We start from the raw sequence: 57,671 nt of genomic DNA, 5'->3' as shown, positions 1-57,671 counted from the left end.
GGTCCATCAGGGCCGCGGCATCACCATGCTGCACTTCAACCTGGTGGCCGGGCATCTCGCCGACGCGTTGGGCGCGGCCGGGGTGCCGTCCGCAACGGTGGCGGAGATCCTCGGCGCCATCGCGCCGCTGGCACCGGAGATCGCCACCAGCGACGCCGCGAAGGTCTGAGCGACTTTCGCCCAGCCTTTCGTCGTTCACCAAGATCGCGGGCAGGGCTGCCATCACGTGCCCACCACGACCACGCCGGCAATTTCGCCGACAAGAAAACCGCCGGCGTAGGGCGTGTCGCGCACCGGATGCGCCGCGCAGCCGGTAGTCAGCTCGTATGAGACTGGTCGTGGCGTGCGCCGCGGCGCTGCTACTGGGCGCCTGCGGCTCGAAAACCGCTTCTCCCCCGCCCAATTCCGGCACTACATCGTCCGGCACTGCAGCGTCCGCCAATGCGCCGGCCACCAGCACGTCGGCCGCCGCCGGCACCTTCGACTGCGCCCGGCCGGCGAACCCCGCCCAGCAGTTGGTCTGCAACGATCCGCAGCTGACCGGGCTCGACCACCGGGTGCAGACCGCCTACCAGCAGGCGCTGGGGCGTCCCGGCGCCGACACGGCGGGGCTCAACAGCGCACAGGGCGCGTGGACGGCGGTTCGCGACGGCTGCGGCGGGGCCGCCGACACGCGGCCCTGCCTAGAGGAGGCGTACCAGACCCGGTTGGTGCAGCTCGCGATCGCCGACCCGGCCACGGCAGCCCCGCCCGTGGTGACCTACAACTGCCCCGCCGGTTCCGGGCCGCTGACCGCGCAGTTCTACAACCAGTTCGACCCGCAGACGGCGGTGCTGAACTGGAAGGGGACGCAGCAGATCCTGTTCATCAGGCCGGCCGCCAGCGGCGCCCACTACGGCAACCGCGGCGCCGACTTCTGGGAGCACCAGGGCGACGTGAACGTCGAGCTGGGCGGCACCAAGTTCGTCTGCCACACGCAATGAGTCGCACCTTCGACGACCTGGTGGCGGAGGCCGAGGAGGCTCCCGTCGACGGCTGGGACTTCTCCTGGCTGGACGGACGGGCAACCGAGGAGCGGCCGTCGTGGGGCTACCAGCGGCTGATGAGCGATCGGCTGGCCGCCGTCTCCGCGGCGCTCGACATCGACACCGGCGGCGGGGAGGTGCTCGCCGGCGCGACTCGATTCCCGCCCACGATGGCGGCGATCGAGTCGTGGCCGCCCAACGCCGCGTTGGCCACCAAGCTCCTGCACCCCCGCGGCGTGGTGGTGGTCGCCACCGGCGACGACCCCGGGTTGCCGTTCGCAGACGAGGCGTTCGACCTCGTGACCAGCCGCCACCCGATCGACGTGCGGTGGGCCGAAATCGCCCGGGTGCTGCGGCCGGGCGGCCGCTACCTCGCCCAGCAGATCGGGCCGGCGACGATGGCCGAGCTGGTCGAACACTTCGTCGGGCCGCAGCCGGAGAAATGGGCCGAACTACACCCCGACACCCAGCGCGCGCGGGCCGAGGCCGCCGGCCTCCGAGTGGTCGACCTCCGGATGGAGCGGATGCGGGCCGAGTTCTTCGACATCGGCGCCGTCATCTACTTCCTGCGCAAGGTGGTCTGGACCGTTCCCGACTTCACGGTGCAGCGCTACCGCGACCGGTTGGTCGAGCTCCACGAGCGCATCGCGGCGGACGGCCCCTTCGTCGCCCACTCCACCCGGGTCCTCGTCGAGGCCCGCAAGCCGGCTGAGTGATCGCAAGCGCGGCGAAGCCGGGCGCTGGGGGCACCCCCAGCGAAGCTTGGGGGACGGGTCGCGACCATCAGACTGATCAGGCCTCGTCGCGCAGGACGTCCAGCGCGTGCTGCAGATCGGCCGGGTACGGGCTGACGAACTCCACCCGCCTACCATCGGCCGGATGGGCGAACGCCAACGATCGCGCATGCAGCCATTGGCGTTCCAGCCCAAGTCTTTTCGCCAATTTGGGGTCCGCCCCGTATACCAGGTCACCGCAGCACGGATGATGCAGCGCCGAGAAGTGCACCCGGATCTGGTGCGTGCGGCCGGTCTCAAGGTGCACGTCCAGCAGGCTCGCGGCGACGAACGCCTCGAGGGTGTCGTAATGGGTGAGGCTGTGGCGGCCGTCGGTGGTGACCGCGAACTTCCACTCCCCACCGCGGTGGCGGCCGATCGGCGCGTCGATGGTCCCGCTGGACGGGTCCGGATGCCCCTGCACCAGCGCGTGGTACCGCTTTTCGACGGTGCGCTGCTTGAACGCCCGCTTGAGCACCGTGTACGCCCGCTCGGACAGCGCCACCACCATCACACCGGAGGTGCCGACGTCGAGGCGGTGCACGATGCCCTGCCGCTCGGGCACGCCGGAGGTGGTGATCCGGTACCCGGCGGCGGCCAGTCCGCCGAGCACGGTCGGTCCGCTCCAGCCGACCGAGGCGTGCGCCGCCACCGCGGCGGGCTTGTCGACGACGACGATGTCGTCGTCGGAATACAGGATCGTCATGCCCTCAATGTCGACGGGGGTGTTCTGCGGCGGGGCCGGCGCCTCCGGCAGCCGGACCTGCAGCCACGCCCCACCGGTCAGCCGGTCGGACTTGCCGGCCTGCACGCCATCCAGCTCGACGCCGCCGTCTTCGGCGATGGCTGCGGCGGCGCTGCGGGACACCCCCAGCAGGCGCGCCAGTCCCGCGTCGACGCGCATGCCCGTCAACCCTTCCGGAACGGGCATCGAACGGTCGGTCAACGCTGACCGGCTTTCCGCGGCTCGGCGGCGTCCCCGTCGGCCCTGCGCCGACCGACGGCGTCGAAGTCGTAGCCGAACACCGACAGCACCACCAGCAGGATGGCGCCGCCGACGACCGCCGGGTCGGCCACGTTGAACACCGGCCACCAACCGACCGACAGGAAGTCCACGACGTGGCCGCGGAGCGGGCCGGGAGCGCGGAAGAAGCGGTCCACCAGGTTGCCCATCGCGCCCCCGAGGATCATCCCCAGGCCCACCGCCCACCACGGCGAGACCAGCCGCCGGCCCATCCAGAAGATCCCGGCCACCACGCCGGTGGCGATCAGCGTGAGCAGCCAGGTGTAGCCCGTCGCCATCGAGAAGGCGGCGCCGGAATTGCGCACCAGGGTCCAGGTGACCGTGTCACCGATGATCGACACGGGCTGGCCCGGCGGCAGCAGCCTGACCGCCAGCACCTTGGTAACGACGTCCAGGGTCAACACGACGGCCGCCACCGACAACAGGAGCCGCAACCGCCTCGGCGGCCGCGGCGCGGGAGCCGCCGACTCCCCTCCAGCCTTCTCGGCTGAGGTCACCGGCTCGGTCGATCGTTCCTCAGGCACTCTCTCATCATCCCCTAATCCGGCCGCGGGCCGGCCGAAGTTCGCCGGCAGCGTGCGCGATGATTTCTACTATGGCCCGCCTGACCGTCATCGCCACCGGCGGCACGATATCGACCAGCACCGGTGCCGACGGGGTCCGCCGGCCGGCACGCCGCGGAGCGGACCTAACGGCGGCCCTGGGCGCGGCGCACGACGTCGACGTCGTCGACGTGTCGGCCGTCGACAGCTCGGAGCTGACGCTCGGCGACTGGGACCGGATCGGGGCCGCGGTCCGATCCGCCGTCGACGGGGGCGCCGACGGCGTCGTCGTCACCCACGGCACCGACACCCTGGAGGAGACCGCCCTGTGGCTCGACCTCACGTATGGCGGGTCGGCGCCGGTGGTCCTGACCGGCGCCATGCGCAGCGCCGACGCTCCCGACGCCGACGGCCCGGCCAACCTGCGCGACGCGCTGGCGCTGGCGGCCAGCCCGGCCGCCCGTGACCTCGGAGTACTGGTGTGTTTCGCGGGCCGGGTGCTGCAGCCGCTGGGCATGTACAAGGTCGCGACGCAGGACCTCAGCGGCTTCACCGGCGAGCTGCTCGGCACGGTCGACGGCGCCGTCTCGCTGACCGGCGCGAAGACCCGGCCGCTCCTGGGAGAGCTCAGCGCCGCCGCCGCGCCGCGGGTCGACATCGTCGCGGTCTACCTGGGCAGTGACGGGGTGGCGCTGGATGCGTGTGTTTCCGCGGGGGCGCGGGCCGTGGTGCTCGAGGCGCTGGGTTCGGGCAACGCGGGAGCCGCGGTCGTCGACGCCGTGCGCCGGTGGTGCGCCGACGGCGTGACCGTCGCGGTGTCCACGCGGGTGCCGGGCGGGCGGGTCGGCGCCGGCTACGGCCCCGGACACGCCATGGCCGCGGCCGGCGCGCTGATGGTGCCGCGGGTGCGGCCCCCGCAGGCCCGGATCCTGCTGATGGGCGCGCTGGCTGCGCAACTACCGGTCGCCGAGATCATCGGCCGGTGGGGCTGAGTCGACGGCGGCCTCCAGGGCCTGCAGGACGCCGACGTAATCCGGCCAGTCCAGGGAGTCGACGGGGTTGGTCTTGACCAGCTCGTCGGTGCCGACGGCGAACGTCCGGGCCTGTCCCGGCCCAGACGAGCGGGTCTCGAAGCGCACCGTGACGACTCCATGGCCGGCGCCCTGCACCCAGCCGTGCCCGAATTCGCGGTGCGCGACGTCATCTCCCACCCGCCACCCCGCATCGCCTCCCACCGGCCACCCCGGTTCCCGCGCCGGGGCGAACATCGCCTCGGTCGCGGTTTCTGGGGGCTGGCTCTCCAGCGGGTCACCCGCCAGATCGAGGTCCGGGAAGAGCGACTCCTGCCGCACGTCGCTTAACCCCGAAAACCCCACGCCGAGAAGGCGAATCGGCCCGATCTCGCGGGGGTCGAGCAGCAGGCGGCGGGCCACGGCGACGAGCGCGCCGGGTTCGGTCGTCGCATACGGCAGCGTGGCCGAACGGGTCAGCGTGCTCATGTCGGACTTCTTCAGTTTCACCGTCACGGTCCGCGCGCCGCGCCCGTCGCGCAGCAGGCGTTGGTGCGCGTGTTCGGCGATCGGGCCGATGGCCTCGTGCAGCTGCTCGAGGCTGCCGAGGTCGACCGCGAAGGTGGACTCGGCACTGATCTGCTTGGCCTCGGCCCGCTCGGCGACGGGCCGGTCGTCGATGCCGCGCGCCAGGCGGTGTAGCGCGGGGCCGATCGTCGCGCCCAGGATGTTGGCCGCCTCCGCGTCGGTCAGGGCGGCCAGTTGCCCGATCGTTTCGATCCCGAGCCGGTGCAGCTTCTCCTCGGCGACCGGGCCGATCCCCCACAGCCGCCGCACCGGCAGCCCGTCCAGCAGCAGCCGTTCCTCGGCCCGTCGGACCACCCGGATGCCGTCCGGCTTGGCCAGGCCCGACGCGATCTTGGCGATCTGCTTGCCCGAGCCCGCACCGACGGAGGCGGTCAGGCCCGTCTCCTCGCGCACCCGGCCCCGCAAGCCTTCGCAGAACTCCTCGACCTCTTCGGCCGACGCCCCGGCGAGCTGCGGCGGTTCGGCGAAGCCCTCGTCGAAGGACAGCTGCTCGACGACGGGCACCATGGCGCGCACCGTTTCGAAGACCCGCCGGCTGGCCAGCCCGTAGACCACGCCGCGCGGCGGCAACACCACAGCGCTGACGCCGATCAGCCGGCGCGCCTGGTGCATCGGCATGGCCGACCGCGCCCCGTACACGCGGGCCTCGTAGCTGGCGCCTGCCACCACACCGCGTCCGCCCAGCCCGCCGACCAGCACCGGCCGCCCCCGCAGGGTCGGTCGGGTCAGTTGCTCGACGGACGCGAAGAACGCATCCATGTCCAGGTGCAGCACCCAGCGGGACTCCACACTGGGGAATGCTAGGCCCGGCCCGTCGCCCGTCGCGGCGTACCGCGCCGCGCGGGCCACATCATCCGCGGAATCGTTTGCTGGAAAACGCATTTCGTAATGTGGAGGGTGTGTCCGGCGCCGATGGACCGGACGGGGCCGTAGGACGGAGTGCTAGCAATGTCACCTGAACCCTCATCTTCACCGGAGTTGTACCGGCTCCGGGACGTGGCGGAGTCCTTCGGGGTGGACGCCGCGCGGTATGACCGGGCGCGCCCGAGCTATCCCGAGGCGCTGATCCAGCGCGTCGTCGCCGCCAGCCCCGGGGTCGAGTTCCTCGATGTCGGCTGCGGCACGGGCATCGGGGCGAGGCAGTACCGGGCGGCCGGTCGCACGGTGCTGGGCGTCGACGTGGACGCGCGAATGGCGGACTTCGCCCGGAGCACCGGGATTGAGGTGGAGGTCGGCAAGTTCGAGGATTGGGACGCCAGGGGCCGCACCTTCGACGCCGTCGTCGCCGGGCAGGCCTGGCACTGGGTCGACCCCGTGCGGGGCGCCGAAAAGGCCGCGCGGGTGCTGCGCCCGCGCGGGCTGCTGGCGGTGTACTGGCACGTCTTCGACCCGCCGCGCGAGGTCGGCGACGCCTTCGACGAGGCCCTGCACCGGGTGGCGCCCGACGCGCCGCTGCAGCACCGGGCGTCCGACGGCAGCGAGGTGGGCAATCCCGCCTTCGACCTGCAGGAGGGCAATCTCCGGCGGGCCCTCGAGGGCGTCCGGGCGACCGGCGAGTTCGGCGAACCCGAGCAGTGGCGGTTCGAATGGGAGCGGCATTACAGCCGCAACGAATGGCTGGACCACCTGCCGACCATGGGCACGCTCACCCAGCTCGCCCCGGACCAGGTCGCGACCGTGCTGGAGCCCGTGGCGGCCGCGCTCGACTCGATCGGCGGCGGCTTCACCATGCACTACGTCACGCTGGCCGCCGCGGCGACCCGCAACGGGGGCTGACCGACCGTCACGCCTTGGCGATGCTCACCCGCACACCGTCGCCGATCTCGGCCCCGTCCGCCGGTTCCCCGAACTCGAAGCCGGTCGCGAGGATCTCCCCCGCGATCAGGTCGCGGTGGGTCTCCGCCCAGCCCAGGCGCTCGGCGGGCACCGCCATCACCACGGAGATCCGGTCGGACACGTCCAGCCCGGTCGACTTGCGCAGCTCCTGGAGCTCGCGGATGCGGTCCTTCGCCCAGCCCTCGGCCTCCAGCTCCGGGGTGACGGTGCCGTTGAGCACGACCAGGCCCGCGCCGTCGGCCAGCGCGGCGGTGGACTCGGGCTCGGCGGCCACCAGCCGTGAGCTGTACTCCTCGGGCTGCAGCACCGCCGGGCCCGCGGTCAGGGTGCCGTCGGCGTTGACGACGCCCTCGCCGGCCTTGACCGCCTTGATCGCGGCCTGCACGTCCTTGCCCAGGCGTGGCCCCGCCACGCGGGCGTTGACGGTCAACTCGAAACGGCCGTAGGCGTCGATGGCGTCGGTCAGCTCGACGGACTTGACATTCAGCTCGTCGGCGATCAGGTCCACGAACGGCTCCAGTCGCCGCGGATCATCGACCGCCACAGTCAATTTCGGCAGCGGCAGCCGGACGCGCAGCTTTTTGGCCTTGCGCAGCGACGACGCGGCCGAGCACACCTCGCGGACCTGGTCCATCGCGGCGACCAGGTCGGGGTCGGCGGGCACCACGCCGTTGTCCGGCCAGTCGGTGAGGTGAACCGAGCGCCCGCCGGTCAGGCCACGCCAGACGATCTCGGTGACCGACGGCAGCAGCGGGGCGGCCAGCCGTGCCGTCACCTCCAACACGGTGTGCAGCGTGTCGATGGCCTCGGGATCTTCTTCCCAGAAGCGCGAACGCGACCGGCGCACATACCAATTGGTCAGCGCCTCGGTGAACAGGCGCAGGTGTTCGCAGGCCCGGGAGATGTCACAGGCCTCCATCTCGTTGGTCAGGTCGTCGCGCAGGTCGGACAGCTTGGCCAGGATGTAGCGGTCCAGCACGTGCGTCGAATCGGTGCGCCAGGCGCCAGCTTTGGGCGCGTAGAGCGCCAGGAAGCTGTACGCGTTCCACAGTGGCAGCTGCACCTGCCGCACGCCCTCGCGGATGCCCTGCTCGGTGACGATGAGGTTGCCGCCGCGCAGGATCGGCGAGGCCATCAGGAACCAGCGCATGGCGTCGGAGCCGTCGCGGTCAAACACCTCGCTGACGTCGGGGTAGTTGCGCAGCGACTTGCTCATCTTCTGCCCGTCTGACCCGAGTACGATCCCATGTGCCACACAGGTTTTGAACGCCGGACGGTCGAACAAGGCGGTGGCAAGCACGTGCAGGGTGTAGAACCAGCCGCGGGTCTGGCCGATGTACTCGACGATGAAGTCCCCCGGGTAGTGGGTGTCGAACCACTGTTCGTTCTCGAACGGGTAGTGCACCTGGGCGTACGGCATCGAACCGGAGTCGAACCAGACGTCGAGCACGTCGGGGATGCGCCGCATCCTGCTGCGGCCGGTCGGGTCATCGGGGTTCGGACGGGTGAGCTCGTCGATATAGGGCCGGTGCAGATTGGTCGGACGCACGCCGAAGTCGCGCTCGAGTTCGGCCAGGCTGCCGTAAACGTCGATGCGCGGATAGGCGGGGTCGTCGGACTTCCACACCGGAATCGGCGTACCCCAGTAGCGATTTCGCGAGATCGACCAGTCGCGGGCGCCCTGCAGCCACTTGCCGAACTGGCCGTCCTTGACGTGGTCGGGATGCCACGTGATCTGTTGGTTGAGCTCGACCATGCGGTCGCGGAATTCCGTGACGGCAACAAACCATGACGAAACCGCCCGGTAGATCAGCGGGTTGCGGCAGCGCCAGCAGTGCGGGTAGGGGTGCTCGTATGTCTCGTGGCGCACCAGGACCGCGCCGTTGGCGTCGGCCGGGCCACCGCCGCTCTTCAGGTCGCGGATGATCTGTGCGTTGGCCGCGAAGACGTGCTGCCCCTGGTAATCCGGGACGGTGGCGTCGAAGCGGCCCCGCGCGTCAACCGGTGTCACCGGCACGATGCCGACCTTGTCGGTGGTCGCCATGTCGTCCTCGCCGTAGGCGGGCGCCATGTGGACGATGCCGGTGCCGTCCTCGGTGGTCACGAAATCGCCGGGCAGGACCTGGAAGGCGTTGGCGGTATCCGCGAAATACGGAAACGGCGGCAGGTACCGCGTGCCCAGCAGGTCCGTCCCGCGATAGGTGCCCAAAACCTCGGGCTCGTCCCCGAACTCGCGCGCGTAGGCGGCCAGCCGCGGCTCCGCCAGCACGAATCGACGATCGCCCACTCGGATCTCGACGTAGGTGACATCGGGGTTGACGGCCACCGCGAGGTTCGACGGCAGCGTCCACGGGGTGGTCGTCCACACCAGGAGGTGGGCGCCGTCCAGCTCACCGCCGACCACCTTAAACCCGACGGTCAGAGCGGGGTCCTGGCGGCTCTGATAGACGTCGTCGTCCATCCGCAGTTCGTGATTGGACAACGGGGTCTCGTCGCGCCAGCAATACGGCAGCACGCGGTAGCCCTCGTACGCCAGGCCCTTGTCCCACAGCTGCTTGAACGCCCAGATCACCGACTCCATGTAGGGCAGGTCGAGCGTCTTGTAGTCGTTGTCGAAGTCGACCCACCGCGCCTGGCGCGTCACATACGCCTGCCACTCGTCGGTGTAGCGCAACACCGAGGCCCGGCAGGCGTCGTTGAACGCCGCGATCCCCATCTCGTCGATCTGCGACTTGTCGGTGATGCCGAGTTGGCGCTCGACCTCGAGTTCGGCGGGCAGCCCGTGGGTGTCCCAGCCGAAGCGGCGGTCGACCTTGTAGCCGCGCATGGTGCGGTACCTCGGGACGATGTCCTTCACGTAGCCCGTGAGCAGGTGCCCGTAGTGCGGCAGCCCGTTGGCGAACGGGGGCCCGTCGTAGAACACGTATTCCGGGGCGCCGTCACGCCTGGCGATGCTGGCACGGAACGTGTCGTCGCGCGCCCAGTAGTCGAGCACCTCGAGCTCGAGCGCCGGAAAGTCCGGCGCCCCCCCGGCCAATTTCGGGTAGGCCCGAACGGAGTCCTCGCGGTCAGCGTTGTCGGTCACGATTGCGTCCTTTGCGCCCCAAAGCCTTTGGCCGGGGACGACGACGCGCGATGTGCGCGAGCGCCGCGGTACCACCCCGCTTGCCCCACTCGCGCGGGGCCGCTCGACTCGGGCTGTGACGGACCCACCCGTTCGGTTCTACTGAGCCGTGTCGGCCGTTCTTCCGAAGGCTCCCCGGTGATGGCCGGATCGACGCCGCTGGATCAATTCTAGTGAATGCCGCAAATCGGTGAACGATCGCTCCGAGGGGTCACCTGACCTCAGGCGGACCTGCGTTCGGGTGGCCCCTCGGAGCATCGATTGCTCGCTGCCCATCGAAGACCCGCTCAGGCCTGGACTTCGAGCACCCCGACCCGCCACAGCGCCGCGTACAGGTGGCGCAGCGGGATGCTCAGCAGGCGGGTCGCACCCTCCACCAGCGGGTCGCCGGGGGTGTTGTGGACGCGGCGGCTGCCCTTCTTGGGCGCCTGGGCGGGAAGCGTGTCGGAGTCGCGCACCACCGTCAGCACGGGGGCGGGCGCTACGGTGACCACTTCGTCGAACAGAACTGCGGTCATGATGACCTCCTAGACGGATTTCCGTTGGGGACTAACAGGACTGACGCGTCCCGTCCCTTGTCGGTTCCGATCCCGGACCGCTTGGCGCGCAAGCGGATCGACGACTCAGAGCAGATCGTCGTGCCGGAGACCGGATCGGGACGAGACGCAGCTCGGACTTCGGTCCGGACTATCGCTGGAACTCATGTGTCCCTCACCTCCTCACGGTCACGGCGCATGCGGTCATCCGCACACGTACACGCAGGAGAACGAAACCCGGCGAACGCCGGAGATCCGCACCCCTCTCGTCAGAGCTTTGGCACTACACGACGTGTCCGGTAACCCGGAAGCCACCTGGGCTCAACCCTTAAGCCGGGAGGAGCTGTCCTGACCCGGGGCGTCTTTCGACGTTCGGGGTCAGTGGCCTGTATTCGTGTAGACGCCTCACCTAACGAGGTGCATACCCGACCGATAATGCACGACGGCTCTGGTGAGGTCAAACTCCTCCGAGGCGTGTTCCACGATCTTTACCTGGTCGTAAGCATGCCCACAGGCGACGGCCAGCTTTGCGGCTCGCGGCCGCGCCAATCCACGCCCACGACACATAACCGCCTGCGACGACACGCCGACCAGACCCGCAATGGCTTATGACTCGCGGGGCCGCGGGCTTTCCCCCCCGGCCGTCAGGTGGCCAACTCGTCCGCCCGCGGGCGCAGGCCGTCGAGAACCAGCGCGACGACGAAGTCGGTGACCTGAGCGGCGGTGACGCCGTCGTCGGTACTCAGCCGCCGATGCGCCAGCTGCCCGACGAGCGCGGCCAGCGAGTACGCCGCCATCCTGGGCGGGGCGGCCACGACCTCGCCGCGCTCCTGAGCGGTGACGACGAAGGTTTCCAGATGGTCGATGAACCGCTCGTAAATCCCGCCCAGGTGCCGTTCGAATCGCTCCCCCAGCGCGTAGGGGTCGCGGAGCAGCAGCTTCGCGGTGGCCTTGTCGGCTTCGAAGTACTCCAGCGTCGCGAGCACGGACCGTTCCAGCAGGGTGCGCAGCGTGGCCTCGCTGCCATCGGTTCCCACGACTCCGCTCAGCGCGGAAGCGATGTGCTCGCGCAGGGCCGTCTCCTCCACCGCCATCAACGCGTGGAACAACTCGTCTTTCGACTGGAAGTACCAGTAGACCGAGCCGTAGGCCAGACCCGCCTGCTTGGCGATGTCGGCGATCGTGGTCTCGTGAAAACCCTTGCGTGCGAAGACCTCTTTGGCGGCCGCCATGATCTGGTCGCGCCGCTGCGACTTGTCCTCCTCGCTCACCGCGCGGCGTCGCCCGGCGCCGGCGGTCACCTCTCGACCAGGCTCTCGAGCTTCCCGATGGTGTCGATGAACTCCTCGACCATCTCGAGCACGACCGCGCGAGCGGGCCGGACGCGGTCGAGCGACCCCACCACCTGCCCGACGAAGTAGGTCGCCAGCTCGCGGGCCTTGGACCCCGGATGGCCGGCGGCCTGATTGATGCGCACCTGGGGCTCGTTCACCAGGGCGCTCTGCAGCGGCATGCCCAGCGGCGCCGGGCTGTCGGGCCGCTCCCACTCCTCGGTCCAGGCCGTCCGCAGCATCCGCGCCGGCTTGCCGGTCATCGACCGCGACCGCACGGTGTCGGACGAGCTGGCGGCCAGGAACTTCTCCTTCACCACCGGCGCCGTCTCGGCTTCTTCGGTGGTCAGCCACACCGACCCGCACCACACGCCCTCCGCCCCCAGCGCTAGGGCGGCGGTGACCTGGCGGCCGCGGGCGATCCCGCCGGCGGCCAGCACGGGAACGGGCGCGACGGCGTCGACCACCTCGGGAACCAGGACCATGGTCGACACCTCGCCGGTGTGGCCGCCGGCCTCGGTCCCCTGGGCGACAATCAGGTCCACGCCGGCCGCCGCGTGCCGCTGCGCGTGGCGCGTCGTCCCGGCCAGGGCCGCCACCAGCACGTCACGCTCGTGGGCGCGCTCGACGAGGTCGGCCGGGGGCGGGCCGAGCGCGCTGGCAATCAGCCGGATGTCGTGCGCGAAGGCCACCTCGAGCAGCGGCTCGTAGCCCTTGGGCGAGATGTTGAGCCCACCGGACGACGCGCGCCGTTCATCGGCAGGCGCCGCGACCCCGTAACGGTCCAGCAAGTCGTCGACAAAGGTGCGGTGCTCCTCGGGCAGGAGTTCACGCGCCTGCTTGCCGTCGATCCCGCCCCGTTCGGCGCCAACGTATTTGGGCGGCAACAGCAGGTCGACCCCGTAGGGCTTGCCACCCGTCTGCTCCTCGATCCAGGCTAGCTCGCTCTCGAGCCGCTTGGGGCTGTGGGCGACGGCGCCGAGGATTCCGAAACCGCCCGCGTTGGTGACGGCCGCGACCACGTCGCGGCAGTGACTGAAGGCACAGATCGGGAACTCGACGCCGAGCATTTCGGCGACTCGGGTACGCATTCGCACGACGCTAGGAGTTACTGACTGATAAGTCAATCAGCACCGCGGGCCGCCATCGTCACGTGCATCGCGACCGGTCACCGCCGGCCCGCCCACCGTGTCAGTCCACCTCCGGCGCGCGGCCGTCCGGCGGCCAGCTCGACACCCCCTCCTCCAGCGGAACCTGGAGGCTGCGCAACAGCGATGCCACCATGCGCCACGCCCCGATCGCGGTGACAAGTTCGACCAAAACCGTTGCGTCACCGCCTAGTTCGCGGTCACAGGCGGCCCAGCTGCGCTCGCTGACCAGGCCGTCGCGCACCACGTCATCGGTGGCGGCCAGCACCGCCCGCTCGGCCGCCCCGAATCCGGCGTGGGACGGCCAGTCGCGCACTGCGAGCAGGTCGTCGTGCGTCACACCCAACCGCGACGCGACGCGCCAGTGCTGCGTCCACTCGTAGTCGCATCCGGTGAGCCACCCGATCCGCATGATCGCCAGCTCCCGCAACCGGGGGTCGAGTGACCCGTGCCACAACATGGTGGCGAGCAGGTCGTTGATCGCACGCGCCAACGGCGGATGATTCAGCAGCACCTGGAAGATGCTGAGCTCGGCCATGTAGTCCGGCACAGCGGCTTCGTCGGCGGCGGCCTTGGCCTCGTCGAGCGGCAACGGCGGTACGCGCGGTGTTGTCATGCCCCGAGCATTCCGCGTGGCGCGTTCCCCGGGAAGCCGCAATCGTGGCGCAAGTCGGCCGGCGCCGGACGCCCGGCGAAACGGCATGGGCCGCAATGCGAAAGGACGCCGCCGAATCCGCCGTGGGAAGCCGCGACCCGAATGAGATTGGCGGCGAGGCGCTTAGCCCCGCCCGGCCGCACCGTCAAGGCCGGCGGACGCCTCCCGGGCGCCGACGGCATGCCGCTTAACTTGCGATCCTAGAGATTTCATCGATTCCCACACGGGGATTCGCACAAAGCTCTAGCATGACCTCATTCGGCATCTCCGACGCAGCGTTTGCACGCGTGTGTAATTACCGCTGCCTAACCCCTTTCGGGCGCTTCCGGGGTGACAGTTAGCAAACCTAGACACTCGCGCGCTGCCACGTCGTTTCATGACGAACGGGGGTGTTTTGCGTCACACAGCCGGGCCATGGATATCCCCGCCGGTACTTTCCGTGGAGCAAAATCCAATGGGGCACCCCGGCGACGCGGACAGCCTTGGGGCGCAACGGCTCTAAGCTGCGACTATAACGCAAATGTAACGCAGGCGTAGCGGTTGAGACGCGGCCATCAAGCAACCGAATTTGGCCCCTGATCTGCCCACCGGCGGTTGGAGGCCTGTTAAATTTTTGTACGTCCGCCCGATTTTTCCACGCGTGCCGAGCTAAGCCGCTACGCTGCTGATCGCGCCAGCTTCTTACGGTTCGGTTCCGTGGGGGGGTCGGTGGGTTTCCCTGCGACGTCGCGGGACTTCGCAGGTGTGACAAAAAAACTCGGCGATATTTTCGGAAGCCCTGATAAGAGCTGGCCGCAGTGATAGGAACTTGGGGATAGGCAAGGAGAGGTGAAGGAAAGTGGATAGGGCAGGAGTGACTCCGGTAGCTGTCATCGGGATGGCATGCCGGCTGCCGGGGGGCATCAACTCCCCTGACCTCTTTTGGGAAGCGTTGTTGCGCGGGGATGACTTTGTCAAGGAAATCCCCGCAGATCGCTGGGACGTCGATTACTACTACGACCCGGAACCGGGCGTTCCCGGTCGATCGGTATGTAAGTGGGGCGCGTTCCTCGACGCCGTCGGCGACTTCGACCCCGAGTTCTTCGGCATCACCGAAAAAGAAGCCACCGCGATGGATCCGCAGCACCGGCTGCTCATGGAGACCGCGTGGGAGGCCATGGAGCACGCCGGCCTCACCAAGGACACCATCGCCGACGCCACCGGCGTGTTCGTCGGATTGAACTACGGCGACTACCAATTCGTGCATGCAGCGACCGATGCGTTCGACGGGCCCTACGGAAACCCCGGAACGATCTCCTGCATGGCATCCGGGCGCGTGGCCTACGCGCTCGGAGTGCACGGTCCCGCCTCCACGGTGGACACCGCGTGCTCGTCGGGCCTCTACGCCATCCACCAGGCCTGCCGCAGCCTCAACGACGGCGAGAGCGAGCTCGCGTTCGCGGGCGGCGTCAACGTCATGATGGAGCCGCGCAGGTCCGTCTCCGCGTCCGCGGGCGGCATGCTGTCGGGCACCGGGCACTGCCACGCGTTCGACGTTAAGGCCGACGGGTTCGTGTCCGGCGAGGGTTGCGTCATGCTGCTGCTCAAGCGCCTGCCGGACGCTCAGCGCGACGGCGACCGCATCCTGGGCGTCATCCGCTCGACGGCGGCCAACCAGGACGGCCACACCCCGAACATCGCCATGCCGTCGGGCGAGGCGCAGGCCGCGGTGTACCGCGCCGCACTGGCCGCGGCCGGCGTCGACGCCGGCACCGTCGGCTTGGTGGAGGCGCACGGCACCGGCACCCCGGTCGGCGACCCCATCGAGTACGCAAGCACCGCCGCGGTATACGGCAAGGGAAGCCCCTGCGTCCTGGGCGCCTCCAAGACCAACTTCGGTCACACCCAGGCCGCCGCCGGCGCGCTCGGCCTGATGAAGGCCGTCCTGTCCGTCCAGCACGGTGTGGTGCCCAAAAACCTGCACTTCGAGGCCCTGCCCGACGAGATGGCCCGGGTCGAGACCGGACTGTTCGTGCCGCAGGAGACCACGCAGTGGCCGCTGGAGGGCACCCAACCCCGGCGGGCGGCCGTGTCGGCGTACGGCATCTCCGGCACCAACGTACACGCCATCGTCGAGCAAGCTCCCGAGCCGCTCGTCCGCAACGGCGCGGCTATCCGCCCGAGCAGCGACGCGATGCTCTTCCCGCTCTCGTCCTCGTCGGCCGAGGGGTTGCAGGAGACCGCCGCGAAGCTTGCGGACTGGGTCGAGGCGCACGCGCGGACCGTGGCGACGCCCGACCTGGCCTACACCCTCGCCCGCAAGCGTGGGCACCGGTCGGTGCGCACGGCCGTGCTCGCCCGCGACAACGCCGAGCTGCTGACGGCGCTGCGCGAGGTCGCCAACGGCGACGCCATCTACTCCGAGGTCGTCGGCCAGGAGGAGCGCGGCCCCGTCTGGGTGTTCTCCGGACAGGGCTCGCAGTGGGCCGCGATGGGCGCGGACCTCCTGGCGAAGGAGCCCACCTTCGCCGCGACCATCGCCGAGATCGAGCCGCTGATCGCCGCCGAGTCCGGCTTCTCGGTGACCGAGGCGCTTACCGCGCCGCAGAAAGTCACCGGCATCGACCGCGTGCAGCCGACCATCTTCGCCATGCAGGTCGCCCTGGCCGCCACGATGAAGACCTACGGCGTACAGCCGGGCGCGGTCATCGGCCACTCGATGGGTGAGTCCGCCGCCGCCGTCGTCGCGGGGGCGCTCTCGCTCGAGGACGGCGTGCGGGTCATCTGCCGCCGGTCGCGGCTGATGACGAAGATCGCCGGCTCCGGCGCGATGGCGTCGGTGGAACTGCCGGCGCAGCAGGTGCTCTCGGAGCTGATGGCGCGCGGCGTCAACGACGCCGTGGTGGCGGTGGTCGCGTCCCCGCAGTCCACCGTGATCGGCGGCGCGACCGACACGGTCCGCGAGCTGGTGGCGGCCTGGGAGGCGCGCGAGGTGATGGCCCGTGAGGTGGCCGTCGACGTGGCGTCGCATTCGCCGCAGGTCGACCCGATCCTCGACGAGCTCTACGACGTGCTGGCCGAGATCGAGCCGCTGACCCCCGAGGTGCCGTACTACTCGGCCACGTCGTTCGACCCCCGCGAGGAGCCGTACTGCGACGCCAACTACTGGGTCGACAACCTGCGGCACACGGTTCGGTTCTCCGCGGCGGTGCAGGCCGCGCTGGAGGACGGCTTCCGGGTGTTCGGCGAGCTGTCTCCGCACCCGCTGCTGACCCACGCGGTCGACCAGACCGCCCGCAGCCTGGACATGACCGTTGCGGCCCTGGCGGCCATGCGGCGCGAGCAGCCGCTGCCCAACGGCCTGCGTTCCCTGGTCGGTGACCTCTTCTCGACGGGCGCCTCGGTCGACTTCTCGGTGCTCTACCCCAACGGGCACCTGGTCGACGCCCCCCTGCCGGCCTGGACGCACCGGACGCTGCTGCTGAGCCGCGAGGGCCACAGCTCCCGCGCGCTGCGGTCCAGCGTCGCGGTGCACCCGCTGATGGGTCAGCACGTGCGCCTTCCGGAGGAACCGGAACGTCACGTCTGGCAGGCCGACATCGGGACCGCGACGCTGCCGTGGCTGGGCGACCACCAGGTCCACGGCACCGCCACCCTCCCCGGCGCCGCCTACTGCGAGATGGCGCTGGCCGCGGCCCGCACCGTCTTCGGCGAGGCGTCCGCGGTCCGCGACGTCCGCTTCGAGCAGATGCTGATGCTCGACGAGGAGACCCAGATCAGCCTCACCGCCACCGCCGAGGTGCCGGGCGCGCTGAACTTCGTGGTCGAGACCAACGAGGACGGCGTGCAGGCACGCCGGGCCTCGGCGGTGCTGCAGTCCGTCGTGGACGAGGAGTTCCCCGCCGCACAGGACATCGAGTCGCTGCTCGCGGCACACCCGAGCCGCCTGGAGGGCAACGACCTCCGCGACGCCATGGACCTGGCCGGCATTCAGTACGGCCCCGCCTTCACGGGCCTGGCCGCCGCGCTCACCGCCGAGGGCACCGGAACTACGGTGCTGGCCGAGATCGGCCTGCCCAGCGTGATCCGCACGCAGCAGACGAGCTACGGCGTGCATCCCGCGCTGCTGGACGCGTGCTTCCAGTCGGTGGCCGCTCACCCCAGTGTGGCGAGTGCCAGCCTGGGCGGCCTGCTGCTCCCCCTGGGCGTCCGCGAGCTGCGGACCCACGGTCCGGTGCATGCGGCGCGCTACTGCTACTCGCGGGTGACCGCGGCGACCGGTGGCGGGATCGAGGCCGACCTCGACGTCCTCGACAAGCACGGCGCCGTGCTGCTGGCCGTCCGCGGCCTGCAGATGGGCACCGGCGTTTCGCCGAGCGGCGAGCGCGCCAGGGTGATGAACGAGCGGCTGCTGACCGTCGAATGGCAGCAGCGGCAACTGCCCGAGGTGGCGACCACCGAGCCCGGCTCGTGGCTGCTGATTAGCACCGCGGACTCAGCGGACCTGGTGGCGGCGGCATACACCGACGCGCTGAAGGTGCACGACGCGGAGTGCGCGACGGTGTCGTGGCCGCAGGATGCCGACCACGCGGCGACGGCCGGCCGGCTGCGCGACCAGATCGCCCGCGGCGGGTTCACCGGCGTGGTGCTGCTGACCTCGCCGAAAAACGGCAACCTCGACGAGGACTCCCCGGTCCGGGCCGGTGAGTACGTTCGCCACCTGGTGCGTATCGCGCGGGAACTGCCGGAGATCCAGGGCGAGGCGCCGCGGCTGGTCGTCATCACCCGGAACGCCCAGACGGTGTTGCCGGAGGACGTCCCCAACCTCGACCAGGGCGGCCTGCGTGGCCTGCTGCGGGTGATTGGTGCCGAGCACCCGCACCTGCACACCACCCACATCGACGTCGACGAGCAGACCGGTGCCGAGCAGGTGATTCGCCAGCTGATCCTGGTCGGCCCGGACGAGGACGAGACCGCCTGGCGCAACGACGAGTGGTACACGGCGCGCCTGTGCCCCTCCCCCCTGCGTCCCGAGGAGCGGCAGACCACCATCGCCGCCCACGAGAACGACGGCATGCGGATGCAGATCCGGATGCCCGGTGACCTGCAGACGATGGAGTTCGCGGCGTTCGACCGGGTCCCCCCGGGCCCGGGCGAGATCGAGGTCGCCGTGACGGCGTCGAGCATCAACTTCGCCGACGTCCTCAACGCCTTCGGCCGCTACCAGAGCCTGGACGGGATCCTGCCGAAGCTGGGCACCGACTTCGCGGGCGTGGTGTCGGCCGTCGGGCCGGATGTCACCAACCACAAGGTCGGCGACCACGTCGGCGGCATGTCGCCCCACGGCTGCTGGGCCACGTTCGTCACCTGTGACGCGCGGCTGGCCACGAAGCTGCCGGAGGGGCTCACCGACGCGCAGGCCGCGGCGGTCACCACCGCGCACGCCACCGCCTGGTACGGGCTGAACGACCTGGCCCGCATCAAGGCCGGCGACAAGGTCCTGATCCACTCCGGAACGGGTGGCGTCGGGCAGGCGGCAATCGCGATCGCCCGCGCCGCGGGTGCGGAAATCTTCGCCACGGCCGGGAGCGAGGGACGCCGACAGCTGTTGCGGGACATGGGCATCGAGCACGTGTACGACTCGCGCAGCGTCGAGTTCGCCGACCAGATCCGCCGGGACACCGACGGCTACGGCGTTGACATCGTGCTGAACTCGGTGACGGGTGCCGCGCAGCTGGCCGGGCTGAAACTGCTCGCGTTGGGTGGGCGGTTCGTCGAGATCGGCAAGCGCGACATCTACGGGGACACCAAGCTCGGCCTCTTCCCCTTCCGTCGCAACCTCGCGTTCTGGGGTGTCGACCTCGGGTTGATGTCGGTCAGCCACCCGGCGGAGACCAGCGAAATCCTGAGCACGGTCTACCGGCTGACGGCGGAGGGCAAGCTGCCGATGCCGGAGAGCACCCACTACCCGCTGGCCGAGGCCGCCACGGCGATCCGGGTGATGAGCGCGGCCGAGCACACCGGCAAGCTCATCCTCGACATCCCGCAGGCCGGACGCAGCAGCGTGGTCCTGCCGCCCGAGCAGGCCCCGGTGTTCCGTCGTGACGGCTCGTACATCATCACCGGTGGTCTGGGCGGCCTGGGCTTGTTCCTGGCCGAGAAGATGGCCGCCGCGGGTGCGGGACGGATCGTGCTGACCTCGCGGTCGGAGCCCACGCAGAAGGCGCTTGAAACGATCGAGCTCGTCCGAGCGATAGGTTCTGACGTGATTGTCGAGTGCGGGGACATCGCCCAGGCCGACGTCGCGCAGCGACTGGTCGCCACGGCGACCGCAACCGGGCTGCCGTTGCGCGGCGTGCTGCACGCGGCCGCGGTGGTCGAGGACGCGACCCTGACCAACATCACCGACGAGTTGGTCGACCGCGACTGGGCGCCGAAGGTGTACGGCGCGTGGAACCTGCACGAGGCCACCGCTGGCCAGTCTCAGAAAGCGGACCTGGACTGGTTCTGCTCGTTCTCCTCGGCGGCCGCCCTGCTGGGTTCGCCCGGGCAGGGTGCCTACGCCGCGGCGAACAGCTGGCTGGACGCCTTCACCCACTGGCGGCGGGCCCAGGGCCTGCCGGCCACGGCGATCGCCTGGGGCGCCTGGGGTGAGATCGGCCGGGGTGCGGGCTTCGCCGAGGGCACCGGCGCGGCGATCACCCCCGACGAGGGCGCATACGCGTTCGAGTCGCTGCTGCGCCACGACCGGGCTTACACGGGCTACACCCCGCTCATTGGGACGCCGTGGATCTCGTCCTTCGCGGAACGCAGCAAGTTCCTCGAAATGTTCAAGTCCGCAGGCGAGAAGCGGTCGGGTTCCGGCAAGCTCCGCGCCGAACTGGCGGAGCTGCCGCTCGACGAGTGGCCGAGCCGCCTGCGGCGTCTGCTCGCCGAGCAGATCGGTCTGATCCTGCGCCGCAACATCGATCCCGACCATCCGTTGTCGGAATACGGTCTCGACTCGCTGGGTAACCTCGAACTACGCACACACATCGAGTCCCAGACGGGGGTCCGCATCACCTCGGCCGATATCACCACGGTCCGGGGGTTGGCAGACCACCTGTTCGAGAAGCTGGCACCAAAAGAGGGCGCACCTGCGTGACGAATTTCGTGACGGCAACGTGGCCTGAACTGCAGCGGCTGGAAACTAGGGAGGAAACGTGTTCATAGGCGGAGGTTCCGAGCACGACAGCCTGCGGGTTGGTAACGCTTACGACTGGGATCCGGGGGCGGGTTCGATCGTGACGTGGCAGCCGACGCCCGGTTGTGTCGCGAAAGCCAAGCAGGCGCCGGTGAGTTCGGTTCCGCCGAGCTCGATGCAGGCGGGCCACCTTCGGGGGTACGTCGAGTTCCGCGACAAGGGACTGGACTACTCGCGAGCCGTCATGGGTTCGTGGAACGTGCCGGGCAAGTGCGACATTCGCGCGATGACCTACGTCATCAACGCCCACCTGCGGCGCCACGCGACGTACCACAGCTGGTTCGAGTTCGAGGGCGAGAACATCGTCCGCCACACGATGACGAACCCTCGCGACATCCAGTTCGTCGCGAAGCAGTACGGCGTGATGACCCAGCAGGAGTGGCAGGACCACGTCCTCGGGACGCCCGACCCGCTGCAGTGGGATTGCTTCCGGTTCGGCATCATTCAGTACGCCGACTGCTTCTCGCTGTACGCGGTCGTCGACCACCTGCACTGCGACCCGATGCTGATCGCGGGGCTCTACGTCGAAATCCTGATGAACTACACCTCGATCCTCGAGGGCAAGGCTCCCGTCTCGCTGCCCCCGGCGGCCAGCTACGACGAGTTCTGCCTGCGCGAGCAGCAGACGGTAGCGTCCATGACCCTGGACTCGCCGGAGGTTCGCACGTGGGTCGAGTTCGCGGAGGCCAACGGCGGCACCCTGCCCGATTTCCCACTGCCGCTTGGGGATCAGTCCATCCCGTGCGGCGGTGACGTCCACGTCGAGCAGCTGCTCGGCCCGGACCAGACCGCTCAGTTCGAGGCGCTGTGCCAGCGGGCCGGCGCCCGGTTCAGCGGTGGCCTGTTCGCCTGCTCGGCACTGGCCAACTACGAATTGTCCGGCGCGGAAACGTATTACGGCCTCACGCCGACCGACAAGCGCAAGAGCCCGGCGGACTTCATGACGGTGGGTTGGTTCACTGGCGTGGTGCCGTTCACGGTTCCCGTCGACCCCAACTCCTTCGAGGAGACGGCGCGCGCCGCGCAGGCCTCCTTCGACGCGAACATGCACTGCGCCAACGTGCCCTTCGACCGCGTGCTAGAGCTGGCACCCTGGCTGAAGAAGTACGGTCCGCAGTTCACCATGATGAGCTACATGGACGCCGGGCTCCCGCCGCTGTCGGCGATCGTCGCGACCGCGCTGGACGGCGTGAGCGCAACCGCCTTCACCGACGGCCGCAGCCCGGCCTACATGTACTCGACGGTGTTCCGCCTGTTCGACGAGGTCTCCATCATGGTGTCCTACCCGAACAACCCGATCGCCCGGGAGTCCGTGATGCGGTACACGGCGCAGCTGAAGTCGGTGTTCAGCCGGGTGGTCGCGGGCAGCTTGGCGGGGGTTCCGGTTCGCGTCGCCAGGTGACGTTCGCAGGATCGCCCCTCACCACGCACGGAAAGCAGTGAACCCAATGCCGGCAATGAAGGCCGTCCTGGCGGTTCATGGCACTCGCGGCGATGTCGAGCCCTGCGCGGCGATCGGCGTGGAGCTGCAACGCCGGGGGCATGAGGTGCAGATGGCGGTGCCGCCCAACCTGATTCGATTCGTCGAATCGGTTGGGCTTACCGCGGTCCCCTACGGGCCCGACTCGCACGCCCAGCTGGACGAGGAGATCTTCCGCAGCTTCTGGCGGGTCCAGAACCCGCTCGGGATCCTGCGTCCGGGCGCCGAGTACCTCACCCGAGGCTGGGCGGACATGAGCAGCACCCTGGTGTCGCTGGCCAAGGACGCCGACATCATCGTCTCGGGCCAGACCTACCAGGGCGTCGTCGCCAACATCGCCGAGTATTACGGCCTGCCCATGGTCGCCATGCACCACTTCCCGCACCGGGTGAACGGTCATCTCGTGCCCTACGTGCCGCCGTCGCTGACCCGCTCGGCGATGAGGTTCCTCTACGGGTTCTATTGGTGGATGACGAAGGCGTCCGAGGACCAGCAACGCCGCGCGCTGGGCCTGCCGAAGACCAGAGCCTCGTCCGCGCGACGGATCATCGAGGCCCGCGCGCTGGAACTACAGGCGTACGACGCCGTGTACTTCCCGGGCCTCAAAGAGGAGTGGAACGACGATCGGCGCCCGTTCATCGGCACGCTGACCCTGGAGTTGCCGACGGACACCGACGCGGAGGTTGCCGCGTGGATCGCCTCGGGCACGCCACCCATCTACTTCGGCTTCGGCAGCATGCGGGTGCACTCCCCGGCCGACACGGTCGCCATGATCAGCGACGTCTGCGCGGAGCTGGGCGAGCGGGCGCTGATCTGCGGCGGCATCAGCGACTTCGACGACGTGCCCCGGCGCGACAACGTCATGGTCGTCCGCGAGGCGAACCACGCGGTCGTCTTCCCCGCCTGCCGGGCGGTCGTGCACCACGGGGGTGCGGGCACCACGGCCGCCGGCATGAAGGCCGGGGTCCCCACGCTGGTGCTGTGGATCAGCGCCGAACAACCGGCCTGGGCCGCGCAGGTCTCGAAGCTCAAGGTCGGCAAGTCGCGGCGCTTCGCCGGGGTTACCAAGAAATCGCTGCTCAAGGACCTGCGCAAGATCCTCGCGCCCGAATATGTGACCCGCGCCCGGGAGATGGCCGCGCGGATGACCCCCACCCGCGTCAGCGTGGGGACCGCGGCGGACCTGCTGGAGAATGAAGTCTTTCGGCGCTCCCTCGCCGGCTCCGCAAGAGGCGCCGGAAAGACCCCCTGAGCAGGCGCGTTCATCCCACGGTCGCCCCAAACGCGGGGCGGCAACGTCACGCTACGGTCACAATTGAATTCGAATCGTGATTATGCGGCGAGAGCCGGAACCGTTTTGTAGGGTTGGACGGGTGGCAAGCCGTGCTGGTTCCGGCGAGGCGGCGAAACCCGGGGGGATTTACGACCGCATCGGCGATTTCGTCGTGCGCTGGCCGCTCGTCGTCATCGCGGCCTGGATCGCCGTAGCCGGCATCCTCTTTCTGCTGTTCCCGCCGCTGCAGGTACAGGCGGGCAAGCACCCGCCGAGCCCGTTCCCCGAGGATGCGCCGACCGCGGTGATCGGCAAGGAGATGGCCAAGGCCTGGAGCGCGAGCCCGGACGGCAAGAAAGACGACAAGGGGAAGGGCGACGCACCCGCGGCGGCCTCCCCCACCTCCCTGCTGATGGTCCTGCTGACCAATGAGAAGGGCCTTACGCCGGCCGACTACACCGTCTACCAGAAGCTGATCGACAAGCTGAACGCCGACAAGCAGGACAAGCTGTCGGTCCAGAACGCCATGAACGACCCGGAGATGAAAAACCTCCTGGTGGCCAAGGACGGCAAGGCACTCATCCTGCCGCTGAACGTTCCCGGCGACCAGTCGGATCCCGGAACGATCGCGGCGTATAAACGGATCGCCGCCATCGTCAAACAGACGGTGGCGGGGACCACGCTGACCGCCAACCTCAGCGGACCGCTGGCGACCGTCGTCGACCTGACCGACATCGGCCAGGAGGACATTCACTTCATCGAGATCGCCACCGTGGTCAGCGTATTGATCATCCTGATCATCATCTACCGCAACGTGGTCACGATGTTCGTGCCGCTCGCCACGATCGGTATCTCCGTGGGCACCGCCCAGGGCGTGCTCTCCGGGGCGGCGGAACTCGGGCTGGCGACGAACCTGCAGGTCATCGTGTTCATGACCGCGGTGATGATGGGCGCGGGGACGGACTACGCCGTCTTCCTGATCAGCCGCTATCACGACTATCTGCGGCACGGCGACGAGTCCGACGTGGCGGTCAAGAAGGCGCTGATGTCGATCGGCAAGGTGATCGCGGCGTCTGCCGCCACCGTGGCGGTCACGTTCCTGGCGATGATCTTCACCAAGCTGGAAGTGTTCTCGGCGGTCGGCCCTGCGATCTCGATCTCGATCGTCATCTCGCTGCTCGCGGCGGTCACGTTCCTGCCCGCCGTCCTCGTGCTCACCGGCCGGCGCGGCTGGATCAACCCGCGGCGCGACCTGACCACGCGGATGTGGCGGCTGTCCGGGATCCGCATCGTGCGCAGGCCCAAGATCCACCTGATCGCGAGCCTGATCGTGCTGATAGCGCTGGCCGCCTGCGTGAGCGTGGTGCGGTTCAACTACGACGACCTCAAGTCGTTGCCGGACGACGTCGACAGCTCCAAGGGCTACGACGCGATGAACCGCCATTTCCCGCTCAACGGGCTGACGCCGATGGTGTTGTTCATCCAGTCGTCGCGCGACCTGCGGACGCCCCAGGCCCTCGCCGACCTCGAGCAGGTGGCGGCCCGGGTGAGTCAGCTGCCGAACATCACCATGGTGCGGGGCCTGACCAGGCCCAACGGGGATCCGCTGGAGCAGATGAAGGTGTCGTGGCAGGCCGGCGAGGTCGGCGGCAAGCTCGACGAAGCCTCCAGCCAGATCGCCAACCACGGTGACGACCTGGACAAGCTGGTCAACGGCTCCAACCAGCTGGCCGACGCCCTGGCCCAGCTGCGGGACCAGGTCACCCAATCGGTGAGCAATCTCACTGGGGTGGTTTCGGCACTGACCGCGATGGAGCAACTACTCGGCGGCGACCGGACCATCGCCGCGCTCGACCAGGGCGCCTCATTCACCGGGCAGATGAAGTCGCTCGGCCAGAACCTCAACACCTCCACGGCGAACGCGCAGAACATCGCCGAGTGGGGCGGCCCGATGCTGACGGCGCTGAACAACAGCCCGGACTGCAACATCGACCCCAGCTGCGTCCGTTCGCGGGCCGGCCTGGCCGCCATCGTCGGGGCCAACAACGACGGGACCCTGAACTCGCTGAAGATCATGTCCCGCAATCTGCAGGCGGCCGGGCAGGCGGCGACCATCGCCCAGACCCTGGACAAGGTCCAGCAGACGCTGACCCAGGCCTCCGACGCGATGAAGACGATCAAGAATCTGCAGGCCACCATGGCCGCGGCGCAGCAGGGCTCCAACATGCTGGCCGACGGCAGCCGGGCGATTGCCGGCGGCGTGAAGGAGCTGGTGGACCAGACCAGGAGGCTGGGCGCCGGGCTTAACGAGGCATCGTCGTTCCTGTTGAACATGAAGCACGACGCGAGCCAGGCGAACATGTCGGGCTTCAATCTCCCACCGGAGATCACCACGCGCGACGAGTACAAGAAGGGCGCCCAGATCTTCATCTCGCCCGACGGGCATGCGGCGCGGTACTTCATCCAGAGCGGTCTCAGCCCGTTCACGACGGACGCCATGGACCAGGTGAGCGCCATCGAGAGGGCGGCGCGCTCGGCGACGGCGAACACGGAGCTGACGGACGCCAAGATCGCGGTCGCGGGGGTTCCGACCGGCCTTCGGGACACGCGCGACTACTACAACAGCGACATCGGCTTCATCATCGTCGCGACGATCATCATCGTGTTCCTGATCCTGGTGATCCTGTTGCGGGCCATCATCGCGCCGCTGTACCTGATCGCCTCCGTGCTGCTGTCGTACCTGTCGGCGGTGGGCATCGGGGTCCTCGTGTTCCAGTTCCTGCTGGGCAAGGAACTGCACTGGAGCCTGCCGGGGCTGTCGTTCATCTTGCTCGTCGCCGTGGGCGCCGACTACAATATGCTGCTGATCTCACGAATACGTGACGAGTCGCCCCACGGCGTGCGGGTCGGCGTCATCCGAACGGTGGGCTCGACGGGCGGCGTAATCACCTCGGCCGGCTTGATTTTCGCGGCGTCGATGTTCGGACTGCTGTTCGCCAGTATCAGCACCATGGCCGAGGCCGGCTTCATCATTGGCATCGGGATCGTCGTCGACACCTTCCTGGTGCGCACGATCACGGTGCCGGCCCTGGCCGCCATGATCGGCCAGAAGAACTGGTGGCCGTCGAGCCTCGGCAAGAGCCCGGCCCAGGTCTACGCCGCCTACCAGGCCAAGCAGCGGCAGTTGGAACAGATCTCCGGGCAATTGGTGCGGCTGAAGGTGATTCCCAGTCCCAAGACCCAGGTGCTGCCCGCCGCGGCACCTCCTGCCGAGTCGAAGAAGCCGACGAAGGGCTGCGTCGACCTCAACCGTGACTACCCGCTCCCCCTGTTCGACCTCAGCGGCGTATCACACCTCATGGACCTCAAGGAGACCCAGGCGCCGGCCCGCACCAACGGCAGCACCAGGCACAAGCCGGACCGATACCTGGGCCACTCCCTGCCGCTGTTCGGCCACAATGTGCTGGCCAGTCGGCCGATCCTGGTGGGGGCCAACGGGAATGGCCACAAGAACGGCAAGACCAACGGGCATGCGAACGGCAACGGGCGCGGCGGCTCGTCGCCCGAGGAGGACGCGAGCCAGCCGCTGCCGGTATTCGGCGCCGACGAACGCCCCGCCGACTAGCGCTTGTTCCACCCGTTAGTTCGGCGCCGAAATTGCCGCGCTGGTCGCGATCCGCGACACGGCACAACCGTCACCGCAATTCCGGCGGATTGGCCCGCGTCGGGGCAGGACACTAGGCGTCCAACCGGGTGAACTCGTCCTGCCGGTAGAGGTCGACGCACTGCGACCGCCTGATCTTGCCGCTGGTGGTGATCGGGATGGAACCCGGCGACACCAGCACCAGATCCGAGACGCTCAGCCCGTGCGACTTCGAAATGGCCGACGTGACTTCGCGTTTGACGACCCGCAGCCGGTCGGCCGCCTCCTGTTCGGAGTCGCCACGCTTCTTGAGCTCGATGATCGCGACCAGCTTCTCGATGCCCTTGTCGGGGACCGCGATCGCCGCGCAGCGGCCGGCGGTGATCTCCTGGATGGTCGCCTCGATGTCGTCGGGAGAGTGGTTGCGCCCGTAGACGATCAGCAGGTCCTTGATGCGCCCGATGATGAACAGCTCGCCGCCGGAATAGAATCCGGAGTCCCCGGTCCGCAGCCAGGGACCCGCCGGCGTGCCCTCCGACGGCTCGATGATGGTTGCGCCGAAGGAGCTGGAGCTTTCGTCCCTCTTCTGCCAATAGCCGACGGCGACGTTGTCGCCGTTCACCCAGATCTCGCCCACCGTCCCGTCCGGGCACTCGCGGCAGGTGTCGGTATCGACGATGCGCACCTCCTGCAGCTTCGGGGCGCCATAACTGACCAGCGGGGTGCCGCTTCCGGGTTCGCACCGATGCGCTTGCCCCGCGGCCAGCTTTTCGGCGTCGAAATGTCCGATCTCGGGCGGGTCGCCCACCTGCCTGGTCGCGATGTAGACCGTCGCCTCGGCCATGCCGTACGACGGCCGCAGCGCCTCGGGTTTGAAATTGAAGGGCGCGAACCGGTCGGCGAACCGCTGCAGGGTCTTGGGCTGCACCCGCTCGCTACCGTTGAGGATGCTGTGGACGTTTCCGAGGTCGTGCCCGGCCATGTCGGCATCTGACGTCTTGCGGACCACCACTTCGAAGGCGAAGTTGGGGCCCGCAGACAGCGTGGGTGCGTCGCGGGCCAGCAGCTGCATCCAGCGGGCCGGTCGCTGCAGGAACCCCACCGGGCTGGTCAGCACGGTGGGTACGCCCGCCAGGATCGGCATCAGGATGCCCAGCAGCAGGCCCATGTCGTGGTACAGGGGGCACCAGGTCACCACGTTGAGGCCCGGCGGCGCGATGCCACCGTTGGCGATGAAGAAGTCGCCCATGATCTGCTCGAAGTTGGCGAACACGTTCTTGTTCGAGACCATGACGCCGGCGGGGGTGCGCGTCGACCCGGATGTGTACTGCAGGTAGATGAATTCGGGTCCGTCGTTGGCACTGATGCGCGGCCGGGGTCCGCTGGGCCGTTGCCGGGTATCCAGGTCCAGCCGGTCCAGTTCGACGATCGACGGCGCCACCTGCCCCTGCCCCTGGGGCTGCACGGCGGCGTTGACGTTGTCGATGACGCTCGACGTGGTGAGGACCACGGTCGGCGAGGTATCGGCCAGCACCGAGATGGTCCGCTCGTCGTGAACACCGCCGTAGGGCACCGACAAGGGCACCGCCACCAGCCCGGCCTGCATCGCGCCCAGGAACCCGATGACGTATTCCAGCCCCTGGGGCGCCAGGATGAGCGCCCGATCGCCCACCGAGCCCTGCTGCCTGAGTTGCTCGCCGAGGTTCTGCACCCGCCGGTACAGCTGCGACCACGTCAGGGTGGTCGGAACGCCGTCCCAGTCCTGGTCGTAGTCGATGTAAGTGAACGCCGTGTCGTTCGGCTGCAGGCTTGCGCGTTCGCGCAGCACAGCGGGAATGGAAGACTCAACCACGGTCAACAGGGTACCTTTGCCGGCGTCGTTTCCGGCCAGGAACGGTTAGGTGAACCACTAGCGCTAGGTCACAGTCGCGCGGGAGCGTTCCACGCCGCAAAGCACCGCACGGGTAGGGCCAATAAACTACCGTGAACTCGATGGACAGTCGACTGGCGCACATGGACCAGGTGTCGTTCCTTGGCCTGCGGGCACTCGGCTACGGGGCGCTCGTCCAATTCAGTTGGATCTACAACCGGCCCGTGGATCTCGACGGATTGCGGCGATTTCACCGCAACCTCGGATACGGGCTGCTGGGTCGGCGGGTTGAGCGGTCCCCGCTGCCTTTTGCACGCGACCACTGGGTGTTCTGGCGCGGCCCGAAGGACCTCGACATCGCCGAGACGCCGCGCCCGCGCGCCGATGTGATGGCGTGGACCTACGAGCGCGCTTGCGTACCCATCGATCCCGAGTACGGTCCGAGCTTCCACCTCGGGGTGCTTCCGCTGACCGACGGCGGAAACGCCGTGTGCCTCACGGCATCGCACACCGTCGCCGACGGCCTGGGCTTCCTGGTGGCCATGACAGACGCGTCCAACGGTCGAATGCGCTACCTGGGTTATCCGTACCCGGCGTCGCGCACGCGCCGCCGTGGGGTGCTCGAGGACGGCCGGCAAACCCTCGCATCCACGCCGGAATTGGCGCGGGCACTGGCCGCGACGGTGCGCACCGCCCGCAAGCGGCGCGACGACGTCGCCGCCTCGTTCACGGCGGGACTGCCCTCGCGGCGGGACGCCGGCGGCGAAGAGCCCGTCGCGGTGCCGTCGCTGACCGCCTACGTCGACCTGTCGGACTGGGACGCCTGCGCAAAACGCCTGGGGGGGAACAGCCACACGCTGCTGGCCGGCTTCACCGGCAAGCTGGGCGTACAGATGGGACGGGTATGCGACGACGGCACGGTCACCCTGTCGTTGCCGATCAGCGACCGCACCGAGGACGACACCCGCGGAAACGCGATGGTATTGCCGGTCGCCTCCGTCGACCCGAACGGCCTCACGTCCGACCTGAGCGACATGCGCGTCAAGGCTAAGCAGGCGTTCGCCGACCTCTCGGACACCTCCGACGAGCTGCTGGCGTCGCTGCCGCTGACCGCGATGACGCCGAAGTGGGTGGCGCGCAAGGCGGCTGGAGTCGGCCTGGGCACCGCGCAGCTCCCCATCGGCTGCTCCAACATGGGACAACTCGACCCGGCGGTGAATCGGCCGGATGGCTCCGAGGCCGACTACGCGTCCGGGCGGCTGGTCGAGCCGGGCGTCAACAGGCGCATCCTCGAACGCATGGGCGGGCAGCTGTTCGTGGTGTCCGGCCGGAGCCCCGGAAAGATATGGCTCTCGGTGAACGCCTACCTCCTCGACCGGGCCAACACGCAGGACGCGTTGCGCGAGGACGTGGTGCGGACCTTGGGCGAATTCGGCCTGACGGCCGAGATTCACAGTTAGCCCGACGGCGTATTTGGCGCCCAAGTTGCCGGGGTGGTCGCAATTCGCGACAAATCACGACCCCTACCGCAATTTCGACGATCGACGCCCGGGTAGTTAGCCCCCCCCCCCCCGGGATCGTCAGTCCTTGAGTTGGGGCGTCGAATTGTCCAGCGGGACGGGCCGATGCCACCTGCGGTCGTGCGCCGCGCCGATCTGGCGCATGATGCCCAGCGCCGCTGGCAGGCCGTGCAGCCTCCTCAGTCCCTGCAGCATGGCCGCATTCGCGCCCAGCTCGTATCGCCACGCCCCGTAATGCATGTTGGCCGTCCGGCGACCGAAGTGGTTGATGTAGGCCATTTCGGTGATGTAGACGCCGTATCCGGCTTTGCGCGCCCGCAACGCCAGGCTGAGGTCGATCCCCCAGCCGTACCTGTCGAAGTTGGTCAGGTCCAGGCCGCCGGTTTCCTGCCAGCATTCGTGGGAGATCATCAGCGCCGTCCCCTCCACCGCCGGCACCACCCGGTATTGCGGCCGCGGCACGTAATTCGCGGCCGCCGGCTTCTGACGGTCCATGGCGAAGGGGAAACCATGGTCGATCATCGGCCCCACGATGCCGGCGTCGGCCGGCAGCCGGGGATCGAGCAGCCCCCGAACGAATCCCGGCGAGATGCGGGTGTCGTTGTTGAGCGTCATCGCGTGGGTATAGCCCTCGGAGAACGCTACCTGGAATCCGTGCTCGCTGCCGCCCGCCCAGCCGAGGTTCTTGCCGGGCGTGGTGACCCGTTCGTCGCCGATCGCGGGATAGTCGCCGCGGTTGTCCACGATCAGGTAGTCGGCGCCCTCGCGCTCCAGATCGCCGACCAGGGCGTGGGTGTATTCGTGCTGCCCGAACACCGGGACCGTGATCAGTAGCGACACGGGTCAGTCCTTGACGAAGTCGTACACCCGGTAGGAGAACAGGCCGAGTTCCACGCCGCGGTACAGCCGCCCGCCCTCCACGCCCGCGTTGCTACGGGCGAAGCCGCGCAAGAACTTCGGCACGCGGCGGTCGATCAGCTCCTGCAGCCGCGGCGAGTTCTTCTCCAGCCCGCGCTTCACCTCGTCGTCGATGGACCGCTGCGACACCTTGCGCAACGGGGCGGCGTCCAGCGCGGCCTCCCACTCCGGGATCACGTGCTGCGCACGCAGATCGGTGTAGAGAAAGTGCCCGCCGGGGCGCAACACCCGCGCCACCTCGGTGAGGAACTTCGAGAAGTGCGGATAGTGGTGGGACGCTTCGACGTTGAGCACGACATCGAAGGACTCGTCCGGGAACGGCAGGTTTTCGGCGTCGCCCTGGACGAAGTCCAGGCCCGGCAGCCGGTGCCTTTTCCGGCAGAAGCGAATACCCGCCGGGTTGAGGTCCAGGCCCGTGTAGGAGGCCGGGTGCTGACTGCGCACCAGGTACGACGAGCCGCCGCCGTGACCGCAGCTCACTTCGAGCACCTTCTTGCCTTCCAGATCCACCTGTGTACCCACGGTGTGGTAGAGCTGGATGTAATACCGGTCGGGCTCGTCGGCGGCCGACAACGGCAGGCCCATCGGGGGGTCTTCCTCGTAGGCCCAGTTGATGAACAGCATCTCGTCGGCGCCCATCAGTTTTGTCCCGATGGGATACCCGTACTTGGCGACGAGCTTCATGACGAGCGAGCTGGACCTCACTTGGATGGTTGAAGGCACCGGGTGAGTATGGCAAAGATAGTCGCGCGGCGTGGCCGAATGTCCCCCCGTCGACGGTTTGGACGCCGATCGGGCCAGGTCAGAGCAGGTTTATCCGACTTCGATCAGCCGGCCCGCTCTCCGCGGGCGGCCTCCTCGAGGAGATCGGCGGCGGCCGCGACGCTGGCCGGGGCCTTGGTCAACCGGGTGGCCACCTCGCGCGACCGCTCCTGGTACCGCGGGGTGAGTATCCGGCGCAGATCCTTGACCAGCGTCTTCTGGGAGACCCGCGAAAAACGCCGTCCCGAGCCAACTTCGAGCCGCTTGACCACCGCCGACCAGATGGGCTGGTCGGACGCCACCCACAGGATCAGGGTGGGGACCCCGGCCCGCATGCCCGCGGCGGTGGTGCCCGCCCCGCCGTGATGCACGACCGCCCGGCACGCGGGGAAGACGGCGGCGTGGCTGACCGCGCGGACGATCTTCACGCGGTGCGGATCCGGCGTGACCGTGACCTGACTGGCCCCGGAGCAGATCAGCGCCCGCTCCCCCAGCTCCGCGCAGGCCGCGCTGATGGTGCCGACCATGTCGTCGGGCGACTTGACCGGCATGCTGCCGAAGCCGAAGTAGATCGGCGGCGTTCCCGACGCAACCCAGGACAGCACGTCGTCGTCGAATTCGGTCGGCAATTCGGCAGTCAGCGCCCCGACGAACGGGCGTCGTCCGGACCATTCGGCCGCCAAGCCGGGAAAACACAGGGCGTCGTAGGCCTGCATTTCGAGGGACCCGCGCTCCGCCATCCGCCGCGACGCCGGTGCGGTCGTCGCGGGCAGGCCGAGCGTGCGGCGCTGGGCGTCCTCGGCGCGCTTGACCAGGCGCCACTGCGCCCAGTCGGTGACCCGCATGCCGGACCGGAGCAGCGGGGCCGGCACGGTCGAGATCAGGTGCCCGTTGGGCCGCATCGGAACGTGGTGCCACGCGGCCAGCGGGATGCCGTAGTACTCGGCGACGCTGGCGGCGGCTTCCTGGTACGACACACCGGTCATAAGCAGGTCGGCGCCGTCCGCGAGCGACCTCAACGTGTCGCCGACCTCGGCCCACCGCTGGCTGACGTGCGCAAGCGCGTCACGAATCGGCCTGATCGGCTCCTGAATTCGCCATGGGGTGACGAAGACGTCCGGGATCTCGCCGGTGGGCGGCCCGAAAGGGACCGCGGCCAAACCCATTTCTTCGACAAAGCCGAGCTGGTCGGGAGGGGCGGCCATCAGCACGTCGTGGCCCCGGCGTTGCAGCTCCAGGCCGACTGCGGCGCACGGCTCGACGTCCCCGCGGGTTCCGCAGCTGGCCAGGGCGAATTTCATTGGAACCCTAACTATTTCGCGCGCGTTCGTTGCCCAACACGCCGCCGATTGCCACCGGAATTCAGTCGGTCGGAAGCTGATAGGTCAGCATGACGTGCGGCACGCGGTACAGGACGTCGAACCAGTCCAGCGGCAGCGGCGTTTCGGTGACGCTGCTCACGTTGTCGCCGAGCCACTCGAGCGCCGTGCGATAGTCGCCCGCCGATTCCAATCGGTAGGCAACCTTGAACAAACCGATGTGAATTTTGGTCAGCGTCTTCTCGACCCGGGTTTCGGGCAGATCCTCGAAGGCGATGATGCTGCGCCGCGCGACGCGGCGGCATTCCTTGATCAGGGCCATCGGGTCGTTGCAGTGATGCAGCACGAAACTCAGGACGACGTGGTCAAACGCGTTGTCCTCGAACGGGATCGATTTGCCGTCGAAGACCTGGAAGTCGATCGGAAGGGTGCGCGCATCGTGCACGTCGATGCCCGTCGCCGTCGCGCCATACATCTCCGCCAGGTACTGGCAGAGGTGCCCCGTCTCGCAACCCACGTCGAGAACCGTGTCGCCTTGCTTGATGTGGTCGCCCAGCATGGCGGCCTGGCTTTCCAGCCGCTTTCCGAGCACTCTGGGCGACCACGGTATGAGCGTGGCCTGCGCCCGCCGCCACGCGCGTCGCCAGTCGGCGCGGCGGTCAACGCGCGAGCCATCGGCGCTGGAAGAGCGTGATGGGGCGGTCATCTGGGTCCGTTCGATCAGCTGAAAAGCGACGCCAGATTATCAGCACGCGGGTCGGGCGCAGGTCGGATTTCAGGGAACCTGCCGAAGCCGCTCCCGGCGGCGTTGCGTTGACCAGGCTAGTTGCGCCGCGCTCGCTGGGAGAGTCCTGACGCTGGCCTGGCCGCCCGGCCAGAATCTTGGGCGATTGTCTCAATTTGTGCAGCAGGCGCCCACCAGCCATGAAATACTCTGCCGGTGGGCCAATTTGCGGTTGAGGTCGATGGCCTCACGAAGACATTCGGGGGAACGCCCGCGCTGCGGGGGGTCAATTTCTCGGTTCCGGCCGGGACCGTGTGCGCCGTCCTCGGGCACAACGGTGCCGGCAAGACGACGACGATCAATATCCTGTCCACGCTGATCAGGCCCACCGCGGGCCGCGCGTTGGTCGCCGGATACGACGTCGTGCGTCAGCCGGCGCAGGTGCGCGCGAGCATCGGGATAACGGGACAGTTCACCGCGATGGACCCGCTGCTCACCGGCCGGGAGAACCTGGTGCTGTTCGGGCGGATGCGGGGGCTCAGTCGCCACCGGGCGAAGGCCCGAGCCGACGAGCTGATCGGGCAGTTCGACCTGGTAGCGGCCGCCGACCGACGGGTTTCCACCTACTCCGGCGGCATGTGGCGCCGGGTGGACCTGGCCAGCGCGCTCGTGGTGACGCCCAAGGTGCTCTTCCTCGACGAGCCGACCACCGGGCTGGACCCGCGGAGCCGCCGCGACGTGTGGGCCCTGGTCAACTCGCTGCGCGAGCAGCACGTCACGGTCCTGCTGACCACGCAGTACCTGGAAGAGGCCGACGTGCTGAGCGACTCGATCGTCGTCATCGACCACGGACGCGTGATCGCCAGCGGCACGGCGGCGGAGCTCAAGCGGAAAGCGGGTGCCAGCTACTGCGAGGTGACCCCGGCCAACCCGGCGCACCTTCCGCACGTCCTGGAGGCGCTAGCCGGGCTCGACGGCATCGACCTGGACGCCGACACCAACTCGATCTCCGTGCTGGCGCGCGACGGCGTCGCCACGCTGGGCGAGGTCTTCCGGCGGCTCGACGCGGCGGGCATCGAGCTTGCCGACATCTCGCTGCGTAAGCCCTCGCTCGACGAGGCGTTCCTGCACCTCACCAAGCAACCCGCCACTCGATCATGACCGCGCTGGCCGCCCTCACCGAGCGATCGCTGCTCTACACGTTGCGCGACGGTGCGATCGTCTTCGAGGTGCTCGTCCCCGTAGCGAGCCTCGTCGGCCTGACCGTCGCCACCCACGGCCTCATCGACACCGGCAGCATGACCTACCCGCAGTACTTGCTGCCCGCGGTGGTCGTCCAGTCCATGGTCATGGCCGCCGCCCTGACCGCCGACCGCGCGGGCCGCGACCGCATCTACGGCCTGGGCTTGCGCCTGCGGACCATGCCGATCGCCGCCATGGTGCCCGTCAGCGCTCGCATCACCGCCACCCTGGTCCGGGCCGGCATCGCGCTGGCGGCGGCCATGACCGCCGGCTTCGTGTTCGGCTTCCGGATGACCGGCGGGCTCGGCTACGGGTTGGCTTTCGTGTTCCTTGCGTTGCTGTTGTGCCTGGCGGTGGCGCTCGGGGCCGACGCCCTGGGGTCCAGCAAAGGCAGCCTCGAGGGGACCAGCCAGGTGCTGCTGGTCCCGCAGCTGGTGCTGATCCTGTTGTCGACGGGGGTCGCACCGGAGAAGACGTTTCCTGAGTGGTTGCGCCCCTTCGTGCGCAACCAGCCCGTGTCGCAGACCGCCGAGACTCTGCGCGGTCTGTCGACCGGGCACGTATCGTTCGATCACTTGGCAGCCGGCGTGGGGTGGTGTGTGGGGATGTTGCTCGTCTTCGGAGGGATAACGCTGCGGATGCAAAGGCGCGGCCAATGACCGCCCATCCGGGTATCGAGGGCTCGCTGGTCAGCCAGAGCCTGGTCCACGCCGGCCGGATCGTGACCCGCTGGCGGCGGGAGCCGGCGGCGCTGATCAGCTCCGTGGCGTTCCCCGTCGTGCTGCTGGTGGTCTACAAGGCCGTGCTCGGCGCGCAGGTCTACAAGGCCACCGGCATCGACAGCATCTACGGCCTGGTCCCCATGTGCGCGGTGCTGGCCGGGATGTTCGGCGCCCTGGGTAGCGCCGTCGGCATTCCGATGGAGCGCGCGTCCGGGCTGCTCAGCCGCATGTGGGTGCTGCCGATCCACCGGGCCAGCGCGATCGCCGGCCGGCTCATCGCCGAAGCCGCCCGCGCACTCGTGGGCACGATCCTGGTGACCGCCGTCGGAACGACCATGGGTCTGCGCTTCGCGCACGGCTGGATCACCGCTCTGGCGTACATCCTCATCCCGCCGCTGGTGGTGGTCGGGTTCACGGCGCTGGTGATGACGCTGGCCATCCGCGCCAACGGCCGCGCCATCGTGACCTATCTCGCTGCCGGGGCCACCTCGCTGGTCTTCGTCAGCTCCGGCGCCACGCCGCTGGCGCTCTTCCCGGACTGGGCGCGGCCCTTCGTGCGGCTGCAGCCCATGTCGCCGCCCATCGAGGTGATGCGCGCGCTGGCCCATGACGGTCCGCTGCTGCTGCCGCTGGGGCTGACGCTCACCTGGGTCGTCGGGCTGATCGCGGTGTTCATTCCGCTAGCCGTGCGCGGCTACCGGGTCGCGGCCCAATCCTGCGTCTGACCCGTCACCCTCCGATTCAGCGGTGGGCGGGGTCGTCCTGCAGCCGGTGGGTGGTGTAGTCGCGCGGAACCTGCTTGTGCCACCGGTCTTCGCGTCGCAGGACCCGCTCCATCGCCCACGTCGCGCGCCAACCGTGCAGCTTGATCAGGCCGCGCAGCATGGCGAGCCGGCCTCCCCACGCGTAGCGCGAGCTTCCGAATAGGGTGTTGGCGGTTTTGCCACCAAAGTGGTTGATGTAGGCCATCTCCGTGATGTACACGCCGTAGCCGGCCTTCCGCGCGCGCAGGGCGAGGTCGAGGTCCAGCCCCCAGCCGTAGCGCCCGAAGGTCTGCAGGTCCATTCCCCCGACGGCGTCCCAGCACTCGCGCGACATCATCAGGGCCGTGCCCTCGACCGCGGCCACCGTCCGGCACAGGGGTCGCGGCAAGTAGTCTGCGGCGTCGGGCTTCTCGTCGGTGACCGCGCAGGCGAAACCCTCGTCGGTCACCGGCCCCACGATCCCCGCATCGGCGGGCAGGCGGGGGTCGAGCATGCCGGCGACGAACCCCTTGGACAGGCGGGTGTCGTTGTTGAGCGTCATCGCGTGGGAGTAGCCCTCCGCGAACGCGGTTCGAAGCCCGAGCTCGCTCCCACCCGCCCAGCCGAGGTTGCTGCCCGGCGTCGTGACCCGCTCGTTGCCGATCCGCGGATAGTCGCCACGATTGTCGACGATCAGATAATCGGCCCCCTCGCGCTCCAGGTCGCGGACGAGTGCGTGGGTGTATTCGTGCTGCCCGAACACCGGGATGGCAATCAATAACGACACGAGCCAACGGTACATTGGCCGCGAAGGCCCCGAAGGCCATTCGGGCAAGCCGAACGCAGGTCACTGGGTGTTTTCGGTGGTCGGCTTAACCCACGACGACGGCCCGCAGCCGAGGCGGCGCACGTTGTGATCGATCAGCTCGTATGGATAGTCGGTGTGCCGCTCGATGAAGTCGCGCAAGTGCGGCATGGAATCGTGCCAGGGCTCGTTGGAGCGCGGCAGGATCGTCTTGAGGAAGGGGAACCTCAGGTGCTCGATCAGGCCGTCCCAGAAGTAGAGCGTGTTGTTGGCCGGTGGCCCGGAGAACCTGTTCGCCCACTGGTGGTTCGGCGAGCGCCCGTATGCCTCCTTGATGGTTGCGGCCGAGACGAACGGCTTGATGGTCAGCCCGCCACGACGGGCCCGTTCGGACAAGCCCAGTTCGTAGCGCTCGATCAGCTTGTACTTGTCGACGATGTACTGGAAGCGCCGCCAGAAGTCGTCGAGCATGGGCCGCGTTCGCGAATTCAGGTCCCACGCAAGGAAGAAAGACTGAAGGTGCGGCAGCTGCTCCAGGCTTTCGATCGCCCCGTACATGTCCGCGCCGCGGAATGAGTTCCACATTTCCTCGATGGGAAAGAGCGGGCCGTACACGCTGTCGTTGGCGACGACGAACCGGTCGAACTGATCGAGCGACCATCCGCGTTGCCGCAGGATGCACCAGGCAAGGTGCCAGGAGCCGAAGTCAAGCGACAGCGTGTGGCGGGTGTAAATGCCTGCGCACAGCGGGCGGATGGGAGCCACCGACTCCGGGGTGAGGGTCGGCGACCCGGAGACGAAAATGATTGCCGCGCCTAGGCTGTGGAGGGCCTTCAGGTAGTAGCCGACGTACGGGTCGACGACGCCCTGCGGATCGAAGTGTGCGAACAGCACGAGGGTACGGGCGTCGGGTGGCGGCCCCGAAGGAAGCTGCTGGTGGGTTTCGGAGATGAACCGAAGGGCGTTGCGGCGCAGGCGGTAGCTCAGCGCGGCGGAACGGGAAGACCGTTGGTCGCGGCGGGTAATCATTCGCCCAAAGCAATTCTCCCGTGTGCTTAACGGGCTTCTGGACCGGCGTTCGATTTCTTAATCGCTAGCGCAAAGAAATCTGTCGGCGTGGCTGTCGCAGTCAAGGTTTCGAACCCGACATAACCCAACATGTCCTTGATCAAGTTCACATCGAAAACATGGTGATGGAGAGTTCGGTTCTCGAAATTTCGCAAACTGCGCGCCCTGAAGTGTTCGATGTCACCGGCGGGCGGATCCCTTTCCAAGTCATGCAGCGCCAGAATTTCGTCTAGGTGCGTGAGGTCGTCTTCACCGGTATCGCGGTCCAAGTCTTCTAACAAATGGTCGAACTTCGTGGTTGGCCTGCGATGATCGAAGTTGCTTACTTTGTTGGGCAGGACCAGCACCAGACCCCCACCAGGTTTGATCACTCTCTTCCATTCCAATAAGGCTTTGAGAGGGTTTGCCACGTGTTCCAAGCAATTCGACGACAACAGAAAGTCGTATTGCTCACTAGCTATTTCGCTTAGCTTGGTTGCCTCCGAGATGTACTGATGCCCGGACTTGCCGGAGTAATAATTGAAGTTTCGACCGGCGGCAATGCTTCCTTCCCACACGGTGTCGTTGGAAAAGTTGACCCCGTCGAGGTCTCGCACGTACGGGTAGAGCGGCAATACCTTCTCGAAGAGCGCACTCGGCCCGCCTATTTCGACCCCACATTGGCCCGCTACGACCGATCGATATTTCCTGCAATGAAGCAACCGCAGCCGTACAGAGTTAAATTGGTACAAGGCGTCGATTGCTGACCGCGCCCAAAAATCTCTCAAATCTCGACGCATGACCTTCCTTTATCGCCAACGATTCCGACCGGGCCCTTTTTGTTGCAACGCGGATCCGCAACCGGGGGCTTGCTCTGAACTGGCGCTGCCCGTGATGAACTCCTAGCCGCGACACCTGGGGCGGCAACGCAAGAAGTCCCTAGCCCAGAGCGATCCCCGGCACAGCCTAATCCGCCGCGAGCGCCAGTCGCGCGTTTTCTTAAGTTTCGGATTGCGGCCGGATCCCCACCGTTATGCTGGCGTGTGAAGGTAGCTTGGCCGGCCAGCCGGGATGGCAGGCTATCCAAACGCTCATCACGGAGCAGGCTTGGGCCGCCTGGCGGCCTGTCCGGAGCAACAGCCGATGCAGCTAGTGCAGACGCCGCCTGAGAGCTTAAGGTGCCCTTCAGGCACAGTGATGGGATAGGGATGGCCCGAACCGAAGCTAGTGACAGAATCAACATGCCCCCGAACCCAGTGATTTCTGTTTGCGTGCCGATGTATAACAACAGCGCCACGATCGAACGTTGCCTGGGAAGCATTCTCGATCAGGATGGCATTGACTTCGAGATCCTGGTCGTCGACGATGATTCAGCCGACGATGGCGCGGCCATAGCTGCGCAGATGCTCCGGCCCGGCGACCGCCTGGTTCGCAACGCCCCTCGCCTCGGCCTCAACCAGAACCACAACAGGTGCTTGGATCTCGCGCGTGGTCGCTATATCCAGTTTGTACACGGCGACGACTGGTTACTTCCTGGGGCGCTCAGGACGCTTGCCCACTGCTTCGAGGACCCCGCAGTCGGGATGGCTTTCGCTCCACGCCTCGTCGTCAGTAGCGATGTCGGATGGCAGGAGCGATTCGGCACGCTGCACAACCACTTTCGCGAGCTCCGCGAACATAATCACGGGCCTTCTCTGGTCAGTGACATGGTGTTGCGTGGTAGGGGATTCTGCAACTGGATCGGCGAACCGACGTGCGTGATGTTTCGACGTCAGCTGGCACTCGACGCGGGTGGCTTTCGCGCTGACATTTATCAACTCGTCGACTTGGACCTCTGGTTGCGTCTGATGCTGAGATCCGCGGTGCGATTTGTTCCAGTAGAATTGTCGGTCCGTCGTCATTCAGGGACCACGGCGACCAATCAAATAGTGACGACGCGGCGGTGGTGGCTTGACCAGCTGCGCATCCTCACTTGGATGTTGGTGGACCCGAAGTCCCCTGCCGCGACGCGTGCAGCCGCAGCAATATGGTGGCTCCCTACATGGTTGCGGCTAAGCCAGGACGTTCTGCTCCATCGTCCCTACCGTTGGCAGCGAGCGAAAACTTTGGCGGAAGCGCCATTTTATGAGTTCGCACGGGCGCGGCGACTGCGCGAAGCCTTACCCGCAGCCCAGCCGACACCCAACGGGCTTCAAGCAACTCAGTGCTCGGAACGCACGGATTAGCTGGCTGCGCAGCCACAAACTCAGGGAGTGCAATCCACCATGCCGCCTGCGGCGCTGCTGCAAGACGTCATCTGCTTACTGCCTGTTTGTCGACGAGTGCGGCGAAGAGTTGGCCATGTGGTTAACTCGGGAAAACAATGCCCTCAACGTGTAACGGCCTAGAGAGGGTCAAGAGCCACCACGACACGTACGCGAAAAGGCATGGTTCAAACCTGAGGCGAACCCATCCCATGATAGAAACGTATGAGCCATACCGCCGGCGGACGCTGCACAGCTCGATTTGCTCTTGACGCCCGGCCTGTTACTAACCACTACGGCGCAGGTGTAAATTTGACAACTCTCATCGTTTATCCACCGCGAACCTGTCATCTGCCAGGGACTCATGCACTGCTTGCGAGTGCCCTCGCGTGACGTGCCCCACGGTTGAACATGACCGATTCGCGCGCGCCCTCGATCGCACTTGGCCCTATGGCAAAAATGCCGCTGATCGCCCTACTCGACCAGCCCTCTCATGAAAAAAATATATATCGTCGCTCCAGGCAATCAAACTTCCGGTGGACCGGAGCTCTGCCATCAGCTCGCCGATATTCTAAATCGGGATATCGAACGCGCCTTCATTCTCTACTATCCATTTATTAAAGAGCATGAAATTCCTAGCCGCTACCAAAAGTACAACTTTCGCGCCGCCCGCCTGCAAGATGTCGAACCCGGCTCTATCGTTATTGTGCCAGAAGTATTTGCACTGCTGGTCAAGCTTTTCCCGAATGCTGACGTCTACTTCTGGTGGTTAAGTGTCGACAATTTCTTTACCATTGTGGGTCAGACTTCCGTGGCCAAATATTTGGGCTCTCAGCGCGCCGCAAAGTTACAGTTACGGGGCCTTCGGCACCGCGTTAGCAGGCACCTCTATCAAAGCGAATATGCGCGCATTTTCCTGGAATCTGTAGCGCTGGATCCAACACACCGTCTATCGGACTGCCTTGCAGATGAATATGTGCACGCGATTACCAACTGGCGTGAATCTCCACGGGATGACCTCCTAGTCTACAACCCAGCCAAAGGGTTGGCACGCACAGAGCTGATCCTCAATGCCCTGGCGGAGAATCGTAATAGGCGAATGCCGCAGGTTGTTGCTATAGAGGGTATGCAGCCCAATCAAGTACTGAAACTTCTCCAACGCGCCAAAGTCTACATCGATTTTGGGGCTCACCCCGGTAAGGATAGGCTGCCTCGAGAAGCCGCCGCGCTAGGCGCGTGCGTTATTGTCAATCGCAGAGGCAGCGCAGCAAATCCAACCGATGTGCCGATCCCCGAAGATTTCAAGATTGATGACCGGATTTCTGGTTTCGAAAACGCAGTCGCACAGAAAATCCATATGCTCATGGATCAATACGAAGAACAGCGAAAACGGTTCGCTCCATATCGACAAGCAATCGCCAACGAGCCAGCTGGCTTCCTGAGTGATATTCGCGCAATTTTCCCAACACAGACCTAATCTCCCCTCGCGATCATGCGCGAGTTCGTGGTTTCCGTGCCGATTAAGCAATGGTTCGCGCCAGCCGCAAAGAAAAGAGCTATGCCAACACCCAACATAGCAGGGCCAATAGCCATCACGACACGCATCACAGCCGCCGTAACGGCCGAGAACGAGCCTTTCAGCCACAGATGACGACGTGCGCTCGCGGGATCTGCGTCGGGGGGGCGAATGCCCAACGGTAAGATTGATTTTATGTCGGGGTCTTCTAACATGTTGCCCAGTCGATGAGCATCTGGATATGCGGCGTTGAATTTGTTTTCAGGATTATTTGCTTTTAGCTGTTCGATCCTGTGAGTAGCGAAAAACATCTGCATGTTGAACACCTGTTGGTGCGCCGCTTTGCCCCACTCGACCGCGCCCAAGACCGATTGATAGTAGCCCAATACTGCAACAAAGGCGACCACGCTGAAAACCCAGATGATAGCCCCTTGTCGCGCGTATCTAGCGAACCGTTTTCCCGCGGAGCCCCCATCAACGAGCGCAAGGATGCCCACCAGTGCCACCGGATATATCATCAGAATGATGTCCATGTATCGCACTGCGACAACGGTCCCACGGCCGTAAGCGACCAGCATGAGCTGAAGGACGATCCAGACGAGGATTGCCACTGAAAACCAGGCACGGTCGGATGTAGTAGGCCGCTTGGCTAGCGTCGTCAGCCCAAAACGGCCCGCAGGAATCATTCCTGCGAATGCGGGGATAGTCAACAGCAGAAATCCCTGAAGGAAAGTCCACGGCGTGGACTTCGGGACTGCATCCGCCGCTTCCAAAAGAATTATCACCAGGGCGATTGAGGAAATGATGATAACGGCGGCTAATTCGCGACCACACCGTTTCCTTACACCCGTGCCGAGCTGCAGCCCAAGAAGGATGCAAGCGGCCAAAATCGTTGCAATGCCCGATGCGAAACACATGTAGCTCAGAGCGGAAGCCGCCAACCCGCCGCACCAGCGCAACGAGAATGGGCTGGCCGTCGCAAAGCAAGCGAGAGCCCCCACACCGAAAAGCAGCATGCAGTACACCTGAGACTGAAATCCTGAAAGGATGTTCTCGTACCCAATTGGGACCGAAAACAGAAGAGCTACAAATGCCGTGAATAAGAGGCGGCGTCGGTAGGCGACGAGCGGCATCAGCAGCGCCGCAAACCAGGTGATTAGTCCTACATGGACGATCGCGCCGAAAACCATCTCGAGGCGAGTGTTCCATTCACCGGCCAACTCAAGATGCACCAGCGCGAGGACCCGCGTAGCGAGGATGCGGTGCTCGTTGTGTGGCGCGATAAGATCGACGAGATTGAAAGAACCCTTCAAATGCGGCGCATATACCCGATCAGCCTCACCATCCCACTGATCGAGTAATGGCGCCGGCGAGCCAAGCACTGCGATGATGAGGAGTTTCGCGCCGAGCACGGTGCAAGCGACCGCCGCCAATAGTCCGACAGCGCCCTTTTCGCGAGAGCACGCGCGTGTGGACGCGTCTGCTGAAAGCGAGGAGGCCTCGTCATTGCAGTTCGCTTGGGGCACGGCCTGGTCCCGGCTCACGGCCATACGCTCCATTGCGCTCCAATCCTGTTCAGGCATTGCGCGACCTGCTGACCCGGCGGCAATGATGTCGCCGGTTGATTGGCCGCGCGGGAGTCGGACTCAGTCTGTCTCCCCTGTACCGCCGCGCGAGGCCAAACACACCAAGCCAGACCAATCCGCCACCAGTCCATCGCATCATCGGCCCCCGCATGGCCAGCCCGTACCAACGCAGGTACGCGGGCAGCCAGCCGACGAGGTCGAATTTGCTTGTGCCGGCGGTTCGGTCGGTCCAGGTGCTCGGTACCTCGTCGACCCGGTACCCCAGCAGATGCGCCTTCGTCGTCAGCTCCAGGCCGACCTCGAACCCGCGCACGCTTTCCACCGGGACTTCCTGCAGAAAACGGCGGCTGTAGGCGCGGAAATTTGTGGTGGCGTCGTGGGTCGGCACGCGGCCCACATAGTGCAGGCTGAGCCCTGCGGTCCGGGACATCAGGGTCTTCAAGCGCGGGCCGCCGCGTTGATCACCGCCGGGCATGTAGCGGGATCCGCTGACTACGTCGGCTCCGTCGTCTCGGATCTTGGCCGCCATCAACGGGATCACCGACGGGGGGTCCGAGAGATCGGCCATGCTGGTGACGACGACGTCGCCTCGCGCGGCCGCGAACCCTGCGATCAGGGCGTTCGCCACACCCTTCCCCAGCGAATTGCGAACCAACCGCACTGTCGGCGGCTTGTCGGGCATGGCGTCCAGCGCCGGCAATGTGGTGTCCTCGTCGAAGTCGTAACACACCAGCAGTTCATGGGGGATATCCGCCAACGCGCCGCTGATCCCCCGAACGCAGGCTTGGATGTTCTCCCCCTCGTTGTAGACCGGGATCACGACGCTCACCAAGCGCCGATCATCTGTCTCCGACGGGAGCTCAGGCTTGCGGGCGCGGATCACGAACTGCTTGCCGAAGATTGGCCATGCCTTACGCGAATGCAAATACAGCTGGACCAAGATCGGCGCTTGCGGCAGGGGCGAGGACGACGTGTAGGGCAGGAAGCGGTCGAAACTGTTGACGACCTCGAAATCGCACGAGACCAACAGCTCGATTAGTGAGCGGTCGCTGATCGGAACGGTGTGGTCCCAGAAGTCCCAGTAATCGCCGTCGACGAAGCGAATATTGGGGCCCATCGCGATCAGGTGACCACCCGGCTTGAGCACTCGGCGGGCCTCAGCGACGGTGCGTTCGACTTCTTCTTTGCTTTGCAGGTGCTCCAGCAAGTTGCTCGTGAAGACGACGTCTACGGATTCGTCATCCAGAAAACCCAGATGGTCGACACGCCGGCGATGGAACTCGATCCCCGGCTCGAGCATGCCTTCGCTGTCCGGGTTGAGGTCGACGCCGATTCGCCGCGCGGCGATCACCTGATTCAGGAATTCGCCGTAACCGCACCCGAGATCGACGACCGTGTCGCTGCGCCTGATCCACGCCTGGAAGAAATCGCGAACAAGGACAGCCCAGATGGCCGAGCGCGATTCCTTGGCATGGCCGAAGCGATTGCGGTAGAGCTGCTGCAGGTCGGGCTTACCCGCGATGCGCATGGCTCCCCCGCGACGGCCGCCAGTGCACGTCAGATGGTTCCGGCTTCGACGGCGTTGACAATCCACGGAATGACTTCGTCCAGCATGGACTCGAGTGTCGTCGTCGCCTCGAATCCGAGGACCTCGGATGCCTTCTGAACATCTGGTGACCGTAACTGGACATCATGCTCGAACGGGGGATCACACTCGTAGCGGAACTCGGCGTCCGGGCGCATCTTCTTCCAGATGATCTCCGCCAGCTGCAGCACCGTCGTCGCCTCGGGAGTCGAGAGATTGAAGTCGCCGTTGATGGCGGCCGGATGTTCCATGCAGATGCGGATGCCGCGGGCCAGGTCGCCGCCGTAGGTGTAATGCCGCACCTGCGTTCCATCGCCCAGGATATGCAGCGGGTCCTGACCCTTCGCCACCTTTTGGACGAGGTCGGGGACTACGTGGCTCATGGCGAGTTTCACGTTGCCGCTGGGTATCTCGCGGCCGCCCAGCGCCCGCTGCTCACCCGTACCGACGCAGTTGAACGGCCGGATGATCGTGTAGGGCAGACCGTACTGCTCGTACGCACCGTGCGCAAAATACTCGCAGGCAAGCTTCTGGAAACCGTACGTGCTTGTCGGAGGGGGGCATTCGGTGATGTGCTTCTCGGGCGTCGGGAAGACGGACGCGTTCTCGAACACCATCGACGAACTGATCACGTTGATCTTCTTGAGCCAGCCCTTGCGATATGCGTAGATGGCGGTATCGAAATGGGCAGCCGCGATCCGCTCGTTTTCTGCAAGCAGATCGTAGGCGTATTCGTGGAAATAGGTGATCCCTCCGATGCGGGCCGCGCTGGCGATCATTTGATCGCAGCCCTCGACCAGCTGGAACATCAGATCTACGTCTTTGACGTCGCCCTCGACGAAGTGGTAGTTCGGGTGGTCGTCGTAGCTCTTCTTGACCTTGCCGTATTTCGAATAGTTGTCGATACCGACGACCTCGTGGCCGGCGCGGAGCAACTCCGCAACGACGTACCCGTTGATGAATCCCGCGCTGCCAGTGACGAGAACTCTCACTGGGCGACCACTTTCGTCCCGAGGGTCGCTAGAGGCGTCGCGTCGGGCGACTTCTCGAGCTGGCTCAAGTCCAGGCACCCCCATACGTCTTCGACGATCTTGCCCTGTGGCACCTGCAGACCGCGGTAGATGGAGTGCGGCACACCGACGACGAGGACGTCGGCGCGGCCCAGCACCGCGTCCAGCGCGAAGTAATCCGGGCCCTCCAGGAACGGATCGTGCAGCATCACCTTCTTGGCCTCGAGCATGAGTAGATGCCGCAGTTTGAAGCTGAGCGAGTCACGGGTGTCGTCGCAATCGGCCTTGAACGTCATCCCGAGAAGACCCACGGTCTTGTCGCGCAGATTGACCCTGCGCTTGAGCATGTTGACGATGAATTGCGGCTGGCCCTCGTTGACCAGCATCGCCGCGTGCCCCAACATAAAGTTATTGTTGCTGAAGCCGGCCAGCTGCATCGTGTCTTTCAAAAGGCAAGGCCCGGCGGCCAGTCCGGCCCTCGGCAGGCTGTCGACGCGACTGTTCTTGTAGGTCGCGGCGTGGTGAACGCGGTCGAAATCGAGGCCAGCCTCGCGGCTGAGCAGATAGAACTGGTTGGCTACGGCGAACTGAATGTAGCGGTAGGCATTGCAGAACAACTTTGCCAACTCGGCCTCTTGCGGTTCCACCTCGATGATCTCGCTCGCGATCCGCGCGAACAGCTCGCGGACAATGCGGCGTCCCTCTTCGTCGAATCCGCTGATGATCTGCGGGATGACGCGCAGCTCGCGAATCGAATGGCCCTGGGCGATGCGCTCGGGGCAGAAGGTGACGTGGACGCCGATCCCGCGCTCCTCGAACATGTCGTGGACGCGCTGGGTGAGGCCCGGGTAAACGGTGCTCCTCAGGACGAGCGTCTGCCCGTCGCGGAAGTACGGGCTAATCTCGTCGATGATGCGGAAGAAGGCATGCGCCTGGGGTGTCAGGTACTCGTCGACGGGCGTGCCGACAACGCAGATGACGATGTCGGAGTTCCGGACCGCCCAGGCATCAGTGGTCGCGGAGATACGGCCAGTCGGCAGCAGCCGCTTGAGCAGCTCCTCGGCCCCGTTCTCGACGAACGGCATCCGCCCGGCCATGATCGCCTTTAAAGCTGCGACGTTCGTGTCCAGAATGTCGACGCTGAAGCCTTCGTCCGCAAGAACAAGAGCCAGCGGAAGCCCGACGTGCCCGGCGCCACCGATGATGCAGATTCGGTTGTTCGTTTGAGCTGCCACTGGAAAGGCCCCCTCCGCTCCTATCTCAACCGTGCCCAACGTTGGACATGAGACAAGCGCAAGTCCCTACCTAAATGGATCTTGTTGGTTGGAGCGTACGAGATCATCTCCCGGACGTCAGGCGTTTCGGGCAAATATCGAGTGGGACGGATCCGACGCCACACCGTTGAGCAGTGCGCGATAGTACAGAGTGTTACGCGCACGCAAACGGGCTGTTTCTCCCGCCGATCGGGACTTGCGGGAGGACCGCTGTGGCGCCGGGTGCGGGGAGCGGCCCGTCGGACGAACCTCCCGTAGATCTCGGGTATTGACCCGAGGACTTCACTGCGCCTCGTCGACAGTTACGGTTGCCGCGCAGTCCCAGTTCTTCGCCAACGAAGACGACGTCCAAGTACCCGGCTTCGAAGTGGTATCAGTCAGCCGCCACTCTTTCCGACCGACGCTCCGTCAGACGGCTGGGACGACCTGCGGCGCTCCCGGTACCCCGAATGAATAGCGTTCCGCCGATGCGTTTTTGGCTACGCGGTTACGACAACGGCTGTTGTCGCAACCGCGAAACGGCGCGCCGAGTCGCAAGCAACGCCGCCGCACGCCCTATGCCGCGAAATGCGGGACGGACACCCGCAAATGGAACCATCGCACCTACCAGCGCCGAAGGCGCTGCGCAAAAGCATGATTCGAAGCAAACATGCATCACGCCGACCGATCCAACGGAGGATCACGTATGCGACGAGCACTACGCTTGCAAGCATCCGGCAGCCGTCGCGCTGCGCCCCGCGCCTAACTCACAACCGTCCGACGGGCCGACGCGCCCCCAACTATCGTTAGCGATGCTATAGACTTGATGGCAGCACTTCCACGGAGCAAATCACGGAAGGTCCTATGCCGCAATTACTTTCGCAACCCCTGCGCCGGTCGACTTCTGCAGACAGTCCGTCGAACCAGCTAACAGGACAGCACGACGCTGCTGCGACCTATGCGGGAGTGGATACGCAGGCCTGTTCGTGACCGTTACGCACACATACACCGATAGCCGCCGGCCGTTGTGCCTGTTCGTGATCGGCATGAGCCGATCCGGGACGTCGGCGCTCGCGCGCGTTCTGTCACTGTGCGGGGGCGCGCTTCCGACCGCCCTGTTCGGCCCCAGCGAAAGCAATCCGCGCGGCCACTGGGAGCCCCAGGCGGCGCTGCAGATCAACGACACGATCCTGCACCGCCAGGGCAGCAGCTACCACGACCCCACCCTGCAACTGCAGGAGGCCGGCGCGTTCGAGTCGGACACCGGCGCGGCCTGCGTCGGCGAGATCGCGGCCTTCCTCGCCACGCTGCCGCCGGCGCCGTTCGTGATCATCAAGGAGCCGAGGATCACGGCGCTGTCCGCGCTGTGGTTCCGGGCGGCGCGGCTTGCGGGTCACGACGTCGCGACGGTGATCGCGGTGCGCCATCCACAAGAGGTCATCGCATCGCTGTCCACCCGCGACCGATGCTCCCCGGAACTGGCTAGTGCGTTGTGGCTCAAATACAACCTGCTCGCCGAGCGGCACACTCGCGAGGTGCCACGCGTGTTCGTCGAGTACTCCAACCTGCTGCGGAACTGGCGGCTCGAAATCGCCCGGGTCTCCCGCGCCCTTGCCATCGACCTCGCCAGCCGCGACGACGGGGCGATCGATGGCTTCCTCGACCACAGCCTTCACCACCAGAAGCATCGGGGACCGGCGAACGACCCGTTCGGGAGCGACTGGATCTGCGCCGTCGACCGACTGCTGCGCGCGGCCGCCGAGGACGAACCGTGGGATGAGCGCGCACTCGATCGTGTGTACGAGGCGTACCGCGCCAGCGAGCGCGCGTTCCGGACGGCGTTGGACGACTACCGTGACCGCTTCACGGGCACCGACTGGCGGTTTTCCGTGCCGAAGATGATTCGCGCCGCTCTCCCCCGACCCTTCCGACGGGCGGACCCGGCGGCGCATCGGTTCGCCGAGTCGAGTTCGCGCCTCTAACCCGCGACGGCCCCGGCCTCGGAGTAGGGCGCACCGAACTCCGTCACCGACCCGAAGCCGTGCTTCTTGGCCTTGACGGCGGCCTGCCTGAGCAGCGCGCTGATCCCGATGAACCCGGCGTGGTCGGTCAGCACGAACGGCGACAGCAGCCGGTTGTGCACGAACGAGAACGCCAGCCCCATCGAGGGATCGGCCCAGCCGAGCGAGCCGCCCAGGCCGACGTGCCCGAAGCCCGGCATCACTTTGAGGAACGGAACGCTGTGGTAGCCCAGGTTGAAGCTCATGGGAATCACCAGGTTCCGGTCCGGCCGCATGTCGCGCTGGCCGGTCAGGCGCTCGACCAGCTCGCTCGACAGGAACTGGGTGCCGTCGATCTCGCCGTGGTTGGCGATCGCCGCGTACATCCGCGCCAGCGCGCGCGCCGTCACCACCCCGTTGGCCGCCGGGATCTCCGCGTCCAGGAGCGGGGTGTCGCCCTGGACGGCGCCCAGCACGCCCTTGAAGTAGATCGAGCGGAAAGCGCCCGAGACCTGGTTGGCCGCCTTCTGCGTCACGAAGTTGACCACCGCGTTGCTGGCGATGCTCTGCGGCATGATGATCTCGGCCACCCGGGTGGGCGCCCCGGCGGGCGGGCGGCCCAGGTGCACGCCGTCGGTGCCCAGCGGCGCGGCCAATTCCTCGCGGAACAGCGTGCGCATGCCCTTGCCGGTGACGGAGCGGGCCAGCCCAGACATCAGCCACCCGTAGGTCAGCGCGTGGTAAGCCGATTTGCCGAACAGGCGCCCGGGCGCGGCGGCGGCTAGCCGCTCTTCCATCCCGAGGTGGTCCAGCAACTGGTCCATGGTGGCGCCGCGCAGCCCCGACAGGCCCGCCTGGTGGCGCATGACCTGGCGGACCGTCATGCCCTCCTTGCCGTTGGCCGCAAACTCGGGCCAGTACTGGGCGACGGGGGTGTCGTAATCGATCAGGCCCCGATCGGCGAGCCGGTGGATGACGGTGGAGGCCATCCCCTTCGTCGCGGAGAAAACCATCGGCGCGGTGTCGGCCGACCACGGCACCCGTCCCGCGCGATCGGCCCAACCGGTCCACACGTCAACCACGGGCCGGCCATCGAGGTACACCGCGAGCGCTCCACCGCCGAACCATCGGCCGGGAAACATGCTGGAGAAGGCGCGCACAACGCAACCGAAATGTGAGTCCGCCGCGCCGGACACACGATGGCCTGCGTCAGGGCCATCGTGGATGGGGACCGCGCGTCGATCGACTCCAGTGTCCATCGTCACGCCCTCTAATTTACTTGGAGTTCACAGTGTCGGCGGGCAAACATAGATTATTTAACCTTCTTGTTAGCCCGCCGCGGCATTGAGTATTTGCTGGGCGGCGAGGGCGGGGGTCAGCTGACCCGCCTTGACCTGCCGCTCGACGTCGGAGCGAATCTTGCGGACGTCGGGGTTGGACAGCACCCGGTCCAGCACCGTGTCCCGCACCATCTGCCAGGTCCAGTCGACCTGCTGGGCCCGGCGGCGTGCGTCGAACTCCCCCGCCTCGGTGAGCACACGCCGATGGCGCTCGACGGTGTGCCACAGTTCGTCCAGGCCGGTGCCCTCCATCGCGCTCATAGTGAGAACCGGTGGCCGCCAGAGGGTTTCACGCGGATGAATCAGCCTGATCGCCGCCGACAGCTCCCTGGCGGCCGACCGCGCCTCGGCGAGGTGCTCCCCGTCGGCCTTGTTGACCACCACGATGTCGGCCAGCTCCAGCGCGCCCTTCTTGATGCCCTGCAGCTGGTCGCCGCTGCGCGCCAGCGTCAACAGCACGAACGTGTCGACCATGTTCGCCACCGCCACCTCGGACTGGCCGACCCCGACCGTCTCGACCAGGATCACGTCGAAGCCGGCCGCCTCCAGCAGGACGATCGTCTCGCGGGTGGCCTTTGCCACCCCGCCCAGCGTGCCGGACGTCGGGGAGGGCCGGACGTAGGCGTCGGGGTGCACCGCGAGGCGCGCCATCCGGGTCTTGTCGCCCAGGATCGACCCGCCGGTGCGCGTCGACGACGGGTCGACGGCCAGCACCGCCACCCGGTGGCCCCGCTCGATCAGGTGCATGCCGAGCGCCTCGATCGTGGTGGACTTGCCCACCCCGGGGATCCCGGTGATGCCCACGCGGTGGGCGTTGCCGGCGTCCGGCGTCAGCGCGAGCAGCAGCTCCTGCGCCGCTTCGTGGTGGTCGGGGCGAGTCGACTCCAGCAAGGTGATCGCGCGCGGCAGCACCGCGCGGTCGCCGGCGCGGACGGCCGCGGCCATCTCCTCGATCGTGTCGGCCCTCTGCGAGTTCACGAGGGTAACCCCACGGTGAAAATCGGCGGCGCATCTCGCCCTGGCATCACGCTCGCGACGAAGGTTCCGGTCACTGGCCCAGGTCGTAGCCGAGCCGCTCGGCCAGCTTGTGCAGCAAGCCGATCGCGGCGTCGGCGATCACCGTCCCGGGCGGGAAGATCGCGGCGGCCCCGGCCTCGTACAGCTCGCCGAAGTCGTCGGGCGGGATGACTCCGCCCACCACGATCATGATGTCCGGGCGTCCCACGGACGCGAGCGCCTCGCGCAGGGCGGGCACCAGCGTCAGGTGCCCGGCGGCCAGCGAGGACACGCCGATGACGTGCACGTCGTTGTCCGCGGCCTGCCGCGCCACCTCCTCGGGCGTGGAGAACAGCGATCCGACGTCGACGTCGAACCCGATGTCCGCGAACGCCGTAGCGATCACCTTCTGCCCGCGGTCGTGGCCGTCCTGACCCATCTTGGCCACCAAGATCCGGGGCCGGCGGCCGTCGGCCTCGGCGAACTTCTCGACCAGTGCGGTGGCGCTTGCGATGTTGGTGGCCTTTCCGGCTTCGTCTCGGTAGACCCCGGCGATGGTACGGATCTCCGCCTGGTGGCGGCCGTACACCTTCTCCAGCGCGTCGGAGATCTCCCCGACGGTCGCCTTCGCGCGGGCGGCGTCGATGGCCAGCGCGAGCAGATTGTTGCCCAGCCCGTCTCGATCCCCCTTGCCGGCTGCGCCGGAATGAGCGGCGGCGGCCCGCGACAACTCGGCGAGGGCGGCATCGACGGCGGCCTGGTCCCGGCCCGCCCGCAATTCCTTCAGCTTGGCCAGCTGCTCGGCGCGCACCCGGCTGTTCTCGACCTTGAGCACCTCGATCTTCTGGTCCTCGTCGACCTGGTACTTGTTGACCCCGATCACGGGCTGCTGCCCGGAGTCGATGCGGGCCTGGGTGCGCGCGGCCGCCTCCTCGATGCGCAGCTTGGGGATGCCGTCGCCGATGGCCTGCGCCATGCCGCCGTGCTCGGCGATCTCGGTGAGGTGCGCCCGGGCCTTCTGCGCGAGCTGATGGGTCAGCCACTCCACGTAGTAGGAGCCGCCCCACGGGTCGATGGGCCGCGTGGTGCCCGACTCCTGGGCCAGCACCAGCTGGGTGTTGCGGGCGATCCGTGCGGAGAAGTCGGTCGGCAGCGCCAGCGCCTCGTCCAGGGCGTTGGTGTGCAGCGACTGGGTGTGCCCCTGGGTGGCGGCCATCGCCTCGATGCAGGTGCGGGCGACGTTGTTGAAGGCGTCCTGCGCGGTCAGTGACCAGCCTGAGGTCTGCGAATGGGTGCGCAGGGACAGCGATTTGGGGTTCTTGGCACCGAACCCGGCGACCAGCTCGCTCCACAGCAGCCGGCCGGCCCGCAGCTTGGCGACCTCCATGAAGAAGTTCATGCCGATGCCCCAGAAGAACGAGAGCCGCGGCGCGAACTTGTCGATGTCCAGGTCGGCGGCCAGGCCCGCCCTGATGTAGTCGACCCCGTCGGCCAGCGTGTAGGCGAGCTCCAAATCGGCTGTGGCACCCGCCTCTTGGATGTGATAGCCGGAAATGGAGATGGAGTTGAACTTCGGCATCTTCGCGCTGGTGTAGGCGAAGATGTCGGAGATGATGCGCATCGATGGCTTCGGCGGGTAGATGTAGGTGTTGCGCACCATGAACTCTTTGAGGATGTCGTTCTGAATGGTGCCGGCCAGTTTCTCCGGCGGCACCCCCTGCTCCTCGGCGGCCACCACATACAGCGCCAGGATCGGCAGCACGGCGCCGTTCATCGTCATCGAGACGCTGACGGCCGACAGGTCGATGCCGTCGAAGAGTTGACGCATGTCCAGGATGGAATCGATTGCCACGCCGGCCATTCCGACATCGCCCTGCACGCGCGGGTGATCGGAGTCGTACCCGCGGTGGGTGGCGAGGTCGAAGGCCACCGACAGGCCCTTCTGGCCGGCGGCCAGGTTGCGGCGGTAGAACGCGTTGGAATCCGCGGCCGTGGAAAACCCGGCGTACTGGCGGATCGTCCAGGGCTGGTTGACGTACATCGTCGGGTAGGGGCCACGGACGAACGGCGGCTCGCCCGGGAAGCTGTTCAGCGGATAGCCATCGGCCTGTGCGGCGGCGCGGTCGGCGGCGATGTAGACCGGCTTGACATCGATGGTCTCGGGTGTGTGCCAATGGAATTGGTCGGGAGTGTAGCCCTGCGCGGACGCGGCGGCCGCCACGCGTTGTTCCACCGCCGCCTCGGTAGGCCGCCGCGGTTCGCGCTTGCCGTGCAGCGGGATGTCGGAGAAACTGCCGACAAAGGGTGCAGTGGTCGTCATCGTGGTCACGCTCCCAACCGGGTGAGCAGATTCGACAGTGCTTCGACCGCATTGATTTTCGCGGTCAGGTATTCGTCCGGCCGCTGCGCGGCGTCTCCGACCGCCTTCTCGGGCCCGGCGAGGTAAACCCTCGACACGCCCGCGTCGCGGGCCGCCTGGACAATCGCCGCGGCCTCGGCCTGGTAGCGCTTGTCGGTGCCGCATATCACCGCAACGGGCGGCGATCCCGCGTCGGAGACCGCCTGCGCGACGCCGGCCGCATTGATCGGCCCGGGGTCGACGGCCTCGATGCCGCCCGAGGCGAGCAGGTTGGCCGCGAACGTCGCCCGGATGTTGTGCTCGGCTAGCGGGCCCAGCGGCAGCAGCACCGCCCGCGGCCGCGCGCCGGTGCGGGCGAGGAAGGCGTCCGAGCGGTCCCGCAGGGCCTCGAACGCGGCGGCGTAACGCGCGACGGTCGATGTCGAATCGTCCTGCGGCAGGGCGGGTTCGGTGAGATTGGGAAACTCGTTGACCCCGGTGACGGCGGTGCGGCGGTGCGCGATGTCGCCGGCGCGCCTGGCCGCGACCTCGGCGATCTGGTCGGCGACGTAGTCGGCGGCGTCGACGAAACCGCCGCGCGACTCGATGGCCTGGAAGTGCTCCCAGGCCCGCTGGGCCAGCCGCTCGGTGAGGTCTTCGACGTACCAGGATCCGCCGGCGGGGTCCAGCACCCGCCCGACGTGGGACTCCTCCAGCAGCAGCAGCTGGGTGTTGCGGGCGATGCGGCGCGCGAAGCCGGCCGACATGCCCGGGAAGCCGCCGGGGATCGCGGCGTCGAACGAATGCACCAGCACGGTGTCGGCGCCGCCCACACCCGCGCCAAACGCGGCCAGCGTCGTGCGCAGCATGTTCACCCATGGATCGCGCTGAGTCATCATCGGCAGCGACGTCTCGGCGTGCACGACGGCCGCGCCGCTTTCGGGGTCGCCCAGCACCTCGGCGACGCGCGCCCACAACTGCCGGGCTGCGCGCATCTTGGCGATGGTCAGGAACTGGTCATCGTCCGCGGCGAACCGGAAGCTGATGTGTCGCAACGCGTCCCCGACCGAGATTCCCGCCCCCGTCAGCGCCCGCAGGTAGGCCACCGCGGCCCCGATGCTGCCCGCGAGCTCCCAGGACTGGTTGGCACCCAGATTATGGAAGGCGGGGCCATCGACCGTGATCGCCCGCACCCCGCGGTGGCCGGCGATGCCGGTGGCGACCGCGACGACGTGTTCGATCGGAGGGGCCGCCCGGCCGCTGAGCTTCGCCGTCAACGGGTCGGCGCCCAGGTCGACCGACAACCGGGAGACCTTGTCCGCGTCCAGCCGCTCCACGAGCGCCAGCAGCGCGCCGCTCGCCTCGGCGTAATCGACGCCCACGTCGAGGATCACCGGGGCCAAGTCCAGGTAGACGCCCGACAGCAGCGCCGCGAGTGCCTCGCACTTGCCCTCCCGGATCAGCAGCGCGCTGACCCCTTCGGTGAGGGCGGCCAGCACCGCGGCGTTGTCGGCACCCGGCCCGAACGCCTCGGCGACCTTCCAGCCCGCGGTAACATCGCGTTGACCGTCGGCGCCGCGGACATAGGGCCATTCGCCGGGCAGCGGCGGTTCGGGCAGCTCGTCGAGCGCCGTGTACAGGGCACGGACGGCGATCCCGTCGTAGGTCGGGGTCTCCAGCAGCCGCTCGGGCTGCTCCCCCAGCTCCCCCGGATCCTTCCCCGTGCTCTTGGCCAGCACACCGGCAACCGCCGTGCGCCAGCGTCCGCGAACCTGTTCCAGGTCGGCTAAGTCGGGTACGTCAATGGACACCGATTGCTCCCTTTTCCCAGCAAGTGGCCGGGGTTACCCCCGGGACGCCAGTTGCTAATCAGGCTAAGTGATGCGGCCCGTCGCGAAAAACCGCGAGCCGGCCTCGCGCCGGCCCGGCGATGAAACGCCAGTTTCGGGCAATGGATTATTCATCTCGGCCCCGTAACCTTGACACCCGTGACGGCTTCCGCCACCAGCAAAATCACCGCAACCCTGCGCGACCTCGGTTCCGCGCTGGGCGTCGCCGCGCGCCAGGTTTCGCGCCCCCAGGTGATCGCAACAGTGGTTGGGATCACAGTCCTGATCGTGCTGGCGAGCTGGCTCCCGGTCCCTTCGCCGGTGCAGCTGCGGGACTGGGCGGAATCGGTGGGCCCGTGGTTCCCGCTGGCGTTTTTCCTCACTCACGTCGTCGTCACCGTGGTGCCGATCCCGAGGACCGCGTTCACGCTGGCGGCCGGCCTGCTGTTCGGGCCGGTGATGGGGATCGCGATCGCCGTCCTCGCTAGCACCGTCAGCGCGATGATCGCGATGCTGCTGGTGCGGGCCGCCGGGTGGCGGCTCGACCGGCTCGTCCGGCACCGATCCATCGACACCGTCGACCAGCGCCTGCGGCAACGCGGCTGGCTGGCCATCTTGTCGCTGCGGCTGATCGCCGCCGTGCCGTTCTCGGCGCTCAACTATGCGGCGGGCGCGTCGGCCGTCCGGGTGCTGCCGTACTCGCTCGCAACGCTGATCGGACTGCTGCCGGGCACCGCCACCGTCGTGATCCTGGGCGATGCGCTCGCCGGCCACCCCAATTCGCTGCTGTTCGTAGTGTCTGTGTGCACGGGCGCGCTCGGGCTGACCGGGCTGATCGTCGAGATCCGCCACTTCCGCCGGCACCACCGCGCCAGGACGGAACCGGCTTCCCGGGGCGACGAGCACTCGCCCGAGACCGCCGGCGTCGGCTGATCGGCCCGGTTGCTGAACCACGGGCGTTGACCTCGCCGAGATCGCCTCGGGGGTCGTGTTTTCGCCGGTGGTTTCAAGGGATCGATGCAACAGCTGTTGGTTGTGAGAGTAGTTCGTTGAGCGCTTCGGCCGGTGTTTTCCAGTTCAGTGTTTGGCGGGG

41 protein-coding genes and 1 riboswitch (1 of these 42 running past the window's edge) are annotated in these 57,671 nt (G+C 67.2%); of the genes, 17 read left to right on the top strand and 24 right to left on the bottom strand.

What is annotated here, in order from left to right:
* The 3 genes from SKC42_RS08900 to SKC42_RS08890 all read left to right on the top strand — a co-directional run.
* A protein-coding gene (locus tag SKC42_RS08900) for a group I truncated hemoglobin (RefSeq protein WP_330963944.1) crosses the window boundary here: on the top strand, window positions 1-169 show its final stretch. 236 nt of this gene lie to the left of the window's left edge; the window shows 169 of its 405 coding nt (coding positions 237-405); its start codon lies off the left edge, out of view; its stop codon occupies window positions 167-169.
* Window positions 170-326: 157 nt separating this feature from the next.
* On the top strand, window positions 327-983 hold the full coding sequence (locus SKC42_RS08895) for an MliC family protein (protein ID WP_330963943.1): 657 nt from the start codon (window positions 327-329) through the stop codon (window positions 981-983).
* Entirely contained in the window at window positions 980-1,741 is a 762-nt protein-coding gene (locus SKC42_RS08890; RefSeq protein ID WP_330963942.1) for a class I SAM-dependent methyltransferase, read from the top strand. The genes SKC42_RS08895 and SKC42_RS08890 overlap by 4 nt, the downstream gene beginning before the upstream one ends.
* A 76-nt stretch (window positions 1,742-1,817) precedes the next feature.
* Here SKC42_RS08890 and SKC42_RS08885 read toward each other — a convergent pair whose 3' ends face one another.
* Both SKC42_RS08885 and lspA read right to left on the bottom strand, forming a co-directional pair.
* On the bottom strand, window positions 1,818-2,744 hold the full coding sequence (locus SKC42_RS08885; RefSeq protein WP_330963941.1) for an RluA family pseudouridine synthase: 927 nt from the start codon (window positions 2,742-2,744) through the stop codon (window positions 1,818-1,820).
* Window positions 2,741-3,346 carry a signal peptidase II gene (gene lspA, locus SKC42_RS08880; protein WP_330963940.1) on the bottom strand — a complete coding sequence of 202 codons (606 nt, stop codon included), beginning with the start codon at window positions 3,344-3,346 and terminating at the stop codon, window positions 2,741-2,743. Before lspA ends, SKC42_RS08885 begins: the two co-directional genes overlap by 4 nt.
* A 71-nt stretch (window positions 3,347-3,417) precedes the next feature.
* Here lspA and SKC42_RS08875 point away from each other — a divergent pair, with 71 nt between their 5' ends.
* Entirely contained in the window at window positions 3,418-4,356 is a 939-nt protein-coding gene (locus SKC42_RS08875; RefSeq protein WP_330963939.1) for an asparaginase, read from the top strand.
* Here SKC42_RS08875 and SKC42_RS08870 read toward each other — a convergent pair.
* Window positions 4,321-5,751 (bottom strand): DNA polymerase IV, encoded by a 1,431-nt coding sequence (locus SKC42_RS08870; protein WP_442932056.1) that lies wholly within the window; start codon window positions 5,749-5,751, stop codon window positions 4,321-4,323. The two genes, SKC42_RS08875 and SKC42_RS08870, sit on opposite strands and share 36 nt — an antisense overlap.
* 159 nt (window positions 5,752-5,910) lie before the next feature.
* Here SKC42_RS08870 and SKC42_RS08865 point away from each other — a divergent pair, with 159 nt between their 5' ends.
* Window positions 5,911-6,738 (top strand): class I SAM-dependent methyltransferase, encoded by an 828-nt coding sequence (locus SKC42_RS08865; protein WP_330963938.1) that lies wholly within the window; start codon window positions 5,911-5,913, stop codon window positions 6,736-6,738.
* Between the two features lie 7 nt (window positions 6,739-6,745).
* Here the strand turns inward: SKC42_RS08865 and ileS are convergent, their stop codons facing one another.
* From ileS to SKC42_RS08840, 5 genes are all read right to left on the bottom strand, one after another.
* Entirely contained in the window at window positions 6,746-9,883 is a 3,138-nt protein-coding gene (gene ileS, locus SKC42_RS08860) for an isoleucine--tRNA ligase (RefSeq protein ID WP_330963937.1), read from the bottom strand.
* Between the two features lie 326 nt (window positions 9,884-10,209).
* Complete coding sequence (locus SKC42_RS08855) at window positions 10,210-10,440, bottom strand: Rv1535 family protein (RefSeq protein WP_330963936.1); 231 nt, start codon at window positions 10,438-10,440, stop codon at window positions 10,210-10,212.
* Between the two features lie 272 nt (window positions 10,441-10,712).
* Window positions 10,713-10,882: riboswitch (M-box (ykoK) riboswitch) on the bottom strand.
* 220 nt (window positions 10,883-11,102) lie between these two features.
* Window positions 11,103-11,759: a TetR/AcrR family transcriptional regulator gene (locus SKC42_RS08850; RefSeq protein ID WP_330963935.1), complete on the bottom strand. Its 657-nt coding sequence runs from the start codon at window positions 11,757-11,759 to the stop codon at window positions 11,103-11,105.
* Window positions 11,756-12,880: an NAD(P)H-dependent flavin oxidoreductase gene (locus SKC42_RS08845; protein ID WP_330963934.1), complete on the bottom strand. Its 1,125-nt coding sequence runs from the start codon at window positions 12,878-12,880 to the stop codon at window positions 11,756-11,758. Before SKC42_RS08845 ends, SKC42_RS08850 begins: the two co-directional genes overlap by 4 nt.
* Before the next feature lie 100 nt (window positions 12,881-12,980).
* Window positions 12,981-13,553 (bottom strand): carboxymuconolactone decarboxylase family protein, encoded by a 573-nt coding sequence (locus SKC42_RS08840; RefSeq protein ID WP_330963933.1) that lies wholly within the window; start codon window positions 13,551-13,553, stop codon window positions 12,981-12,983.
* Between the two features lie 877 nt (window positions 13,554-14,430).
* Here SKC42_RS08840 and pks2 point away from each other — a divergent pair.
* The 4 genes from pks2 (at window position 14,431) to SKC42_RS08820 (ending at window position 27,192) form a co-directional block, all read left to right on the top strand.
* On the top strand, window positions 14,431-20,715 hold the full coding sequence (gene pks2 / locus SKC42_RS08835; protein WP_330963932.1) for a sulfolipid-1 biosynthesis phthioceranic/hydroxyphthioceranic acid synthase: 6,285 nt from the start codon (window positions 14,431-14,433) through the stop codon (window positions 20,713-20,715).
* Between the two features lie 58 nt (window positions 20,716-20,773).
* The gene (locus tag SKC42_RS08830) at window positions 20,774-22,216 is read left to right on the top strand and encodes a condensation domain-containing protein (RefSeq protein WP_330963931.1); all 1,443 of its coding nucleotides are present in this window, start codon (window positions 20,774-20,776) and stop codon (window positions 22,214-22,216) included.
* Between the two features lie 55 nt (window positions 22,217-22,271).
* Window positions 22,272-23,546: a glycosyltransferase gene (locus tag SKC42_RS08825; protein ID WP_330964075.1), complete on the top strand. Its 1,275-nt coding sequence runs from the start codon at window positions 22,272-22,274 to the stop codon at window positions 23,544-23,546.
* An 82-nt stretch (window positions 23,547-23,628) separates the two neighbouring features.
* Complete coding sequence (locus tag SKC42_RS08820; protein WP_442932054.1) at window positions 23,629-27,192, top strand: MMPL/RND family transporter; 3,564 nt, start codon at window positions 23,629-23,631, stop codon at window positions 27,190-27,192.
* A 112-nt stretch (window positions 27,193-27,304) separates the two neighbouring features.
* Here SKC42_RS08820 and SKC42_RS08815 read toward each other — a convergent pair whose 3' ends face one another.
* On the bottom strand, window positions 27,305-29,062 hold the full coding sequence (locus SKC42_RS08815; protein WP_330963929.1) for an AMP-binding protein: 1,758 nt from the start codon (window positions 29,060-29,062) through the stop codon (window positions 27,305-27,307).
* Window positions 29,063-29,202: 140 nt separating this feature from the next.
* Between SKC42_RS08815 and SKC42_RS08810 the strand changes: the two genes are divergently transcribed.
* On the top strand, window positions 29,203-30,540 hold the full coding sequence (locus SKC42_RS08810) for a hypothetical protein (protein WP_330963928.1): 1,338 nt from the start codon (window positions 29,203-29,205) through the stop codon (window positions 30,538-30,540).
* A 120-nt stretch (window positions 30,541-30,660) separates the two neighbouring features.
* On the opposite strand, the gene SKC42_RS08805 is transcribed toward SKC42_RS08810, so the two are convergent.
* The 4 genes from SKC42_RS08805 to SKC42_RS08790 form a co-directional block, all read right to left on the bottom strand.
* The gene (locus SKC42_RS08805) at window positions 30,661-31,440 is read right to left on the bottom strand and encodes a glycosyltransferase family 2 protein (RefSeq protein WP_330963927.1); all 780 of its coding nucleotides are present in this window, start codon (window positions 31,438-31,440) and stop codon (window positions 30,661-30,663) included.
* Window positions 31,441-31,443: 3 nt separating this feature from the next.
* Complete coding sequence (locus SKC42_RS08800; protein ID WP_330964074.1) at window positions 31,444-32,202, bottom strand: phthiotriol/phenolphthiotriol dimycocerosates methyltransferase; 759 nt, start codon at window positions 32,200-32,202, stop codon at window positions 31,444-31,446.
* A gap of 143 nt (window positions 32,203-32,345) precedes the next feature.
* A complete protein-coding gene (locus tag SKC42_RS08795; protein WP_330963926.1) occupies window positions 32,346-33,581 on the bottom strand; it encodes a glycosyltransferase in 1,236 nt (411 codons plus the stop codon).
* Between the two features lie 61 nt (window positions 33,582-33,642).
* Window positions 33,643-34,305, bottom strand: coding sequence for a methyltransferase domain-containing protein (locus SKC42_RS08790; protein WP_330963925.1), 663 nt, complete (start codon window positions 34,303-34,305; stop codon window positions 33,643-33,645).
* A 234-nt stretch (window positions 34,306-34,539) separates the two neighbouring features.
* Here SKC42_RS08790 and SKC42_RS08785 point away from each other — a divergent pair, with 234 nt between their 5' ends.
* From SKC42_RS08785 to SKC42_RS08775, 3 genes are read left to right on the top strand one after another with little or no spacing between them, the layout of a single operon-like run.
* Entirely contained in the window at window positions 34,540-35,484 is a 945-nt protein-coding gene (locus SKC42_RS08785; protein ID WP_330963924.1) for an ATP-binding cassette domain-containing protein, read from the top strand.
* A complete protein-coding gene (locus SKC42_RS08780; RefSeq protein WP_330963923.1) occupies window positions 35,481-36,224 on the top strand; it encodes an ABC transporter permease in 744 nt (247 codons plus the stop codon). The genes SKC42_RS08785 and SKC42_RS08780 overlap by 4 nt, the downstream gene beginning before the upstream one ends.
* Window positions 36,221-37,012: an ABC transporter permease gene (locus SKC42_RS08775; RefSeq protein WP_330963922.1), complete on the top strand. Its 792-nt coding sequence runs from the start codon at window positions 36,221-36,223 to the stop codon at window positions 37,010-37,012. Before SKC42_RS08780 ends, SKC42_RS08775 begins: the two co-directional genes overlap by 4 nt.
* 16 nt (window positions 37,013-37,028) lie before the next feature.
* Here the strand turns inward: SKC42_RS08775 and SKC42_RS08770 are convergent, their stop codons facing one another.
* From SKC42_RS08770 to SKC42_RS08760, 3 genes are read right to left on the bottom strand one after another with little or no spacing between them, the layout of a single operon-like run.
* On the bottom strand, window positions 37,029-37,832 hold the full coding sequence (locus tag SKC42_RS08770) for a glycosyltransferase family 2 protein (RefSeq protein ID WP_330963921.1): 804 nt from the start codon (window positions 37,830-37,832) through the stop codon (window positions 37,029-37,031).
* A gap of 45 nt (window positions 37,833-37,877) precedes the next feature.
* Window positions 37,878-38,864: a rhamnan synthesis F family protein gene (locus SKC42_RS08765; RefSeq protein WP_330963920.1), complete on the bottom strand. Its 987-nt coding sequence runs from the start codon at window positions 38,862-38,864 to the stop codon at window positions 37,878-37,880.
* Between the two features lie 26 nt (window positions 38,865-38,890).
* Window positions 38,891-39,682 (bottom strand): methyltransferase domain-containing protein, encoded by a 792-nt coding sequence (locus SKC42_RS08760; RefSeq protein ID WP_330963919.1) that lies wholly within the window; start codon window positions 39,680-39,682, stop codon window positions 38,891-38,893.
* Between the two features lie 408 nt (window positions 39,683-40,090).
* On the opposite strand from SKC42_RS08760, the gene SKC42_RS08755 reads away from it, so the two are divergent.
* Both SKC42_RS08755 and SKC42_RS08750 read left to right on the top strand, forming a co-directional pair.
* Window positions 40,091-41,107 carry a glycosyltransferase family 2 protein gene (locus SKC42_RS08755; RefSeq protein WP_330963918.1) on the top strand — a complete coding sequence of 339 codons (1,017 nt, stop codon included), beginning with the start codon at window positions 40,091-40,093 and terminating at the stop codon, window positions 41,105-41,107.
* A gap of 511 nt (window positions 41,108-41,618) precedes the next feature.
* Entirely contained in the window at window positions 41,619-42,602 is a 984-nt protein-coding gene (locus tag SKC42_RS08750) for a hypothetical protein (RefSeq protein WP_330963917.1), read from the top strand.
* Here the strand turns inward: SKC42_RS08750 and SKC42_RS08745 are convergent.
* From SKC42_RS08745 to SKC42_RS08730, 4 genes are read right to left on the bottom strand one after another with little or no spacing between them, the layout of a single operon-like run.
* A complete protein-coding gene (locus tag SKC42_RS08745) occupies window positions 42,599-44,224 on the bottom strand; it encodes a hypothetical protein (RefSeq protein WP_330963916.1) in 1,626 nt (541 codons plus the stop codon). The two genes, SKC42_RS08750 and SKC42_RS08745, sit on opposite strands and share 4 nt — an antisense overlap.
* Window positions 44,217-45,755 (bottom strand): glycosyltransferase, encoded by a 1,539-nt coding sequence (locus SKC42_RS08740; RefSeq protein WP_330963915.1) that lies wholly within the window; start codon window positions 45,753-45,755, stop codon window positions 44,217-44,219. The genes SKC42_RS08745 and SKC42_RS08740 overlap by 8 nt, the downstream gene beginning before the upstream one ends.
* Window positions 45,756-45,784: 29 nt before the next feature.
* On the bottom strand, window positions 45,785-46,804 hold the full coding sequence (locus SKC42_RS08735) for an NAD-dependent epimerase/dehydratase family protein (protein ID WP_330963914.1): 1,020 nt from the start codon (window positions 46,802-46,804) through the stop codon (window positions 45,785-45,787).
* The gene (locus tag SKC42_RS08730) at window positions 46,801-48,096 is read right to left on the bottom strand and encodes a nucleotide sugar dehydrogenase (protein WP_330963913.1); all 1,296 of its coding nucleotides are present in this window, start codon (window positions 48,094-48,096) and stop codon (window positions 46,801-46,803) included. The genes SKC42_RS08735 and SKC42_RS08730 overlap by 4 nt, the downstream gene beginning before the upstream one ends.
* Window positions 48,097-49,121: 1,025 nt before the next feature.
* On the opposite strand from SKC42_RS08730, the gene SKC42_RS08725 reads away from it, so the two are divergent.
* Complete coding sequence (locus SKC42_RS08725) at window positions 49,122-50,057, top strand: sulfotransferase family protein (protein ID WP_330963912.1); 936 nt, start codon at window positions 49,122-49,124, stop codon at window positions 50,055-50,057.
* Here SKC42_RS08725 and SKC42_RS08720 read toward each other — a convergent pair.
* The 4 genes from SKC42_RS08720 to mutA all read right to left on the bottom strand — a co-directional run bounded on the left by SKC42_RS08720 (window position 50,054) and on the right by mutA (window position 56,560).
* Window positions 50,054-51,340 carry a serine hydrolase domain-containing protein gene (locus SKC42_RS08720; protein ID WP_330963911.1) on the bottom strand — a complete coding sequence of 429 codons (1,287 nt, stop codon included), beginning with the start codon at window positions 51,338-51,340 and terminating at the stop codon, window positions 50,054-50,056. The genes SKC42_RS08725 and SKC42_RS08720 overlap by 4 nt on opposite strands.
* 63 nt (window positions 51,341-51,403) lie before the next feature.
* On the bottom strand, window positions 51,404-52,393 hold the full coding sequence (meaB, locus tag SKC42_RS08715; protein WP_330963910.1) for a methylmalonyl Co-A mutase-associated GTPase MeaB: 990 nt from the start codon (window positions 52,391-52,393) through the stop codon (window positions 51,404-51,406).
* Between the two features lie 70 nt (window positions 52,394-52,463).
* Window positions 52,464-54,731, bottom strand: a complete 2,268-nt coding sequence (scpA, locus tag SKC42_RS08710; RefSeq protein WP_330963909.1) for a methylmalonyl-CoA mutase — start codon at window positions 54,729-54,731, stop codon at window positions 52,464-52,466.
* Between the two features lie 5 nt (window positions 54,732-54,736).
* Window positions 54,737-56,560 (bottom strand): methylmalonyl-CoA mutase small subunit, encoded by a 1,824-nt coding sequence (gene mutA, locus SKC42_RS08705; protein WP_330963908.1) that lies wholly within the window; start codon window positions 56,558-56,560, stop codon window positions 54,737-54,739.
* A 177-nt stretch (window positions 56,561-56,737) separates the two neighbouring features.
* Here mutA and SKC42_RS08700 point away from each other — a divergent pair, with 177 nt between their 5' ends.
* The gene (locus tag SKC42_RS08700; RefSeq protein WP_330963907.1) at window positions 56,738-57,511 is read left to right on the top strand and encodes a TVP38/TMEM64 family protein; all 774 of its coding nucleotides are present in this window, start codon (window positions 56,738-56,740) and stop codon (window positions 57,509-57,511) included.
* The last annotated feature ends 160 nt before the right edge of the window (window positions 57,512-57,671 follow it).

This window comes from Mycobacterium sp. 050134, assembly GCF_036409085.1.
Taxonomy (GTDB): Bacteria; Actinomycetota; Actinomycetes; order Mycobacteriales; family Mycobacteriaceae; genus Mycobacterium.
Note: the sequence above shows the minus strand (reverse complement) of the source record. Positions and strands in the feature narration are given on the sequence as shown.

Bases quoted from the DNA above. Each gene is read 5' to 3' on its own strand.
- SKC42_RS08895 (WP_330963943.1), top strand. From the start codon at position 327: ATGAGACTGGTCGTGGCGTGCGCCGCGGCGCTGCTACTGGGCGCCTGC.
- SKC42_RS08890 (WP_330963942.1), top strand. From the start codon at position 980: ATGAGTCGCACCTTCGACGACCTGGTGGCGGAGGCCGAGGAGGCTCCC.
- SKC42_RS08875 (WP_330963939.1), top strand. From the start codon at position 3,418: ATGGCCCGCCTGACCGTCATCGCCACCGGCGGCACGATATCGACCAGC.
- SKC42_RS08865 (WP_330963938.1), top strand. From the start codon at position 5,911: ATGTCACCTGAACCCTCATCTTCACCGGAGTTGTACCGGCTCCGGGAC.
- SKC42_RS08855 (WP_330963936.1), bottom strand. From the start codon at position 10,440: ATGACCGCAGTTCTGTTCGACGAAGTGGTCACCGTAGCGCCCGCCCCC.
- SKC42_RS08845 (WP_330963934.1), bottom strand. From the start codon at position 12,880: ATGCGTACCCGAGTCGCCGAAATGCTCGGCGTCGAGTTCCCGATCTGT.
- SKC42_RS08840 (WP_330963933.1), bottom strand. From the start codon at position 13,553: ATGACAACACCGCGCGTACCGCCGTTGCCGCTCGACGAGGCCAAGGCC.
- SKC42_RS08825 (WP_330964075.1), top strand. From the start codon at position 22,272: ATGAAGGCCGTCCTGGCGGTTCATGGCACTCGCGGCGATGTCGAGCCC.
- SKC42_RS08820 (WP_442932054.1), top strand. From the start codon at position 23,629: ATGCGGCGAGAGCCGGAACCGTTTTGTAGGGTTGGACGGGTGGCAAGC.
- SKC42_RS08810 (WP_330963928.1), top strand. From the start codon at position 29,203: ATGGACAGTCGACTGGCGCACATGGACCAGGTGTCGTTCCTTGGCCTG.
- SKC42_RS08800 (WP_330964074.1), bottom strand. From the start codon at position 32,202: ATGAAGCTCGTCGCCAAGTACGGGTATCCCATCGGGACAAAACTGATG.
- SKC42_RS08795 (WP_330963926.1), bottom strand. From the start codon at position 33,581: ATGAAATTCGCCCTGGCCAGCTGCGGAACCCGCGGGGACGTCGAGCCG.
- SKC42_RS08790 (WP_330963925.1), bottom strand. From the start codon at position 34,305: ATGACCGCCCCATCACGCTCTTCCAGCGCCGATGGCTCGCGCGTTGAC.
- SKC42_RS08780 (WP_330963923.1), top strand. From the start codon at position 35,481: ATGACCGCGCTGGCCGCCCTCACCGAGCGATCGCTGCTCTACACGTTG.
- SKC42_RS08775 (WP_330963922.1), top strand. From the start codon at position 36,221: ATGACCGCCCATCCGGGTATCGAGGGCTCGCTGGTCAGCCAGAGCCTG.
- SKC42_RS08770 (WP_330963921.1), bottom strand. From the start codon at position 37,832: ATGTACCGTTGGCTCGTGTCGTTATTGATTGCCATCCCGGTGTTCGGG.
- SKC42_RS08765 (WP_330963920.1), bottom strand. From the start codon at position 38,864: ATGATTACCCGCCGCGACCAACGGTCTTCCCGTTCCGCCGCGCTGAGC.
- SKC42_RS08760 (WP_330963919.1), bottom strand. From the start codon at position 39,682: ATGCGTCGAGATTTGAGAGATTTTTGGGCGCGGTCAGCAATCGACGCC.
- SKC42_RS08755 (WP_330963918.1), top strand. From the start codon at position 40,091: ATGGCCCGAACCGAAGCTAGTGACAGAATCAACATGCCCCCGAACCCA.
- SKC42_RS08750 (WP_330963917.1), top strand. From the start codon at position 41,619: ATGAAAAAAATATATATCGTCGCTCCAGGCAATCAAACTTCCGGTGGA.
- SKC42_RS08745 (WP_330963916.1), bottom strand. From the start codon at position 44,224: ATGCCTGAACAGGATTGGAGCGCAATGGAGCGTATGGCCGTGAGCCGG.
- SKC42_RS08740 (WP_330963915.1), bottom strand. From the start codon at position 45,755: ATGCGCATCGCGGGTAAGCCCGACCTGCAGCAGCTCTACCGCAATCGC.
- SKC42_RS08725 (WP_330963912.1), top strand. From the start codon at position 49,122: ATGAGCCGATCCGGGACGTCGGCGCTCGCGCGCGTTCTGTCACTGTGC.
- scpA (WP_330963909.1), bottom strand. From the start codon at position 54,731: ATGACGACCACTGCACCCTTTGTCGGCAGTTTCTCCGACATCCCGCTG.